The 56,922-nt window shown below is 68.1% G+C and carries 52 protein-coding genes (1 of these 52 running past the window's edge); 14 read left to right on the forward strand and 38 right to left on the reverse strand.

What is annotated here, in order from left to right:
* A protein-coding gene (locus BIZ42_RS08730; protein WP_070426195.1) for a LysR family transcriptional regulator crosses the window boundary here: on the reverse strand, window positions 1-826 show its 5' portion. 77 nt of this gene lie to the left of the window's left edge; only the first 826 of its 903 coding nucleotides appear in the window; the start codon lies at window positions 824-826; the stop codon falls past the left edge of the window.
* Between the two features lie 127 nt (window positions 827-953).
* Here BIZ42_RS08730 and BIZ42_RS08735 point away from each other — a divergent pair, with 127 nt between their 5' ends.
* Both BIZ42_RS08735 and dkgB read left to right on the forward strand, forming a co-directional pair.
* On the forward strand, window positions 954-2,168 hold the full coding sequence (locus tag BIZ42_RS08735) for an MFS transporter (protein WP_070426196.1): 1,215 nt from the start codon (window positions 954-956) through the stop codon (window positions 2,166-2,168).
* A 105-nt stretch (window positions 2,169-2,273) separates the two neighbouring features.
* Window positions 2,274-3,077 carry a 2,5-didehydrogluconate reductase DkgB gene (gene dkgB / locus BIZ42_RS08740; RefSeq protein ID WP_070426197.1) on the forward strand — a complete coding sequence of 268 codons (804 nt, stop codon included), beginning with the start codon at window positions 2,274-2,276 and terminating at the stop codon, window positions 3,075-3,077.
* Window positions 3,078-3,204: 127 nt separating this feature from the next.
* On the opposite strand, the gene BIZ42_RS08745 is transcribed toward dkgB, so the two are convergent.
* A complete protein-coding gene (locus tag BIZ42_RS08745; RefSeq protein WP_070426198.1) occupies window positions 3,205-3,900 on the reverse strand; it encodes an alpha/beta fold hydrolase in 696 nt (231 codons plus the stop codon).
* 194 nt (window positions 3,901-4,094) lie between these two features.
* Between BIZ42_RS08745 and imm9 the strand changes: the two genes are divergently transcribed.
* The gene (gene imm9 / locus BIZ42_RS08750; RefSeq protein WP_070426199.1) at window positions 4,095-4,562 is read left to right on the forward strand and encodes an Imm9 family immunity protein; all 468 of its coding nucleotides are present in this window, start codon (window positions 4,095-4,097) and stop codon (window positions 4,560-4,562) included.
* Window positions 4,563-4,584: 22 nt separating this feature from the next.
* On the opposite strand, the gene BIZ42_RS08755 is transcribed toward imm9, so the two are convergent.
* Both BIZ42_RS08755 and mgtE read right to left on the reverse strand, forming a co-directional pair.
* On the reverse strand, window positions 4,585-7,329 hold the full coding sequence (locus BIZ42_RS08755) for a bifunctional acetate--CoA ligase family protein/GNAT family N-acetyltransferase (protein ID WP_070426200.1): 2,745 nt from the start codon (window positions 7,327-7,329) through the stop codon (window positions 4,585-4,587).
* Between the two features lie 52 nt (window positions 7,330-7,381).
* Window positions 7,382-8,752 carry a magnesium transporter gene (gene mgtE, locus BIZ42_RS08760; protein ID WP_019185477.1) on the reverse strand — a complete coding sequence of 457 codons (1,371 nt, stop codon included), beginning with the start codon at window positions 8,750-8,752 and terminating at the stop codon, window positions 7,382-7,384.
* A gap of 345 nt (window positions 8,753-9,097) precedes the next feature.
* On the opposite strand from mgtE, the gene BIZ42_RS08765 reads away from it, so the two are divergent.
* Complete coding sequence (locus BIZ42_RS08765) at window positions 9,098-10,903, forward strand: monovalent cation:proton antiporter-2 (CPA2) family protein (protein WP_070426201.1); 1,806 nt, start codon at window positions 9,098-9,100, stop codon at window positions 10,901-10,903.
* 74 nt (window positions 10,904-10,977) lie between these two features.
* Here the strand turns inward: BIZ42_RS08765 and BIZ42_RS08770 are convergent, their stop codons facing one another.
* The 21 genes from BIZ42_RS08770 to BIZ42_RS08870 form a co-directional block, all read right to left on the reverse strand.
* Window positions 10,978-14,313 (reverse strand): ankyrin repeat domain-containing protein, encoded by a 3,336-nt coding sequence (locus BIZ42_RS08770; RefSeq protein ID WP_070426202.1) that lies wholly within the window; start codon window positions 14,311-14,313, stop codon window positions 10,978-10,980.
* Entirely contained in the window at window positions 14,306-14,572 is a 267-nt protein-coding gene (locus tag BIZ42_RS19275; protein ID WP_019185480.1) for a YcgL domain-containing protein, read from the reverse strand. Before BIZ42_RS19275 ends, BIZ42_RS08770 begins: the two co-directional genes overlap by 8 nt.
* 261 nt (window positions 14,573-14,833) lie before the next feature.
* Complete coding sequence (locus BIZ42_RS08780) at window positions 14,834-15,271, reverse strand: excinuclease ATPase subunit (protein ID WP_070426203.1); 438 nt, start codon at window positions 15,269-15,271, stop codon at window positions 14,834-14,836.
* A gap of 75 nt (window positions 15,272-15,346) precedes the next feature.
* Entirely contained in the window at window positions 15,347-16,588 is a 1,242-nt protein-coding gene (locus tag BIZ42_RS08785) for a beta-ketoacyl-ACP synthase (protein ID WP_070426204.1), read from the reverse strand.
* Window positions 16,588-17,319, reverse strand: a complete 732-nt coding sequence (gene fabG, locus BIZ42_RS08790) for a 3-oxoacyl-ACP reductase FabG (protein ID WP_070426205.1) — start codon at window positions 17,317-17,319, stop codon at window positions 16,588-16,590. The genes BIZ42_RS08785 and fabG overlap by 1 nt, the downstream gene beginning before the upstream one ends.
* Window positions 17,316-17,777 carry a hypothetical protein gene (locus BIZ42_RS08795; protein WP_019185484.1) on the reverse strand — a complete coding sequence of 154 codons (462 nt, stop codon included), beginning with the start codon at window positions 17,775-17,777 and terminating at the stop codon, window positions 17,316-17,318. The genes fabG and BIZ42_RS08795 overlap by 4 nt, the downstream gene beginning before the upstream one ends.
* Window positions 17,774-18,961 (reverse strand): beta-ketoacyl-[acyl-carrier-protein] synthase family protein, encoded by a 1,188-nt coding sequence (locus BIZ42_RS08800; protein ID WP_070426206.1) that lies wholly within the window; start codon window positions 18,959-18,961, stop codon window positions 17,774-17,776. The genes BIZ42_RS08795 and BIZ42_RS08800 overlap by 4 nt, the downstream gene beginning before the upstream one ends.
* The gene (locus BIZ42_RS08805) at window positions 18,958-19,509 is read right to left on the reverse strand and encodes a DUF3261 domain-containing protein (protein ID WP_070426207.1); all 552 of its coding nucleotides are present in this window, start codon (window positions 19,507-19,509) and stop codon (window positions 18,958-18,960) included. The genes BIZ42_RS08800 and BIZ42_RS08805 overlap by 4 nt, the downstream gene beginning before the upstream one ends.
* Window positions 19,497-20,738 carry an NAD(P)/FAD-dependent oxidoreductase gene (locus BIZ42_RS08810; protein WP_019185487.1) on the reverse strand — a complete coding sequence of 414 codons (1,242 nt, stop codon included), beginning with the start codon at window positions 20,736-20,738 and terminating at the stop codon, window positions 19,497-19,499. Before BIZ42_RS08810 ends, BIZ42_RS08805 begins: the two co-directional genes overlap by 13 nt.
* 42 nt (window positions 20,739-20,780) lie before the next feature.
* Complete coding sequence (locus BIZ42_RS08815; RefSeq protein WP_070426208.1) at window positions 20,781-23,126, reverse strand: MMPL family transporter; 2,346 nt, start codon at window positions 23,124-23,126, stop codon at window positions 20,781-20,783.
* Complete coding sequence (locus BIZ42_RS08820) at window positions 23,119-23,739, reverse strand: outer membrane lipoprotein carrier protein LolA (protein WP_070426209.1); 621 nt, start codon at window positions 23,737-23,739, stop codon at window positions 23,119-23,121. Before BIZ42_RS08820 ends, BIZ42_RS08815 begins: the two co-directional genes overlap by 8 nt.
* Window positions 23,736-24,158: a thioesterase family protein gene (locus tag BIZ42_RS08825; protein WP_019185490.1), complete on the reverse strand. Its 423-nt coding sequence runs from the start codon at window positions 24,156-24,158 to the stop codon at window positions 23,736-23,738. The genes BIZ42_RS08820 and BIZ42_RS08825 overlap by 4 nt, the downstream gene beginning before the upstream one ends.
* The gene (locus tag BIZ42_RS08830) at window positions 24,145-25,701 is read right to left on the reverse strand and encodes an aromatic amino acid ammonia-lyase (protein ID WP_070426210.1); all 1,557 of its coding nucleotides are present in this window, start codon (window positions 25,699-25,701) and stop codon (window positions 24,145-24,147) included. The genes BIZ42_RS08825 and BIZ42_RS08830 overlap by 14 nt, the downstream gene beginning before the upstream one ends.
* Window positions 25,691-26,638, reverse strand: coding sequence for an acyltransferase (locus BIZ42_RS08835; protein WP_019185492.1), 948 nt, complete (start codon window positions 26,636-26,638; stop codon window positions 25,691-25,693). Before BIZ42_RS08835 ends, BIZ42_RS08830 begins: the two co-directional genes overlap by 11 nt.
* Complete coding sequence (locus BIZ42_RS08840; protein WP_237393574.1) at window positions 26,635-27,396, reverse strand: glycosyltransferase family 2 protein; 762 nt, start codon at window positions 27,394-27,396, stop codon at window positions 26,635-26,637. The genes BIZ42_RS08835 and BIZ42_RS08840 overlap by 4 nt, the downstream gene beginning before the upstream one ends.
* 16 nt (window positions 27,397-27,412) lie before the next feature.
* Window positions 27,413-29,098, reverse strand: a complete 1,686-nt coding sequence (locus BIZ42_RS08845; RefSeq protein WP_070427488.1) for an AMP-binding protein — start codon at window positions 29,096-29,098, stop codon at window positions 27,413-27,415.
* Complete coding sequence (locus tag BIZ42_RS08850) at window positions 29,091-29,642, reverse strand: membrane protein (protein ID WP_019185495.1); 552 nt, start codon at window positions 29,640-29,642, stop codon at window positions 29,091-29,093. The genes BIZ42_RS08845 and BIZ42_RS08850 overlap by 8 nt, the downstream gene beginning before the upstream one ends.
* Window positions 29,643-29,664: 22 nt before the next feature.
* Window positions 29,665-29,922: an acyl carrier protein gene (locus BIZ42_RS08855; protein WP_019185496.1), complete on the reverse strand. Its 258-nt coding sequence runs from the start codon at window positions 29,920-29,922 to the stop codon at window positions 29,665-29,667.
* A 20-nt stretch (window positions 29,923-29,942) separates the two neighbouring features.
* On the reverse strand, window positions 29,943-30,203 hold the full coding sequence (locus BIZ42_RS08860; RefSeq protein ID WP_019185497.1) for a phosphopantetheine-binding protein: 261 nt from the start codon (window positions 30,201-30,203) through the stop codon (window positions 29,943-29,945).
* Complete coding sequence (locus tag BIZ42_RS08865) at window positions 30,190-30,993, reverse strand: lysophospholipid acyltransferase family protein (RefSeq protein WP_019185498.1); 804 nt, start codon at window positions 30,991-30,993, stop codon at window positions 30,190-30,192. The genes BIZ42_RS08860 and BIZ42_RS08865 overlap by 14 nt, the downstream gene beginning before the upstream one ends.
* A complete protein-coding gene (locus BIZ42_RS08870) occupies window positions 30,986-31,720 on the reverse strand; it encodes a beta-ketoacyl synthase chain length factor (RefSeq protein ID WP_070426212.1) in 735 nt (244 codons plus the stop codon). Before BIZ42_RS08870 ends, BIZ42_RS08865 begins: the two co-directional genes overlap by 8 nt.
* 126 nt (window positions 31,721-31,846) lie before the next feature.
* Here BIZ42_RS08870 and BIZ42_RS08875 point away from each other — a divergent pair, with 126 nt between their 5' ends.
* Window positions 31,847-32,869: a pteridine-dependent deoxygenase gene (locus tag BIZ42_RS08875; protein ID WP_070426213.1), complete on the forward strand. Its 1,023-nt coding sequence runs from the start codon at window positions 31,847-31,849 to the stop codon at window positions 32,867-32,869.
* Between the two features lie 198 nt (window positions 32,870-33,067).
* Here the strand turns inward: BIZ42_RS08875 and cydB are convergent, their stop codons facing one another.
* Window positions 33,068-34,081 (reverse strand): cytochrome d ubiquinol oxidase subunit II, encoded by a 1,014-nt coding sequence (gene cydB / locus BIZ42_RS08880; RefSeq protein WP_019185501.1) that lies wholly within the window; start codon window positions 34,079-34,081, stop codon window positions 33,068-33,070.
* A 1-nt stretch (window position 34,082) separates the two neighbouring features.
* The gene (locus BIZ42_RS08885; protein ID WP_070426214.1) at window positions 34,083-35,480 is read right to left on the reverse strand and encodes a cytochrome ubiquinol oxidase subunit I; all 1,398 of its coding nucleotides are present in this window, start codon (window positions 35,478-35,480) and stop codon (window positions 34,083-34,085) included.
* 319 nt (window positions 35,481-35,799) lie between these two features.
* Here BIZ42_RS08885 and BIZ42_RS08890 point away from each other — a divergent pair, with 319 nt between their 5' ends.
* The 5 genes from BIZ42_RS08890 to hemF all read left to right on the forward strand — a co-directional run bounded on the left by BIZ42_RS08890 (window position 35,800) and on the right by hemF (window position 41,868).
* A complete protein-coding gene (locus tag BIZ42_RS08890; RefSeq protein WP_070426215.1) occupies window positions 35,800-38,166 on the forward strand; it encodes a S9 family peptidase in 2,367 nt (788 codons plus the stop codon).
* Between the two features lie 28 nt (window positions 38,167-38,194).
* Entirely contained in the window at window positions 38,195-38,614 is a 420-nt protein-coding gene (locus BIZ42_RS08895) for an NUDIX domain-containing protein (RefSeq protein WP_070427489.1), read from the forward strand.
* Between the two features lie 66 nt (window positions 38,615-38,680).
* Window positions 38,681-39,244, forward strand: a complete 564-nt coding sequence (locus BIZ42_RS08900; protein ID WP_070426216.1) for a hypothetical protein — start codon at window positions 38,681-38,683, stop codon at window positions 39,242-39,244.
* A 51-nt stretch (window positions 39,245-39,295) separates the two neighbouring features.
* A complete protein-coding gene (locus BIZ42_RS08905) occupies window positions 39,296-40,930 on the forward strand; it encodes a hypothetical protein (RefSeq protein WP_070426217.1) in 1,635 nt (544 codons plus the stop codon).
* Between the two features lie 41 nt (window positions 40,931-40,971).
* The gene (gene hemF, locus BIZ42_RS08910; RefSeq protein ID WP_019185641.1) at window positions 40,972-41,868 is read left to right on the forward strand and encodes an oxygen-dependent coproporphyrinogen oxidase; all 897 of its coding nucleotides are present in this window, start codon (window positions 40,972-40,974) and stop codon (window positions 41,866-41,868) included.
* A gap of 29 nt (window positions 41,869-41,897) precedes the next feature.
* Here hemF and BIZ42_RS08915 read toward each other — a convergent pair whose 3' ends face one another.
* Together BIZ42_RS08915 and polA are read right to left on the reverse strand one after the other, a co-directional pair.
* Window positions 41,898-42,374 (reverse strand): YetF domain-containing protein, encoded by a 477-nt coding sequence (locus tag BIZ42_RS08915; RefSeq protein ID WP_070426218.1) that lies wholly within the window; start codon window positions 42,372-42,374, stop codon window positions 41,898-41,900.
* Window positions 42,375-42,732: 358 nt separating this feature from the next.
* Window positions 42,733-45,504 carry a DNA polymerase I gene (gene polA / locus BIZ42_RS08920; protein ID WP_070426219.1) on the reverse strand — a complete coding sequence of 924 codons (2,772 nt, stop codon included), beginning with the start codon at window positions 45,502-45,504 and terminating at the stop codon, window positions 42,733-42,735.
* Window positions 45,505-45,601: 97 nt separating this feature from the next.
* On the opposite strand from polA, the gene BIZ42_RS08925 reads away from it, so the two are divergent.
* Together BIZ42_RS08925 and BIZ42_RS08930 are read left to right on the forward strand one after the other, a co-directional pair.
* The gene (locus tag BIZ42_RS08925; RefSeq protein ID WP_019185638.1) at window positions 45,602-45,883 is read left to right on the forward strand and encodes a DUF2782 domain-containing protein; all 282 of its coding nucleotides are present in this window, start codon (window positions 45,602-45,604) and stop codon (window positions 45,881-45,883) included.
* Between the two features lie 82 nt (window positions 45,884-45,965).
* On the forward strand, window positions 45,966-46,205 hold the full coding sequence (locus BIZ42_RS08930; protein ID WP_070426220.1) for a hypothetical protein: 240 nt from the start codon (window positions 45,966-45,968) through the stop codon (window positions 46,203-46,205).
* A 112-nt stretch (window positions 46,206-46,317) separates the two neighbouring features.
* On the opposite strand, the gene BIZ42_RS08935 is transcribed toward BIZ42_RS08930, so the two are convergent.
* The 3 genes from BIZ42_RS08935 to BIZ42_RS08945 all read right to left on the reverse strand — a co-directional run bounded on the left by BIZ42_RS08935 (window position 46,318) and on the right by BIZ42_RS08945 (window position 47,715).
* Window positions 46,318-46,764 carry a universal stress protein gene (locus BIZ42_RS08935; RefSeq protein WP_019185636.1) on the reverse strand — a complete coding sequence of 149 codons (447 nt, stop codon included), beginning with the start codon at window positions 46,762-46,764 and terminating at the stop codon, window positions 46,318-46,320.
* A gap of 74 nt (window positions 46,765-46,838) precedes the next feature.
* Window positions 46,839-47,408: a sugar O-acetyltransferase gene (locus tag BIZ42_RS08940; RefSeq protein ID WP_070426221.1), complete on the reverse strand. Its 570-nt coding sequence runs from the start codon at window positions 47,406-47,408 to the stop codon at window positions 46,839-46,841.
* Window positions 47,409-47,457: 49 nt separating this feature from the next.
* Window positions 47,458-47,715: a hypothetical protein gene (locus BIZ42_RS08945; RefSeq protein WP_019185634.1), complete on the reverse strand. Its 258-nt coding sequence runs from the start codon at window positions 47,713-47,715 to the stop codon at window positions 47,458-47,460.
* Between the two features lie 214 nt (window positions 47,716-47,929).
* Between BIZ42_RS08945 and BIZ42_RS08950 the strand changes: the two genes are divergently transcribed.
* Window positions 47,930-48,661: a ThuA domain-containing protein gene (locus BIZ42_RS08950; RefSeq protein ID WP_070426222.1), complete on the forward strand. Its 732-nt coding sequence runs from the start codon at window positions 47,930-47,932 to the stop codon at window positions 48,659-48,661.
* Between the two features lie 4 nt (window positions 48,662-48,665).
* On the opposite strand, the gene BIZ42_RS08955 is transcribed toward BIZ42_RS08950, so the two are convergent.
* Window positions 48,666-49,220 carry a hypothetical protein gene (locus tag BIZ42_RS08955; RefSeq protein WP_070427490.1) on the reverse strand — a complete coding sequence of 185 codons (555 nt, stop codon included), beginning with the start codon at window positions 49,218-49,220 and terminating at the stop codon, window positions 48,666-48,668.
* Window positions 49,221-49,357: 137 nt separating this feature from the next.
* Window positions 49,358-49,684, reverse strand: coding sequence for a low molecular weight protein tyrosine phosphatase family protein (locus tag BIZ42_RS08960; protein WP_070426223.1), 327 nt, complete (start codon window positions 49,682-49,684; stop codon window positions 49,358-49,360).
* 108 nt (window positions 49,685-49,792) lie between these two features.
* Between BIZ42_RS08960 and BIZ42_RS08965 the strand changes: the two genes are divergently transcribed.
* Window positions 49,793-50,530, forward strand: coding sequence for a hypothetical protein (locus BIZ42_RS08965; protein WP_083279929.1), 738 nt, complete (start codon window positions 49,793-49,795; stop codon window positions 50,528-50,530).
* A gap of 67 nt (window positions 50,531-50,597) precedes the next feature.
* On the opposite strand, the gene uvrD is transcribed toward BIZ42_RS08965, so the two are convergent.
* The 4 genes from uvrD to cls all read right to left on the reverse strand — a co-directional run bounded on the left by uvrD (window position 50,598) and on the right by cls (window position 56,805).
* Entirely contained in the window at window positions 50,598-52,787 is a 2,190-nt protein-coding gene (gene uvrD / locus BIZ42_RS08970) for a DNA helicase II (protein WP_019185629.1), read from the reverse strand.
* A gap of 34 nt (window positions 52,788-52,821) precedes the next feature.
* Window positions 52,822-53,823, reverse strand: a complete 1,002-nt coding sequence (gene bla / locus BIZ42_RS08975) for a subclass B3 metallo-beta-lactamase (RefSeq protein ID WP_216636712.1) — start codon at window positions 53,821-53,823, stop codon at window positions 52,822-52,824.
* 126 nt (window positions 53,824-53,949) lie between these two features.
* A complete protein-coding gene (locus BIZ42_RS08980; RefSeq protein WP_070427492.1) occupies window positions 53,950-55,350 on the reverse strand; it encodes an FAD/NAD(P)-binding protein in 1,401 nt (466 codons plus the stop codon).
* Between the two features lie 36 nt (window positions 55,351-55,386).
* Window positions 55,387-56,805, reverse strand: a complete 1,419-nt coding sequence (cls, locus tag BIZ42_RS08985; RefSeq protein WP_070426225.1) for a cardiolipin synthase — start codon at window positions 56,803-56,805, stop codon at window positions 55,387-55,389.
* Window positions 56,806-56,922 lie beyond the last annotated feature (117 nt).

A 56,922-nucleotide genomic window follows, 5' to 3' on the forward strand; every position in this document is an offset into this window, starting at 1 on the left:
TGTTGCGGTAGTACACGGCGTGGATCGGCTGGCGCACCTCCACGGTGATATCCGGCAGCACCTGCACCAGGGCGCCGGCCTCGCGGTCGCGGTGGGTCATGAAATCAGACAGGCTGACGATCCCGACCCCTTCCAGCGCCAGCCGGCGCAGCGTTTCGCCGCTGGAGACCGCCACCGCCGGGCGCACGTGCAGCAGCGCGTCGGTCGCCCCGGGCAGCGGCCAGTGATTGAGCGAGTCAGGCTCGTTGAAGCCGAGCAGGGTGTGCCCCGCCAGCGCATCCACGTCGCGCGGGGTACCGTGCTGCGCCAGATATGCCGGGCTGGCCATCACGCGCAGCCGGCTGTGGGCCAGCGGCCGCGCGTGCAGGGTGGAATCGGCCAGCGGCCCGATCCGGATCGCCACATCGGTGCGCCGCTCCAGCAGATCGATGTAGCGCTCGCTGCTGTTGAGCTCCAGCGCCACCTCGGGATAGCGCGCGCGGTAGCTGGCCACCAGCGGGGCGATCACGTGCAGGACGAACGGCATCGCCGCATCCACGCGCAGGCGCCCGGCCGGTCGCTCACGGCGCGCGGCGATCTGCTCTTCGGCTGCCTCCACCGAGGCCACGATCGCGCGTGCCTGGGCCAGGAACGCGTCGCCCTCCTCGGTCAGCTGCAGACGACGGGTGGTGCGGGTCAACAACGTGGTACCGAGTTTCTCCTCCAGCCGGCCAAGCGCCCGGCTCACACCGGAGGTGGTCTGGCCCAGCTGTTCGGCGGCAGCGGTGATCGACCCGCTGTCGATCACGGCGATGAAGGCCTGCATTTCATCAAGGGTGGTTTTCATGGCGGTGACACGGCGGGAGACCGCCCATTATTGACCATGAAGCAACAGTGATTGGCGTGAAGGCCGCTTTTTCCGCAAGAGTGCGGCGCGCAGACTGCGCAGCCTCACTCCCCACCGGTATCCGTCCATGTCCCGTGGTATCCCTTTGGCCTTGTTGGCGCTGACGCTGGGGGCGTACGCCATCGGCACGACTGAATTCGTCATCGTCGGCCTGATTCCGACGATCGCCGCCGACCTCGGCGTCACCCTGCCCTCGGCCGGCCTGCTGGTGTCGCTGTACGCACTGGGCGTGGCGGTCGGTGCCCCGGTGCTCACCGCGCTGACCGGCCGGGTGCCGCGCAAGACCCTGCTGGTCGCGCTGATGCTGCTGTTCACGCTCGGCAACGTGATCGCCTGGATGGCGCCGGGCTATGGCTCGCTGATCGTCGCGCGCGTGCTCACCGGCCTGGCGCACGGCGTGTTCTTCTCGATCGGCTCGATCATCGCCACCTCGGTCGTGCCCAAGGAGAAAGCGGCCAGCGCGATCGCGATCATGTTCACCGGCCTCACCGTGGCCCTGGTCACCGGCGTGCCGCTGGGCACCTTCATCGGCCAGCACCTGGGCTGGCGTGCGACCTTCCTGGCGGTGGCCGCGCTGGGCGTGATCGCGCTGATCGGCAGCCTGCTGTTCGTGCCGCGCAACCTGCAGCGCAGCGCGCCGGCGACCTTCGGCCAGCAGCTGTCGGTGTTGGCGCAGCCGCGCCTGCTGCTGGTGTATGCGATCACCGCGCTCGGCTACGGCGGCACCTTCCTGTCGTTCACCTACCTGGCGTCGATCCTGCAGGACGTCACCGGTTTCTCGGCCAATGCGGTCAGCGGCGTGCTGCTGGTCTATGGCGTGTCGGTGGCGATCGGCAACCTGTGGGGCGGCCACCTGGCCGACCGCCGCGGCCCGATCCCGGCACTGAAGCTGATCTTCGCGCTGCTGGCGGCCGTGTTGTTCGTGCTCACCTTCACCGCCTACAACACCTGGCTGGTGCTGCTGACCGTGCTGGCGCTGGGCGCGGTGGCGTTCGGCAACGTGCCGGGGCTGCAGGTGTACGTGGTCAAGCAGGCACAGCGTTTCGCTCCGCAGGCCGCCGACGTGGCGTCGGGCCTGAACATCGCCGCCTTCAACATCGGCATCGCGCTCGGTGCTTCGCTGGGTGGCCTGGTGGTCGATCACTTCGGCCTGATGCACACCCCGTGGCTGGGCGCGCTGGTGGTGATGGGCGCCTTCGGCCTGACCGCGTTGAGCGGCCGCCTGGACCGCCGCGATGGGGTGGCCGACCGCGCCGAAGGCATCGCCGTGAGTGCGCATTGAAAGATTCCGGTCGCGGACCCGTGACCACAGCCGACCCACCGTCGGCTCTACCGTCGCTTTACGGTGCACGGCGTAGCCTGCACCTCACCCCATGAAGGAGTTTCCATGAGCATTCCCGCATTCGGCCTCGGCACGTTCCGCCTGAAAGGCCAGACCGTCATCGATTCGGTGCGCAACGCGCTGGACGTCGGCTACCGTGCCATCGATACCGCGCAGATCTACGAGAACGAGGCCGAGGTCGGCCAGGCCATCGCCGAATCCGGCGTGGCCCGCGATGAGCTGTTCATCACCACCAAGATCTGGATCGCCAACTTCCACCACGACGCGCTGCTGGAGAGCCTGCGCGAGAGCCTGCGCAAGCTGCGCACCGACCATGTCGAGCTGACCCTGATCCACTGGCCCTCGCCGAAGGATGCCGTGCCGATGGCCGAGTATCTGGGTGCATTGGCCGAGGCGAAGTCGCAGGGCCTGACCCGGCACATCGGCATCTCCAACTTCACCATCGCCCAGACCCGCCAGGCCATCGAGATCCTGGGGGCCGGGGCGATTGCCACCAACCAGATCGAAGTCCACCCGTACCTGCAGAACCGCGCGTTGATCGCGTTCCTGAAGGACCAGGGCATCCATGTCACCGCGTACATGAGCCTGGCCTACGGCGAAGTACTCAAGGACCCGGTCATCCAGGCCATCGCCGAGCGTCACCAGGCCACCCCGGCCCAGGTCGCGCTGGCGTGGGCGTTGCAGCAGGGCTTTGCGGTGATTCCGTCCTCGACCAAGCGCGACAACCTGGCCGGCAACCTACTGGCGGCCGACCTGCGTTTGAGCGATGAGGACATGGCGCAGATCGCCACGCTGGATCGCGGGCATCGCCTGGCCAATCCGGAAGCGATCGCGCCAGCCTGGGATTGATCGGTAGCGCCCGACCGTGGGTCGGGCGTGGGTGGTGCGTGCCGACCAACCGTCGGCACCTACCGGAAGAGCCAGCGCCTGATCAACGACGTGGGCATCATCGGGTAGCGCCGGCCGCTGGCCGGCATCACCGCAACCAATCCCGCATTGCGGCGCTGACCTCGTCCGGCTTCTCCATCGGGGCCAGATGCCCGCAGTCGGGCAGCACCACCAGGCGCGAGTGCGGTACCAGCGCATGCATCTCCTCGCTGATTGCCAGCGGGGTGATGCGGTCGTTCGCACCACATACGATCAACAGTGGATCGCGGTACCCGGCCAGCACGTCGTGGCCATCCACCCGATCCAGGGCGCTCTGGCGCAGGAACACCTCCGCACCCAGCCGCGCGGTCATGTCGCGTACGCGCTGCACCAGCACATCGTCTTCCAGCCGCGAGGCGTCGATGTAGCTGCGCATCAACGTATCACCGAAACCGTGGAATTTTCCGGGCAGGCGCACGCTGGCCTGCTGGGTCTGGCGTTGCCTGGCATGCTCGGGCGAGTCGGCATGGATCGAGGTATCGATCAGGGCCAGCCGCAGAACGCGTTCCGGCGCAGTGCGCAGGATCGCCTGCGCCACGAACCCACCCAGCGAGAAACCGGCCAGCGCGAAACGCGCCGGTGCCTGGGCCAGCACGTCCTCGACCACCGCCTGCATCGTCTCACCACGGGTCTGGTCGCCGACGATGCAGTCGGCGATATCGGACAGGTCGGCGATCTGCGCGCGCCAGAGTTCAGCGTCGTTGAGCAGGCCGGGGAGCAGCAGCAGGGGGAGGCGATCGGTCATGCCGTATTGTCGCCTTCTCCCACCGTTACAACCATGTAGGTTGCGACACGCAGCGTTGCGGGGTTGGGCCGGGAGGGTAAGAATTCAACAGCGCGTTGTTCTGCGTCAGCCATTCGCCAGCACAGCTCACATTCCTGCAACTTGCATGGGCATGCGAGTCGACCTTCACAGCCAGATCGGAAGGATCAACGTCCGTGAGTACGCCAGTCAAACTCCTGATTCACAGTGAGATTCCGGGCTTGGGTGACAAAGTAGAAATAGAGTCCATCAGGCGAAAACTGATAGATCACTTGAGCGAAATTACGCCAAGGATCAACCTGGATCACCTGAACCACTGGGCATTGCTGATAAGCATTTGCATGCGCTCCACTAGTGGAATTGGCGTTTTCAAACGTGCGGCAAGGTACCCGTCGGAAAAGGAATTCGAAGTATCCATATCGATGAAAGTTCCAGATAACGACCAGGCAACTTACGGACTACCCAATGTAAAGACTGGCTTCTTTCAGCCACTGAATGAAAGATCCTTTCACCTCATGCAGCCGGTCTTCGAGCAGTACGACAACCTGAATGACTACATCTTCGAAAGTGCCAAGGCGGCAATCAATGAAGGCTTCCGTCATGGATTTACCTGCAATGCCCAGAAGATTCGGTTTCAGAGCTAGGCCTCTGAGGGCCGTTCCCCTTTCATGACGCGTTACTTGTTGCTTCTCCTGATGCAGGCGCCTGCGGCACCTGCACGTCCTGCACAGGCAGGGTCACCACCATCACCGTGGAATCGTCCGGGTCCAGTCGCGTCTTGAAGCCCAGGCTCTGGCACATCGCCAGCATGGTGCTGTTCTCGCGCAGCACCTGGCCTTCAATGATGTTCAGGCCGAGCCACTGGGCATACTCGATCATGATCGCCATCAGCCGCCAGCCGATGCCGTGGCCCTTGAGGTCGGAGCGGATCAGGATGCCGTACTCGCCGCGGTCGTAGTCCGCATCGGCGTGCAGCCGCACCGCGCCGAGCATGTCGCCGCTGCGCGGGTCGATCGCCACCAGCGCGATGGAGCGCGCGTAGTCGAGCTGGGTCAGGCGTGCGATGAACTCGTGGCTGAAATGCTTCACCGACTGGAAGAAGCGCAGGCGCAGGTCGTCGTCGGTCACGCGGGCGAAGAACGCGCGGAACAGCGCGTCGTCCTCGGGGCGGACCGGGCGTACGAACGCCGGCGCGCCGTCGGACAGTGTGATGGTGCGCTCCCACTCCTTCGGGTAGGGGAACACCGCGAAGCGCGGATGACCGCGGCCTTTGTGCAGCTTGCGCGACGGTTCGATCGCCACGCGCGCATCGAGTGCGATCACACCGTCGCGGTCAGCCAGCAGCGGATTGATGTCGAGCGTGCGGATCTCGGGGATGTCGGCGGCGAGCTGCGCGAGCTTGACCAGGATCAGCGCGACCGCACGCTCGTCGGCGGCCGGGACATCGCGATACGCCTTGAGGATGCGCGACACGCGCGTGCGCCCGATCAGTTCGTGCGACAGGCGCAGGTCCAGCGGCGGCAGGGCGATGGCCTTGTCATCGATCACTTCGACCGCGGTGCCGCCGCGACCGAACACGATCACCGGCCCGAAGGTCGGGTCGTCGGCGATGCCGGCAATCAACTCGCGCGCCTTGGGCCGCACGATGGTCGGCTGCACCAGCACGCCATCGATGCGCGCATCGGGTCGCTTCTCGTGCGCGCGCGCGATGATCGAGGTGGCTGCCGCATGCACCGACTGCAGGGTGCTGAGGTTCAAGCGCACCCCGTCCACATCGGATTTGTGCGGAATGTCGGCCGAGAACACCTTGATCGCGACCGTGGCGCCCTGCTCCAGCAGCGGCTGGGCCAGGTCCATCGCCTCGTGCGCATCCCGTGCCTGCATCACCGGTGCGGACGGAATGCCATAGGCGCTCAGCAGCTGGTGGGTAGCGATCGGGTCCAGCCACTGTTGGCCGGCGGCAAGCGCAGCCTCCACCAGCGCGCGGGCGCCGGCGGTATCGACCACGAAATCCTCGGGCAGGCTGGGCGGGGTTTCCATCAACGCGGCCTGCGCGTCACGGTAGCGCACCAGGTGCTGGAAGCCGCGCACGGCCTCGGCTTCGGTCGGGTAGGTCGGCACACGCGCGGCATTGAGCGTGGCGGTGGCGCGGTCGTCGTTGCCCAGCCACACCGCGAACACCGGCTTGTCGCGGTGATGGCGCGGGCGCAGGCCCAGCGTACGGGTCAGCGCCTGCGCGGCATCGGCCGAGGAGGTGAACGCGGTCGGCACGTTGACCACCAGTACCGCGTCGTTCTCGGTATCGGACATCAGCGCTTCGATCGCCGCAGCGTAGCGGTCGCCGTCGGCATCGACCACGATGTCGACCGGATTGCTGCGCGACCAGCCCTGCGGCAGCACCGCATCGAGCTGGGCGACGGTGGCCGGCGACAGTTCGGCCAGGCTGCCGCGCAGGGCCAGCAGCTGATCCACCGCCAGCCGCCCTACCCCGCCGCCGTTGCTCAGGATCGCCAGCCGGCGCCCGGGGAAGGTGCCGAGCCGGCCCAGCGTTTCGGCCGCGGTGAACAGTTCGTCCAGCGCGCTGACGCGCAGCAGGCCGGCGCGGTTGAACGCCGCCCCATACACCGCATCGGCACTGGCCAGCGCCTGTACGTGGGTATCGGCATCGGGATTGATGCGGATATGACGGCCGGACTTGACCACCACCACCGGCTTGGCACGCGCCGCGGCGCGCGCGGCCGACATGAACTTGCGCGCGTCACGGATGTGCTCGACGTAGAGCAGGATCGCGCGGGTGCGGTAATCGGTGGCGAAGTAGTCGAGCAGATCGCCGAAGTCGACATCCAGGGTGTCACCCAGCGAGACCACGGCGGAGAAACCGACCGAGCGTGCCACGCCCCACTCCACCAGGGCCGCGGCGATCGCGCTGGATTCGGAGATCAGGGCCAGATCGCCGGCCTGCGGGAAATGCGCGGCGATGCTGGCGTTCAAGCGCGCGTGCGGGGCGATCACGCCCAGGCAGTGCGGACCGAGTATGCGCAGGCCCTTGGGCCGTGCCGCCGCTTCCACCTGTGCCGCCAGCGAGCCCGGGCCCTCGCCCAGGTTGGCAGTGAGGATGATCGCCGCGCTGACGCCGCGCTCGGCGGCGGTGGCCACCACCTGCGGCACGATGCTGGCCGGGGCGGTGATCACCACCAGCTCGGGCACCCAATCCAGGTCCTTGAGCCGCTTCACGGTGCGGATGCCGTCGATCTCGCTGTACCGCGGATTGATCCAGGCCACCTTGCCCGGGAAGCCGGTGCCGCGCAGGTTGCGCATCACCGCCCGGCCGGCGGAGCGTTCACGCGGGCTGCCGCCGATCACGGCGACCGACTGCGGGCGGAAGACGGCTTGCAGGTGGTAGGTGCTCATGCGACCAGACAGTAACAGGGACGGGGGTGGTTATTAACCACCCCCGTCCCTGTTAAAGCAGGGTGCCGCGCAGGATCATCGCGGCGATGCTGAAGTAGATGACCAGGCCGGTGACGTCCACCAGCGTGGCCACGAACGGGGCCGAGGCGCTGGCCGGGTCGAAGCCCAGCCGCTTGAGGATGAAGGGCAGCATCGAGCCGGACAGCGAGCCGAAGGTGACGATACCGACCAGGGCCGCGCCGATGGTCAGTGCCAGCAGCTGCCAGTGATCGCCGTAGTCATGCAGGCCCAGCAGCTGCCAGGAGACGATGCGGATGATCGCCAGCACGCCCAGGATCGCGCCCAGGGTGATGCCGGTCGGCACCTCGCGCAGCGCCACCTTCCACCAGTCGCGCAGGCGCAGCTCGCGCAGGGCCAGGCTGCGGATCAGCAGCGAGGTCGCCTGCGAGCCGGAGTTGCCGCCCGAGCTCATGATCAGCGGGATGAACAGCGTCAGCACCACCGCGCGCGCCAGCTCGTCTTCGTAGTGCTGCATCGCGCTGGCGGTCAGCATCTCACCCAGGAACAGCACGCTCAGCCAGCCGGCACGCTTGCGCAGCATTTCGAAGAAGCCGATCTGCATGTACGGCTTTTCCAGCGCTTCCATGCCGCCGAACTTGTGCACGTCCTCGGTAGATTCTTCGATCAGTGCATCAAGGATGTCGTCCACCGTGACGATGCCCAGCACATGGTGCTGCGCATCCACCACCGGGATCGCGAGCAGGTCGTGGCGGCGGATCAGCTGCGCGACTTCTTCCTGGTCCAGCTGCACATCCACCGTCACCGGCGGATTGACCTGGGCGACGTCGAGGATGGGCTCCTCGGGCAGCCCGGTGATCAACCGGCGCATGGTGACGACCTGCACCAGCGCACGGGTATGCGGGTCCAGCACGTAGATCGCGTAGACGGTCTCGCGGGTGCGCTCCACCTCGCGGATGTGCTGCAGGGTGCGGCCGACCGTCCAGTCCGAGGGCACGCTGACGAACTCGGTGGTCATCAAGGCGCCGGCGGTGTGGGCCGGGTAGCTGAGCAGCTGCTGGATCGCCTTGCGGGCCTCGGGGCTGAGCAGCGGGATCAGGCGCGCGCGCTCGTCCTCGTCCAGCTCGTGGACGATATCGGTGGCGCGGTCATCGGCCATCAGGCCGAGCAGGGCGGCGGCGCGGGCGACCGGCATGGCCGCCACCAGATCGCCACCGCGGTTGAGCTCGGGCTGCTCGAGCATCTTCACCGCGCGCGGCAACGGCAGCGCGGCCAGCGTATCGGCGGCGCGCGACAGGCTCAGCGTGTTGAGGAATTCCACCGCATCGGCGGTGTTGAAATTATCGAGGGGTGCGCTCAAGGAGGCGGCATCGGCCACCGGGCGCAGCAGGTCTTTCTGGTTCATCGTATTCGCCTGTGGGTATCGCATTGCGCGACGCCAACGCTGGCGAACCGACCCGTGTCAGGCGGTCGCCATCGCTGGCGTCGAGCAAGGTCGACTTCTACTGTCGCTGGACATGGGTTGGGAACTCCGGATGGGTTTACTGCCGACGGCGGACGCCAGCAGCGGCGGGCAGTCTGGACCCGGGTGTGACGCAGGTCAACCCTTGGGGAGCGCGCCGTTCGGGTAACAGTGGCCTTCGGCCGGCATCGCGGCCGCATAATGGCGCGTGGCCCCGGCCACGGGCCCCGGCTGCCCCGGGGAGGCTTTCCACCCGCACGGCACACGATCCCATGAGCAGGTTCTCCCATGCATAGCGGCGCGCTCGAGCTGGCCCTGGTGCTGCTGCTGGCCGCGGTGATCGCGGTGCCGGTGTTCAAGAAGCTCGGCCTGGGCGCGGTGCTCGGCTACCTCGCCGCCGGCGTGGTGCTCGGCCCCGATGGGCTGGGCTTCGTGCAGGACGCCGACCGCATCCTCAGCGCCGCCGAGATCGGTGTGGTGATGCTGCTGTTCGTGATCGGCCTGGAGTTGTCCCCCGCCCGCCTGAAGGTGATGCGCCGCTCGGTGTTCGGGGCCGGCGCGCTGCAGGTGGCGCTCAGCGCCCTCGTGCTCGGCAGCCTGCTGATGCTCGATCATTTCCAGTGGAAGAGTGCGTTGATCGTCGGCATCGCGCTGGCGCTGTCCTCCACGGCGGTCGGCCTGCAGCTGCTGTCCGAGCACAAGGCGATCAACAGCGATTACGGGCGGCTCGGGTTTGCGATCCTGCTGTTCCAGGATCTGATCGCGATCCCGTTGCTGGCCGCGATTCCGTTGCTCGGCGGTGCGCGCAACGACACCCTGCAGTGGAACGACGTGGCGATCGCGATCGGCGCGCTGGCCGTGGTGATCCTGTGCGGCCGGCCGGTGCTGCGCCGGTTGTTCAACATCATCGCGCGTACACGCAGCCCCGAAGTATTCACCGCCACTGCGCTGCTGGTGGTGCTGGGCACCGCGTGGTTCATGCAGGAGGCCGGCCTGAGCCCCAGCCTGGGGGCGTTCCTGGCCGGCGTGCTGTTGTCCGATTCGGAATTCCGGCACGAACTGGAATCGCAGATCGAGCCGTTCAAGGGCCTGCTGCTCGGCCTGTTCTTCATCGCGGTGGGCATGGGCATCGACCTGGACCGCATCATCGCCGAGCCGATGATGATCGCCGCCGGCGTAGCGATCCTGCTGGTGGTGAAGTTCGGCCTGCTGTTCGGGATCGGCAAGCTGGCCAAGCTGCGTACCCGCCATGCGGTACTGCTGGGCAGCGTGCTGTGGCTGGGCGGCGAGTTCGCCTTCGTGGTGTTCAACGAGGCGCAGCGCGCGCATCTGCTGGGCAGCGCCAACCATGATCGGCTGGTGGCGATCGTGGGTCTGTCGATGGCGATCACACCGCTGCTGATGATCGTCCTGATCCGCCTGCTGGGTCGCGACGAGGGACCCAAGGCCCCCGTCCAGCCCGCTGACAAGGTCGACATCAACGATGTACAGCCACAGGTGATGATTGCCGGCATGGGCCGCTTCGGCCAGGTGGTGGCGCGCCTGCTGACCGCGCAGAAGATTCCCTTCGTGGCGCTGGAGTCGAACCCGGACACGGTCTCGGACCTGCGCCGGTTCGGCAACAAACTCTATTACGGCGACCCGACCCGACCGGAGATGCTGCGCGCCGCAGGTGGTGAACACATCCGCGTGTACGTGGTCACGCTGGATGATCCGGACGCCAACATGCGGGCCACGCGGCTGATCCGGCGCATGTATCCGGATGCGGTGGTGCTGGTGCGCGCACGCAACCGCCAGCATGCGTGGCGGCTGATGGACATGTCCGCCGAGCCGTTCCGCGAGGTGTTCGGCACCAGCCTGGAACTGAGCGAACGGATGCTGATCGCGCTGGGCATGTCGGTGGAGACCGCACGCAGCCATGTGCAGCGCTTCCGCGAGCACGACGAAAAACTCCTGCGCGATCAGTACCTGGTCTACGACGACGAAGCGGCCGTGATCCAGACCTCGCGCGATGCGCGTGCGGACCTGATGCATCTGTTCGAGGCGGATGCGGAGAGTGATGGGAAGGGCGCGGACGACCGTCCGCAGCATTGATGAACCTGCGGATGCACCGTCGCGTGCATCATTGATCCGCTGCCGGCCAGCGGCCGGCACTACCCGCCGCGGAGTCAGCCGTTATCGCGCAGGAACCGGGCCATCGAGGAGACGCCCGGCACCAGCGGTTCGAATTCGCCAGCGACGTCGATGAAGCCGCGCATCACCGCGATCTCGCGCGGGCTGCGGTTGAGCGCGTCGCGTACATCCGGATCGGCACCGGCACGCAGCAGGCGCTGCACCAGCAGCGGCAGGCCGTGCAGCGCCGCCAGATGCAGCGGACCGAAGCCACGCGGATCACGCACGTCCAGCGAGACCTCTTCGTCCAGCAGACGCTCCACCGCAGCGAGCACGATCTGCTCGTCGCAGGCGGTGCCCGGCTCGGCGCGTGCGCCGAGCAGCAGCAGCAACGGCGTGACCGAGCCGGCGGCGGCCTGGTCCGGTTCGGCACCGGCCAGCAGCAGGGTGTCGAGCAGGGCGAGCAGACGCGCACGGTCCCGCGCACTGAAGCCGTACAGCGCCGCGCAGTGCAGCGGACCCAGTTGCTGGGCATCGCCGGCGTGCACGTCGGCACCGGCGGTGAGCAGGCGCGAGACGATGTCCGGCAGGCCCAGTGCGGAGGCCAGCATCAGCACGGTGACGCCGCCCGGCAGGCGGTATTCGAGTTCGGCACCGGCATCAAGCAGCGCCGAGACGATATCCACCTGGCGCATGCTCACTGCCGCCGAAAGCGGCGTGGCGCCACTGACGGCGGCATGCTGCGGGTTGGCACCGCGGGTCAGCAGCAGATCCACCACGGCCAGGTGACCGCCACCAGCGGCGCGCAGCAGCGCAGTGCAGCCCTGGGCGTCGACGGCATCGACCCCGAACCCCAGGTCGATCAGGCGACGCACGGCATCGGCATCGCCGGCCATCGCAGCGGCCGGCAGGTCACCGTCGCGCAACGCGCGGCGCGGCAACGGCCACACCCGCCAGTCCAGCCAGTCGGCGAGGTCGCGGCGGCCGATCGACAATGCCACGCCCAGCGGGGTCTGGCCGTCGGCGGCGCGGGCTTCGGGTGAGGCGCCCTGTTGCACCAGCAGTTTGATCGAGCCTTCGCGCGCGAGCGCCGTGGCCAGATGCAGGGCGGTCATGCCATGGCTGTCGCGCGCTTCGCGGTCCACGCCCAGCGTCAGCAGGGCCTGCTGCAGGCGCAGCCAGCCCAGGCGGACGGCCAGCGAGAGCGGCGGGTCGCCCGCCGGCGACGGCGCGAACGGGTCGGCGCCGCGTTCCAGCAGTTCGAGTGCAAGTTGCTCCAGGCCACGCGAGGCGTGGTCGTGCTGGGCGCAGGCGCTCAGCAGGCGCGCCAGGCCACCGCGACCGGCCGGGGAGAGGCCGCGGCGCAGCAGCACCTGCAGGGCCGGCACCGCATCGATGCCGCGCGCCAGCAGCGCGAACATCGGGGTATCTCCGCAGGCATCGAGCACTTCCGGGGCCGCACCATGCGCCAGCAGCCAGTCCAGCGCCTGCGGGTCCAGGGCCAGTTCGGCATCGTGCAGCAGCGCACCGAGTTCTTCGGACGCGCACAGGCGGGCCAGGGCGGCCATGCCCTCGACGTTGCCGAAGCTCAGTGCTTCGCGCAGCAGTTCCAGCGGCGGGCGGTCCGGCAGCGACGCAGGAGCCGCATCGCTGTCACCGGACATCACCAGCCCATCGCTGACCGCCGAGGGCAGCGGATAGGACGGATCCAGCAGCGACACGATGGCCCAGCGCCCGGCACCGGCGGCGATGTCCACCGCGCGTCGGCCCTGCGGATCGGCTACGTCGGCGGCGATGCCCAGGTCGCGCAGGCGGCGCACCAGCAGCGGCGAGACGTTGTCGGCCATGCAGGCCAGCAGCACCGCGTTGCGGCCTTCGCCATCCACCGCATTGAGGTCGGGATGGTGCGGCAGCAGGTGTTCGACCACGCCGGCCCGGCCACCACGCGCGGCCTCCAGCCACGGCGTGCGCGCCAGTGCATCGCGTGCTTCCAGGTTGGCGCCGGCGGCCAGCAGCACGTCGATGATGTCGACATGGCCGGCCAGCGCGGCTTCGTGCAGCGCACTGCGGCGCTGGCGGTCGCGCGCATCGGCGCGGGCCTTGTGCTTGAGCAGCAGCTGCACACCGGCCGGGTCGTCTTCTTCAGTGCCGGCCGCGGCCAGCAGCACGGGCGTGCCCTCGGCCGGCTCGGTCTTGGCCCCGCGTTCGAGCAGGAACTTGGCCAGCCGCCAGTTGCCGACCTGGCAGGCCACGGCCAGCGGCGACCAGCCATCGTCATTGAGCGCGTCCACTTCGGCGGCGGCATCGCGCAGCAGCGCGGCGACACCGGGATCGGAACTGCGCGCCGCGTGATGCAGCGGCGTGTTGCCCTCGCTGTCCACCGCGCGCGGGTCGGCGCCATTGGCGAGCAGGGTCATCACTGCCTCGGGGCGACCGTGCCAACTGTCGCGGGTAGCGGCCAGCAGCGGGGTCATGCCACGGTGCGGGGCATTGACGCCCACGCCGCGCGCGATCAGTTCGCGCAGCAGGCGCAGGTCGGGCAGCACCGCGGCCAGCACGGCCAGGCTGCGCTGGTCGCGCCAGGCCGGATCGGGCAGCCCGTGCGGGTCGGCGCCGGCCTGCAGCAACTGCAGGGCACGGTCGACCCGGCCGCTGCGCGCCGCGTCGTACAGCGCCGGCTGCTGTTCGTGCAGGCTGATCGATTCCAGCGGTTTGGGCTCGGCGTACGCGTCGGCGAACAGATCATCGCGGTCACCGCGGGTCTCGGCCGGTACCGGTGCGCTCAGGGTCGATGCGGGGGCGATCGCCTGCAGCAGCACGTGCGCCAGCGGGGACAGCAGTACCACCGCAGCGGCGACCGGCCAGTGCAGCGCCGCCGAGACCAGGCCCGGCCACGCCGGCAGCACCACCAGCGCGCACACCAGCACCACCAGCGCAGCAACGGCCAGCCCGCGCCAAGCGGTCAGGTCGCGTCCGGCCAGGGTCTGCCAGTGACGGGCCAGGCTGCCTTCGCTGCGTTCCACGTCATTCCACAGCGGCCAGGTCCGCCAGACCCCGAGCAGCGCGGCGCTGACTGCCACGCTCACGCCGAGCACGGCGGCCAGGCTGCCGCTGTCGTGCAGGGCACTCAGCGGCCAGGCCACCAGCAGGGTCAGCAGCAGCGGGCCCAGCCCCCACAGCGCCAGCAGCGCAGGCGCATCCTGACGGACCACCTGCGGCAGCGGCTGCAGCGAGCGGGTGCGGCGCCACCACGAGACCGCCAGCGCGAACGCCGGCTGGGCCAACGCAGCGCACACGGCACCGGGCACGCCGCCGATGGCCGCAGCCAGGGCCAGCAGCGCACCGAGGGCGGCAGCAGATGCGACGGCGCGGGGGCGTTGGGATTCAATCATTGCGTCGCGGGAACCTGACCGGCGCCAACGGAGGCGGCGGCAACTGCAGATGGAATCCACGCTCGGTCAGGTTCTGGCGCACTTGTGCGGCATCGACCTGGGCGAGGCGACGGTCGGGAGTCAGGGCCACTTCGAGAACGAACTGGAACGGCGCCAGCGAGGCCTTTACCGCGTCAGGGATGACCGAGAAGTCATCACGAACGGCGAGATAGACGAAGCTGTCCTGCTTGCGTTGGCTTTTATAGACGTAGGCTTGCATGCCGCAGGGCGTTGCCCAGGGTAGTGAATGACAATGATTGTGGAGGAAAGCCGGCACAGGTGAAAGCCACGTGCACTGTCTACCGTCGGTTTTCCGTCACGCGACAGCATCAGGTTCATCAATGTCGTGATGTCGTTCAGCTGGGCGCCGCTGCAGTCTGCCGATGCCGCTGTGATGAATGCGTCGCTGCGGCGATGCCGCCGGTACCTGCGTTGGCCGCTGCATGGACCACCGCCCCGGCAGGGACGGTGGTCCGGGGGCTCACTTCACCTTGGCGTAGGTGCCCTTCAGCGCCACGCCGGCCAGGATCGCGCCCGCGTAGCATTCGTAGCTGGTGGTGCTCTTGAACTCGTTCTTCTTGTAATAGCTGACGATGTCGACCACGGCATTGGCACCGCGCGACTTTGCCCCATCCTGCAGCGCGCGCAGCGCCGACAGCGCCACCCAGCGGCAGGCTTCGGCATCGCTCTTGTTGGCGGCGTTGGTCTTCTTGTTGGTCACGTCCTCGCCCAGGCGTTCCACTACGCTGACCTTTTCACCGGCCAGATAGAACTTCACGCTGCCGTCGATGCCCACGTTGCGGGCTTCAGCGGAATTGACCAGCTCATGCAGCGACTGCTCGACACGGGTTTCGCGGGCTTGGGCGGTACTGGCCAGGGCGAGCAGCGCGGTGGCGGCGATCAGGGCAAAACGACGCATTCAACTTTCTCCTTGTTGGGGGGATGCGAGGGGTCTACGGAACGGCCGGCCCGCGACGCGGGCCGGAAACTGCGGTCAATCCTGCCAGCGGCGGAAGATCAACGAGGTGTTGATGCCGCCGAAGGCGAAGTTGTTGCTCATGACGTAGTCGGTCTGCAGGGCACGGCCGTCGCCATGGATGTAATCCAGCGCGCCGCATCGGGGATCGACCTCGTGCAGGTTCAGGGTGGGGGCGAACCAGCCCTCGCGCATCATCTCGATGCTCAGCCAGGCCTCGAACGCGCCACAGGCACCGAGCATGTGACCCACATAACTCTTGAGCGAGCTGATCGGCACGCCGGGGCCGAACACCTGGTGGGTGGCCTGGGTTTCGGCGATGTCGCCGTGCTCGGTGGCGGTGCCGTGCGCGTTGACGTAACCGATCCGGTCGGCAGCCAGGTCGGCATCCTCCAGCGCCAGCCGCATGGCCTGCGCCATGGTTCCGGCGCTGGGCTGGGTGACGTGCTGGCCGTCGCTGTTGGTGCCGTAGCCGACCACTTCGGCCAGGATCGTGGAGCCGCGGGCCTGGGCATGCTCCAGCTCTTCCAGGATCAGCGTGCAGGCGCCCTCGCCCAGCACCAGGCCGTCGCGGTGCGCATCGAACGGACTGGGCGTGGTCTGCGGCGCATCGTTGCGCACGCTGGTGGCGAACAGGGTGTCGAACACGGCGGCGGCGGTGGCGTCGAGCTGCTCGGCACCGCCGGTGACCATCACGGTCTGCTTGCCGCTGCGGATCGCTTCATAGCCCGAGCCCACGCCCTGGCTGCCCGAGGTGCAGGCGCTGGAGGTGGTGTAGACCCGCCCGGACAAGCCGAAGAACACGCCGATGTTCACCGGCGAGGTGTGGCTCATCATTTTCAGGTAGGTGGTGGCGCTGATGCCTTCGGTGGTGTGCTCATGCAGCATCCGGCCGAACTCGGCGGTAGCCTCGTGGCTGCCCGAGGACGAGCCATAGGCCACGCCGGCCATGCCACTGCGCAGCACCGGGTGGCCGAGCAGGCCGGCCGCCTCCAGCGCCAGCTCGGTGGCGCGCACCGACATCACCGCGACCTTGCCCATGCTGCGGGTGGTCTTGCGGTTGTAGTTGGTGGGCAGTTCGAAATCTTCCGCCGGTGCGGCCAGCCGCGTGTTGAGGCCATCGAAGACCTCCCACTCGGCGATGTAGCGCACCGCATTGGTCCTGGCCTGCAGGCGCGCACGGATGCTCGCCCAGTCCTGCCCGAGCGGGCTGATGGCAGCCGCGCCGGTGACCACCACGCGACGATCGGGGCGGGCCATCAGACCATCCCTCCGTTGACCGAGATCACCTGGCGGGTGATGTAGCCGGCCGATTCGGAGAGCAGGAACGAGACCGCGGCAGCGACCTCCTCCGGCTGGCCCAGGCGGTTGGCCGGGATCAGCTTGAGCGCGTGCTCGACCACTTCTTCATTGACCATCTCGGTCTCGATCAGCCCGGGGGCCACGCAGTTGACCGTGATCGCGCGGCTGGCCAGCTCCAGCGCCAGCGCCTTGGTGGCGCCGATGATGCCGGCCTTGGCCGCGCTGTAGTTGGTCTGGCCGCGGTTGCCGACCAGGCCGGAGACCGAGGACAAGGTGACGATGCGGCCAGGCTTGCGCCGGCGCACCAGCGGCATCACCAGCGGGTGCAGCACGTTGTAGAAGCTGTCCAGGTTGGTGTGGATGACCGCATCCCAATCCTCGGCCGGCATCGCCGGGAAGGCGCCATCGCGGGCGATGCCGGCATTGCAGACCACCCCGTAATACGTGCCGTGCGCTTCGATGTCCGCTTCCAGCGCGGTACGCGCGGCATCGCGGTCGCTCACGTCGAACATAAGCACCCGGGCCTGTCGGCCCAGCGCCTGGATCTCGGCCACCACGGCCTGTGCTTCCTCGATGCGGCTGCGGCAATGCACCACCACATCGAAGCCGTCTCGCGCGCAACGCAGCGCCACGGCACGGCCGATGCCCCGGCTGGCGCCGGTCACCAGCACGGTCAGATTCCCTGTCATGCCTCTCCACTCTCCAGATAGGCCATCGCGTCCGTGGGTTCAAACACGGAGACGTTGGCAACCGCCATTTCGATATCGCCCGCCAGGATCCGGCAGGCGAACATGCCCAGGCCATTCTCGCCCAACAACTCGCAGTTCGCCTCCACCCGCAGGCAGCTGCCGGCGGCAAAGAACGGCTGGTGGGCGGTGTACCGGCGGGTGCCAAGCAGGAAGCCGATCGACGGCGCGCGGCCGGCGTGGCGTGCGCGGCACCCAGCCCAGGCGGCGATCGCCTGCGCCATGTACTCCACCCCGACCCAGGCGGGCACGCCATCAGGCGTGCAGAACAGCCCCTGCGCGGGCACGTCCACCTCAACGGCGATGGACTCGTCCTGCCAGGCCACCACGCGGTGGATCAGGCGCATGCTGTCGCGGTGCGGCAGCACCGCGTCGATGTCATCGGGCAGCGGCATGCTCATCCTCGCGCCAGGGCCAGCACGGCGTTGCTGCCGCCGAAGGCGAACGAATGGCTGAGCACGTGCTGCAGCGGTTGCGCAGCGCGCGTGCCCGGTGCCACCAGGGCCAGCGCCGGCAAGGCGTCATCGGGCTGCCCGTCCCACCAGTGGGTGGGTAGCTGCTGGTCCGGGTTGTCGGCCAGGGTCATCCAGCACAACGCCGCTTCGATCGCGCCCGAGGCGCCGAGCGTGTGCCCGGTCAGCGGCTTGGTCGAGCTGGCCGGCACCTGCGTGCCCAGCACCGCGGCGACCGCCTGGCTTTCCATCGCATCGTTGTGACCAGTGGCGGTGCCATGCAGGTTCACGTAGTCGATCTGCGCCGGCGCCAGCCCGGCCCGGTCCAGGGCCTGCTGCATGGCATCGATCGCGCCGCGTCCCTGCGGATCCGGCGCAGACATGTGGTGGGCATCGGACGATTCGCCCCAGCCGGACAGCCGCACCGGGCCCGGCTCGCGGGTCATCAGGAACAGCGCGGCGCCTTCGCCGATGTTGATGCCGCTGCGGTTTACCGAGAAGGGATTGCAGCGCACCGCCGAGACCGACTCCAGCGCGCTGAACCCGGCCACGGTGAAGCGGCACATCGAGTCCGCCCCGCCGGCGACCACCGCATCGACCACGCCGGCGCGCAGCAGGCGTGCGGCCGACATCAGCGCCTTGGCGCTGGACGAGCACGCGGTGGAGATCGTCCAGGCCGGGCCGGTGCTGCCGATCCGCTCACGCACGAAGCGCGCGGCGGTGCCCATTTCCTGCTGGGCGTAATGGAAATCCGCCGGCCACACGCCATCGCGGTGATAGGCGCGCAGTGCGTGCTCCGACTCGCCGATGCCCGAGGTGCTGGTACCGATGATCACTGCCACGCGCTCGGCACCAAAACGGGCGACGGCGGCATCGACGGCCTCGCGGATCTGGCCGAGCGCAGCGTCCAGCAGGCCGTTGTTGCGGCCGCGCAGGGCGACCGGCAGGTCGGCCAGGTCCGGCAGCGGCGCCTGCACTTCGCCCAGCGCCAGGGTGCGGCCAGGCAGGAGGGTGTCGTTGTCGTGCAGCCCGCCGGGCTGCGCCGCGAACAGGCCCTCGCGCACCTGGGCGCGGTCGGCCCCCAGTGCGCAGATCACCCCCAGCTCATTCAGATAGACCGCGCTGCTGCTCACTCCTGGCCCTGCCCCATGTCCATTGATTCGATCACCAGTTCGTAGCCCTCGGCCAGGTTGCGCAGCCGCACGCGACCAGCGGGCAATGTCTCGCGCACCAGCCAGGGTGTGCCGCCCTGGACCAGGCTGCGCACGCCGTCGGTTTCCTGCAGGCTCCAGCCGTCCGGCAGCGCGGCACGGATCGCTGCGGCGGGCCACAACGCGAACTGCAGGTCGTCGAGCACGCGCTCGCCGCGCACCTGCGGCGGCAGCCACGGCGCCCGGGTCTGTTCCAGATGCTGCCCGTCCCAGACCATGCGCACGCCGGTCTGGCCCATCGCCTGCACCGCCAGCCGCACCTGTTCGGCATCCACCTCCAGCAGGGCATCCAGCTCACGCTCGTGGCTGCCGAAGCGGAACTGCAGGCGCTGCTGCAGCTGCACCGGCTGCGGCAATGCCGAGGGCGCCAGCTGCAGCACGGGCAGCTGTACCAGCGGCGTGGGCATGCGGGTGCTGGCGCATGCGGCCAGCAGCAGGCTCAACAACAGGGTCAGGATCAGGCGCTGCACAGTTCCTCCAGCACGCGCAGGCGCCGGCCGCTGGCGTCGGCAACGTACGGATTGTTGGTATCCCAGGCATAGCCGGCCAGGATCGAGGAGATCATGCGGCGCACCTCCGGCTGCGGATCGGGATGGTAGATGATCTTCTGGAAGCCACCGGCGTACCACGCCTCGACGAAGCGCCGGAAGGTTTTCACCCCGGCGCGCAGCGGCACCGAAAAGTCCTGTTCCCAGTCCACCGTCTCACCGGCGTGCTCGCGGGCCAGGCAATCGCTGGCCAGCTGGGCCGATTTGAACGCGATGGTCACCCCCGAGGAAAACACCGGATCGAGGAACTCGCCGGCGTTGCCGAGCAGGGCATAGCCTTCGCCCCACAACGAGGAGACATTGGCCGAGTACCCGGTGATGGTGCGCACCGGCAGCACCGCCCATTCGGCGTTCCCGAGCAGGCGGGCCAGGTTCGGGTCCTCACCGACGATGGCCTGCAGCTTCTCCAGATCGGTGCCCGGGTAGCGCGCGAAGAAGCTCGGCTCGGCCACCACGCCCAGCGAACAGCAGCCGTTGGAGAACGGAATCGTCCAGTACCACACGTCCACGTGCTCGGGATGGGTGGTGATCAGGATCTTGTTGCGATCAAAGCCCGCGCCGGCCGGAATGTGGTCGCGCACATGGCAGAAGATCGCACCGCGCACCGGGAAATTCGACGGCGACTCCAGGTCCAGCAGGCGCGGCAGCAACCGGGCGAAGCCGCTGGCGTCGAGAATGAAACCGGCCTCGATGGTGTACTCGCTGCCATCGGGCCGGCGCACCTGCACCTGCGCCGGACGCCCGGGCTGCACGGACAGCACCTCGTCACCGAAGCGCAGCGTAGCGCCCATGCGCTCGGCACCGCGCGCCAGCACGTCATCGAAGTCGGCGCGCTGCACCTGGTAGGTGGTGCCCCACCCCGGCGAGAACTTGTCGCGGAAATCAAACTCGGTGGTCGCCTCGCCGCGCACGAACGCCGCCCCGTTCTTGTACTGGAACCCGGCCTGCACCACATCCTGCAGCAGTCCGGCCGCCTCGATGTATTCCATGCTCTGCGGCAGCAGGCTCTCGCCGATCGAGAACCGCGGGAACGCCTGGCGCTCCAGGATCAGCACCTGGCGCCCCTGCCGGCGCAGCATCGCCGCCGCCACGGAGCCGGCCGGGCCGGCGCCAATGACGAGGATTTCAGTACGTTCCACCTGCGGGTTCATCGATACATCCTTGATCAGATCATGAGAGGGAAACGCGGTCGCTCAGTGCGGTGCGTCGTGCGGTGGCGGGCGGAACAGCGGCGAGATCAGCCAGACCAGGCCGATGCCGAACAACAGGGTCAAGCCGAAGGCGCGCAGCGCCGGCGTGGCCGACAGCCCGAGCAGGCCGAACGACAACCAGGTGCTGGCCGCGCCCACGCAGACCGCGAGCCAGGCACTGGCATCACCGCGGTGTTCGATCAGGAAGATGCCGTAGTCGATGCCCATGCCGAGCAGCAGCATCAGCGCGAGGACGTTGAACAGTTGCAGTGGCTGGCCGAACAGCCCCAGCAGCGCCAGTGTCAGTGCGCCGGCGATCAGGGTCGGGGCGAGCACGCGCCAGGCCTGGCCGCGGTAGCGCCAGAACAGCACCGCAAACACCAGTGCGATGCCGATCAGCAGCAGCCCGCTCATCAGCTTGCGGTAATGCTTGAGCAGCTGCGAGAAATCGGCGGTCCGGTCCACCCAGCGCACGCCATCGATGCCCTTGGCCTGTGCTTCCAGCAGTGCCAGCGCATCGGCACGCGAGAGGTCATCGACCATCACCACCGACGCCACGCCCTGCCCGACCGTGCCCAGCCACAGATGTCGGAACGGCATGGCTGCCGGCGAGGCAAGGAAGGCGTCGGCCTGCAGGTCCTGCGCAGCATAGGCCGGGCGCAGCAGTGGCTCACCCACCGCCGCACCGACCCGTGCCAGCACCTGCGGCTCGACCTTGGCGGTCAGGGCCGCATCGGCATGTTGGCGCTGCTGCGAGGGCAGCCAGTCGCTGATCGCACGGTAGCCACCGATCTGCTTGTCCGCTTCCAGCACGCGCAGACGATCGATCAGTGCCTCTTCGCGCTCCAGCACCTGCTCGGCGGTATCGCCCTGGACCAGATAGAACTGCGCCGGGCTGGGCATGCCCAGCATCTGGCTGATGCGGATCTGCTGGGCGATCAGGTCCGGCGGCGATGACTGCAGGCTGCGCAGGTCGTCATTGGTCTGCAGGCGGGCGATGCCGATCGCCGAGAGCACCGTCACCACGCCCAGGAACATCGCCGCCTTGCGCCCGTGCAGGCGCGGCCAGCGCTCCAGCGTGGCGCCGAGCCAGCGGGCGAAACCGGTACGACGGATTTCGCCGCCATCCAGCCACGGGAACCAGAAGATCACGGTCAGGAAGGCGGCGGCCAGGCCGACCACCGAGAACAGCGCCATCTGGCGCAGCCCCGGGAACGGCGCCAGGCCCAGCGCGAGATAGGCCAGTGCGCTGGTCAGCAACGCCAGCCACAGGCCCGGCAGCAGATGCCGCAGCAGCTTCCAGCGGCGGTCAGCCGGTTCGGCCTGGCGCGAGGCGAACCAGTGGATGCCGTAATCCTCGGCCACGCCCACCAGCGAGGCACCGAACACCAGCGTCAGCACATGCACCTTGCCGAACACCAGCACCGTCACCGCCAGCGCGACGCCACAGCCGATCAGCAGCGAGGCGGCCACCAGCAGGATCGGGCGCAGCGAACGGAACGCCAGCCAGACCAGCAGCAATACCGCGGCCAGCGACCCCCAGCCGATCGTATTGATCTCCCAGTTGGCCTGCACGGCCGCGGCTTCCGCATGCAGCGGCACACCGGCACGCAGCACTTCCAGACCCGGCGCCTGCTTCATGGCGGCCTCGGCGGCGGTGTCCAGCAGCAGGTCGATATGGCGCTCGCCATCGAGCTGGAACGCCGAGCCGACCGTGTCGTACTGCACGATCGACCAATGCTTTCCATCGGCTTCCAGCAGGCCGTCATCGCCCATCTGCAGGCCCGAACCCAGCGCGCGCTCCTGCCACCACTGCGGCCACAGCGAGAGCGGATCCTGGCGCCACTCGGTCAGGCGCGGCGCGCCCATCGGGCCGTACAGCGCCGCCAGTGCCGATTCGGCCAGACCATCGGTGGGTTCGTTCTGCAGCCGCTCGCGCTGTGCACTGGTCAGCAGGCGGTCGCGATACGGTGCGTAGAACGCCCGTGCCTGATCGAACCAGCCCTCGATCGAGCCGCTTTCCTGGAGCAGCGGGGCAGCGCCCCGCTCTACCTTGATGGCATCGCGGAATGCGGCCTCGGCCGCCTTGGTCTGCGCCGCATCGGTACTGCCAAGCAACACCACGATCTGGCGCGCGTTGGCATCGGCAATACGGCGGGTGACATCGGACAGCAGGCGGTCGTGCGCATCCTGCGGCAGCAGCGCGAGGATGTCGGTATCGATCCGCGATTCGCTCTTCCACAACTGCCATTGCTGCACGCCCAGGCCGATCAGCACCAGCAGCCAGGCAATGGCCAGCCAGCGCCAGAGGCGCTGCAGGCGGCCGTTGGACGTCAGCACGTCATTCAAACTTGCGGCCCTCGTCGGCGCTCAACGCCGCCGGCGTATCGCTCATGCCGGCAAAGTGGATGCGGGTGACATCCTGGTTGGCCTCGTTGATCTGCACCTCGCGCACGTAGCGGTCACCGCTCAGAGTGAGCTGCGCAAACACCTTGCCGAGCATCGCCGAGCGCGGCGTCAGCTGCATGCGCCAGGCATTGCCGGGCAATACCTCCACCTTGACCGTGAACTGCGCCGACAGCGCCTGCGCATCGCCACTCATCAGCGCGAACATGATCGCGTTGACCGAGCGCATCGCCGGCTGCTGGCGGCCGTCCAGTTCGACCCGGCTGCTGCCGTCGCTTTGCCGGCTGAGGATGCGGTCGCGGGTGACCACCACCTCGGAGGGGAACGGCTTGAGCGTGGTCCAGACCACCCCGTGGTCCTGGGCCAGCACGAAGCGACCCTGCGAGCGCAGCGGGTTCTTGAACCCGGCGACCTGTTTCTCCTGGGTGAACTCGCCGCGCAGCACGTCGACCTTGGCGACGCGCTGCTTGACTGCCTCCACATCGGTGGCGGCGAACGCCGGGGCGACCATGGCCAGCATCACCAGCACGCACAGCATGCGCAGGAAACGGTTCATTGCGGTTGCACTCCCAGACGCTCCCACAGCACCGGCGGGCACAGGTAGAGCATTTCATTGGTGGCCGCGTCGACCGCGACCTGGATGGTATGGGCGCGGGTCAGCGTGGTACCGCTGTCCGCATCCACGATTTCATAGGCGATCTTCAGGCGGTTTTCCCACTCGGTGATCGTGGCGCGCACGCGCAGTGCCTGGCCGTACAGCAGCGGGCGGATGTACTTCACCCGCGCATCGACCACCGGCCACAGGTAACCGGAATCGCGCATCTGCGGGTAGTCGTAATCATGGCGCTGCAGCAGGGCGCAACGCGCGATCTCGAAGTACTTGAAGTAGTTGCCGTGCCAGACCACCTGCATCGCATCGCAGTCATGGAAGGCCGGCGACAGCGCGACCTCGAAGCTCAGATCAGGCGTCGACATACAGCTCCCAGCGCTGTGCGCGGATATCGTCCAGCAGGGCGCGCAGCTCACCATCCAGCGCGCGGTCCTCCTCGATCAGGGCGATGCGCTCGGACAGGTCCTGGTACATCGCGGCCAGATCGCCGTGCAGCGTGGCCTTCATGCCGACGCGCTCACGCAGCGCCACGCCCTGGCGGGCGGTGATCAGCAGCGCCGCCACGACCTGCTCGGTCAGCTCGATCACACGCAGGCAGTCGCGCGCGGCGATGGTGCCCATGCTGACCTTGTCCTGGTTGTGGCATTCGGTGGAACGCGAGAACACCGAGGCCGGCATGGTCTGCTTGAGCGCTTCGGCAGTCCACGCCGAGACACTGATCTGCAGCGCCTTCAGACCATGGTTGATCGCCGCGCGCTCACCGGTGGCGGCTGACAGGTTGGCCGGCAGGCCATGGTTGAAGCGTGCATCCACCACCAGCGCCATCTGCCGGTCGAGCAGGTCGGCCAGATTGGCGATGGTGTTCTTCAGCGCGTCCATCGCGAAGGCGATGTGGCCGCCGTAGAAGTGGCCACCATGCAGGATGCGCTCGCCCTCGACATCGATCAGCGGGTTGTCGTTGGCGCTGTTGAGTTCGGTTTCGATCAGCTGGCGGAAGAACGGCAGGGCGTCCTGCACCACGCCGATCACGTGCGGGGCGCAGCGCAGCGAGTAACGGTCCTGCAGGCGCTGTTCGTTGCGCGGCGGCCGGTCGCTGTGCAGGTCCTGGCGCAGGCGCGCGGCGATCCGGGTCTGCCCCGGGTGCGGCTTGGCAGCGAACAGCATTTCATCGAAATGATGGGCGTTGCCGTCACTGGCCAGCACGTTGAAGGCGGTCAGGCGCGTGGCCAGCCTGGTCAGGTAGTCGGCGCGGTCGTACGCCAGGCAGGCCAGCGCCGTCATCACGGCGGTGCCGTTCATGATCGCCAGGCCTTCCTTGGGGCGCAGCCGCAGCGGCGCCATGCCTATCTCGGCCAGCACCTCGGCCGCCGGGCGGCGCGACCCCTGGTACAGCACCTCGCGCTCGCCACACAGCACCGCGGCCACGTAGGACAGCGGGGTGAGGTCGCCGCTGGCGCCGACCGAGCCTTCGGCCGGGATCAGCGGCAGCACGTCATGCCGCAGCAGCGTGGCCAGGCCCTGCAGCAGCGGGTGGCTGACCCCGGACATGCCGCGCACCAGCGAAGCCAGGCGCGCGGCGATCACCGCACGGGTTTCCTGCGGGTCCAGGAAACGGCCCAGGCCACAGCCGTGGTAGGTGAACAGGTGGTGCGGCAGTTCGGCCACCAGCGCTGGCGGAATGTTCACCGTGCACGAATCGCCGTAGCCGGTGGTCACCCCGTAGATGACGCCGTCTTCGCGCAGCAGCCGATCGAGGAAGTCCGCGCCGCGCTGGATGTGTGCGGTGAACGCGGCATCGTCGGTGACCACGGCCTGGGCCTGGCGCTGTGACAGCGCGACCACGTCTTCGATGGTCAGCGGCGCATCGCCGAAGCGGACGGAGGGTGCCTGATCGGCCTTACTTGCCATGAGATGCCTGATCCCAGAAGGGGAAGAAATTGAACCAGTCCAAGGGTGCCTGGGTGACCTGAACTTCCAGCCACCGGGCGAAATGTTCCGCCTGCGCGGTCAGCGCGGCGTCACGCGAACCGCGCGGCAATACGATGCGGTCGGTGAACTGTTCAAAGCGCACCTGGTAGCCGCGGCCGTGATGCAGGCAGGCCATGGTGTAGACCGGGCACGCCAGCGCCGCGGCCAGTACATAGGCGCCGATCGGGAACTGCGCGGTGTGGCCGAGGAACGGGGCCGGCACGGTGCGCCCGCCACGCAGCGGCACGCGGTCGCCGACGATGGCCACGAAACCACCCGCCTCGACCCGGCGCTGCAGCTCGACCGCGGTGGCCGGGCCCATGTCGGTGACCTGCAGCAGCTCCACCGAGGCCAGCGGATCGAGCCGCTGCATCAGGCGGTTGAAGCGCTGCGCGTGCGCGGTGTGGACCAGCACGGTGATGTGGAAGCCCGGCACCCGCTCGGCCAATACCTGGCACAGCTCCAGGCAGCCGATGTGCGCAGTGAGGATCAGCCCGCCTTCGCGGCGCGCGATCTTGTCCAGCACCAGGTCGCGCTGCAGATGGATGTGCTCGGGCGGATAGCGGCCGCCCAGGCCGAGCAGCTTGTCGAGCATGGTGTCGGCAAACAGCGCGAAGTGCTTCAGGCTCTGCCAGCGCCCGGGTGCCGAGGGGAACACGCCGGTATGGGCCTGCAGGCGCTCCAGGTACTGCAGCGACGATTCGCGCGCGACCCGGTTGCTCAACCAGTGGCAGAGCACCACCGGGTACACGCACAGCCGGAACGGCCAGCGGCCGAACCAGCGGTGCACCCAGCACAGGAACAGCACGCCGGCGGCCGAGGTGGACTCGCCGATGTCGGCCCAGTGCGGGGCGCTGCCGGGGGCGGGCGTGGTCATGCGCCGGGCCCTGCGATGCGCTGCCACAGCAGCCGCGGCGCGCGCCACAGCATCCCGACGAACAGGCGCGCGTGCATGCGGCTGATGCGCACGTTGTCGCGCCATACATCGAAGTGCGAGACGCCGTCGCTGGGATAGGTGACGGCGGTCGGCACACTGATCACCTTCACCCCACGCCAGAACAGCCGCACCAGGATTTCACTGTCGAAATCCATGCGCCGGCCGATGGTTTCCTCGCCCATCAGGCGGATCACCGGGGCCAGTGGATACAGGCGGAAGCCACACATCGAGTCGCGGATCTGCAGCGACAGCGTGTTGATCCAGACCCAGATATGCGTGGCGTAGCGGCCGTACAGGCGCGCCTTGGGCACGCTGGCGTCATAGCGCGGGATACCACAGATCACCGCCTCCGGCTGCGCCTGCGACAGCGCGACGAAACGGGGGATATCGGCGGTCTCGTGCTGGCCGTCGGCATCGATCTGCAGCACGTGGCTGTAGCCCAGGCGCGCGGCTTCGGCAAAGCCGGCCAGCATCGCGCCACCTTTGCCCTGGTTCACCGCCAGCCGCAGCAGCGTCACCTGCGGTGCGTGCTCGCGGGCCAGCGCATCAAGCACCTGCGCGCACTCATGGTGCGAGCCATCGTCGACCAGCAGGCACGGCTGCCCACTGGCCAGCACGCCCTGCACCACCGCACCGATCGCATGCGCGTGGTCGTACACCGGGATCACCACCAGCGGGGCGAAGGCCGATCTGATCATGCCGTCACCGGAGTCATCACGCATCACCAAACACCACCCGGCCGCTGGCGTGCACGCCATGGATGGAGACGTAGCGGAAGCTCATCGCCGACCTGGCCGCATCCCAGCCCAGGCTCAGCTGCAGGCAGTCGCCCGGGCGGGCCACGTGCTGGAACTTGACCGCGTCCATGCGCAGGAACTGCGGCGGCATCGTGAATGCGCTGCGGCCGTAGTGGATCGCCCAGTCCAGCTGGACCACGCCGGGCAGGATCCTGGCCTGCGGGAAGTGCCCATCGAATGCGACCAGGTCCGGATCCAGCACGAGCTGCAGCGAGGCGCTGGTGGCATCGCGCTGCTGCCACTCGGGGGTCGGCATCAGCGGCCGGAACAGGGCCGCCAGTGCCGCGGCCGTAACCTTGCCCTGCGCGTTGAGCGGCAGTTCGTCGATGAAACGCCAGCGGCGCGGCCGGGTCACGGCATCGTGGCTTTGGGCCAGATGCGCGCCGAGCTGCTGCGCCTGGCGGCGGCGCTGTGCATCGTCCCAGTTCGCGGCGCCCGCCGCCTGCGGCACCACCACGGCGGCCAGCTGTTCGCGCGCGCCCGGCAGCACCAGCACGCGCACGTCCTGCACCGCCGGGTGCGCACGCAGCTGCTGTTCGAGGGCGTCCAGCGAGACACGGCGCTCTTCGATCTTGACGATGCGGTCGGCGCGGCCGAGCAGCCGGAAGCTGTGGCCGTCATCGGCGGCGGCGCGGTCCTGGGTCAGCCACCAGTCGTCGTTGTCCAGGTGCGGCGAACGCACCGCCAGGCAACCTTCCTCGATCCGCCAGGCAACGCCCGGCAACGGATGCCACTGCGGCTGGGCGGCACTCCAGCGCCGCCAGGCCACGCCACCGGTCTCGCTGCTGCCGAAGACCTCGGTCGGGGCCACGCCCATCAGGGCGCGGACCTGCAGCGCCGCCTCGGTCGGCAGCGGGCCGCCGGAGGAGAACACCGCACGCAGCTGGCCGCCCAGCGAGGACCAGTCCAGCTGTTCGGGCAACCGTTTGAGGTGGGCCGGGGTCGCCACCAGCACCGACGGCTGGCCGCCCAGCGCGCTGACCAGGTCCTCATGGAAAAACCGGCGCGGCTGGATCGCGCGGCCGGCCACCAGCGGCCACAGCACGCGGAACAGCAGGCCGTAGATGTGCTGGTGCGAAACCGTGCCCTGCACCTGCGCGCCGTCCATCTGCTCGCCGAAGGCGGCCTGCAACGCATCCACCTCGCGGGTAAGCTGGCGCATGCGTTTGACGATCGCGCTCGGCGCACCGGTGCTGCCGGAGGTGAACACCACCAGTGCCAGTGCGGCTTCATCCAGCGGTTGCAGCACCACGGCGGGATCGACCTCCGGATCCGGCTGCAGCGGCGCATAGCGCGCCGGCACGTCACCCGCAAAACCGGCCACGCGTGGGCTCAATCCTTCCAGCGTGGCCGGCAGGTTGTCGCCCCCGAGGAACACGCGCTTGCCGGCATGCCACGCCCCCAGCAGAGCGGCGGCGAAGGTGAGCGTGTCATCGAAATACAGCGCCCAGTCGGTGCCGGGCGCGCGTGCAAAGGCCTGCTGCCAGCGCAGCACCTGCGTGCGGAACTGCGGCTGGTCCACCACGGTGTCGCCGGCGATGCCGACGATGCGGCCCGGGCGCGGCACCAGCGCCAGCCGGTCCAGTGCGATCCACTCAGCCATGCGCATGCGCCGCCTTGACCCGTCGCCGGACCAGCCATTCCCCACCAAACAGAGCACCCATCATCACGTACGCCAACAATCCGTTGTAGAACGCCCAGACCTGGTTGGACGCCCACAGCGCCGTGGCCAGGGCCAGACTTCCGTTGAGAACAAAGAAGCCGCACCAGATCCAGGTGACGCGGCGGGTATAGATCACGGCGAACGGCGGCAGGTCCGGCTCGCTCAGCCGCGCCAGGCGCTCCACCGCGCTGGGGCCGAAGCGCAGGCTGGTAGCGAAGATCACCAGCATCACCGCATTCACCAGCGCCGGGTACAGCTTCAGCGGCAGCGCCTGGTTGAAGGCCGTGGCGACCAGGGCGAGCACGCCGGTACCGAGCGCGGCCACCCACCACACCGCCTGGCGGGTGGTCAGCGCGCGCAGCGCGGCCAGGGTGAACAGCAGCAGCGACAACCAGCGCGGCTCGAACCGGCCCAGCGACAGGTACACCACCAGCGGGTATGCCAGCGACAGCAACGCAAACGCCGCGACGCGTACCCGGACCATGGTCAGTCTTCAGCGATGGCCGTCAGGCGGCCGCTTGACCGGGCAACAGCCCGTGCACCACATCCACGATGTCCTGCACGGTGCGCACCTGCTTGAAGGCTTCCGGTTGCAGATTGCGGCCGAGCAGCGGCTTGAGCTGCACGATCAGGTCGACCGCGTCGATGCTGTCGATGTCCAGGTCGTCGTACAGCCGCGCGGCAGGCGTGATGCGGCTCGGCTCGATCTCAAAGCTGTCCTTGAGGATCTTGACGATGCGCTCGAAAAGTTCGTTCTTGGTCATGGGTAAATCCTGACGCGCCGTTAGGACGGCTGGCGTGCGGCGACAAACTCGCTCAGGGCACGCACGCTGGAGAAATGGCGACGGGTCTCTTCCGAATCGGCTGACAGGCTGACACCGTACTTTTTCTGCAGGGCCAATCCAAGTTCCAGCGCGTCGATCGAATCCAGGCCCAGCCCCTCGACAAACAGGGGGGCGGCGGAATCGATGTCTTCGGGAGTGATGTCTTCCAGTGAAAGCGATGAAATGATCAATTCCTTGATCTCGTGCTCAAGTGCCTGCACGGGTCGGGTCTCCAGCGAAGTCGAAGTAATGGGCAAGATGATCGGTCACACGCCTGGCCGCCAAGGCATCCCCCCTGGGCGCATCGCCGGTCTCGTTCAGAAACGGGGCGATCGGGAGATCCTCCCCGACTTCCAGCTGAACGTGAAATCGCCGTGATGGCACACGATACCATTTCTGGCCCTTGGTCAGGGTCGGCGGGGTGCAGGTGATCCGCACCGGGGTGATGTCCAGCCGGCCCCGCACCGCGATGTTGGCCGCGCCACGCTGCAGGCGCAGCGGCTGCCCGGGCACGGTCCGGGTCCCTTCCGGGAAGATCACCAGGTTGCCGCCGGCCTGGACCGCGGCGATGCAGTCGTCCACCAGCCCGGCCCCATCATCATTGGAAACATAACCGGCGGCCCGGACCGGGCCGCGCATGAACGGGTTGCGGGCCACGGCCTGCTTGACCACGCAGTCGGCATTGGGCAGCTGGGCGATCAGCAGCACCACGTCGATCAGGGTCGGATGGTTGGCCAGAATCAGCAGGCCGTTGCGCTGCAGGCGCTCGCCCCCGCGGATCTCGTAGGTCATCAGCCCCAGCCGGCGCATCAGGCCGACGTGGGTGGCGAAACCGGCCTGGACCAGGCGCCGCGCCAGCACGCGCCGGCGGACCGGGTCGCGGACCAGCAACAGGGACAGGAACAGCATCCCGCCCAGGACCAGCCCGCCGATCCCGAAGGCGGCAAAGCTCAGCCCCGTGCCCAGCACCCGCCAGGCACGGTTGATCCGGGCCGGCCAGCGCTCAGCCATGGCGTTGCCAGCTCCAGTGCTGGCCGTCGGCCTCCAGGCCCAGCGAAGGCGACCCCGCCAGCAGGAAGCGCAGCGCTTCAAGGCCATGCGGCAGACCGTCGGAGGGACGATCCCCGCCGCCGGCACCCCAGCCCAGCGACAGTCGGGTGCCGGGGCCGCTGGCCGGCCCGAGCCGCCAGCACCACGCGAAGAAAGGGTCGGGCTCGTCGGCGAAGCCGGCATAGATCGGCGGCAGCGGCGATTCGTACACCACCAGCCGCACCTCCGGCGCACCATCGGCGAGCAGCCCGAAGGCCTCCACGCAGGCCGTTTCCACCGTGGCCCGGCCGGCCGCGAGGGCCAGATAGTTGCCCCGCTGGCCGCGGGCGATCGAGTACAGCGCGGCGATCGCGTTGTGCACCGACAGGCCGAAGCCGGTCGGCGACATCGGCTGGTCCGCACTCAGGGTGTTGAGCAGCTCCATCGAACGGGCCACGTCGCCGTGCCGCGAGGCGAACACCAGCGGCACCCGGCCACCGTCGTCGGGCTGCTCGCACCAGCAGGCGGTCTGGATCGCCATGCGTCCGAGCCGCTCGATGCGACGTCGCTGCATGGCGGGCACTTCGGACAACGCGGGGGTGTCCTCACCGGTGGGCAGCCAGGGGGCCTTCGCCCACGCCTGCCACTGCGCGTGGGTGGTGATGCCCGGCGCCCACGCCGCCCAATCGATTACAGAAAACTCAATCATTCCCGCCAACATGATGGATGGGTACCAGGAGAAGGCCGTCGACATCGCCTGGCACCGGTGGCGGCGCCGGGAAAGGAGCGCACGCTATCATGACACTCTCGGCACTGGCTGCATTCACATTCTGAAATGAGCAACACGATCGACAACGCAACGGCCCCGGCAGTCGCTTCCCCTTCCTCCGGACCCGCGTTGTTCCGTGTCGCGTACGTCCCGGCCACGCAGCGCGAGGCGGCACTGGCCGACCCGCGCACGCTGGCCGTGTTCGGCTTCGGCCTTCCCCGCGCCACGCTGGACGACCCGCGCTGGCTGCAGGTGCCGCTGGCCGAACAGGGCCCGGCGCAGATCGAGGTCTGGCGCGGCGGCACGCCGGTCGAACACGGGGTCACCGACGGGGTACGCTGGTCGCACAACGACAGCCTGCTGTTCGGGGTGCTGGAGATCGAGGAGACCGACAGCGATATCGAATCGGCTGCGGCCGAGGCCTACGCGCGGATGAGCGCGTTCCTGTCGCGGTGCGGCTATCCGCACCTGCTGCGGACCTGGAACTATCTTGATGCCGTGACCGAGGGCGACGGTGACCAGGAACGTTATCGGCGCTTCTGCGTGGGCCGCGTCCGTGGCCTGCGCGAGCTGGACGAGGCCGCGCTGCCGGCGGCGACCTGCATCGGCCGTTTCGATGGCGAGCGCCGCCTGCAGGTGTATTGGCTGGCCGCGCGTGAACCGGGCCAGCCGCTGGAGAATCCGCGCCAGGTGAGCGCGTTCCGGTATCCGCGCCAGTACGGGCCGCAGTCGCCCAGTTTTTCGCGTGCGCTGCTGCCGCCGCTGGCGACGGGCCTGCCGCTGCTGCAGTCGGGGACGGCGGCGATCGTGGGCCATGTGTCGCAGCACACGGGGGCGGTGGATGAGCAGTTGCGCGAGACGCTGACGAATCTGCAGAGCCTGGTGGATACGGCGCGCGGCCAGCGGCCGTCGTTGTCACCGGTGCTGGGTTCGGGCTCGGTGCTCAAGGTGTATGTGCGCCGAGCGGAGGATATGGGCCCGGTGGCGGCGCAGATGGCGGCGCTGCCGACGGCACCGCCGTTCGTGGTGCTGCATGCGGAGGTGTGCCGCGCGGAGCTGCTGGTGGAGATCGAGGGGCTGCACGGCTGAGCCAAACGGCGTGATGTGCCGGTCGTGCCTGATCGGGGTCGGCGTCGGTGGCGTGCTGCCCGTAGAGCCGACCGTCGGTCGGCTGCTCTTCGCCATCGCTGGCACCCGTCGAGCCCCCATGGATGGGTTTACGGCACGTGCGGGCAGGGTCTGACCGCCCTCGCCCACACGGAACCGGGAATAGCCACCGCGCTTTCCTCAGTGATACCCCACATCCGCCCGCACCTTGCCGCGGAACACCCGGTACGACCACGCCGTATAGCCCAGGATCACCGGCAGCAGGATCACCAGCCCGACCAGGCTGAAGCTCAGCGACGAGGCCGGCGCGGCGGCCTGCCACAAGGTCATGCTGGGGGGCAGCAGGTACGGCCACATGCCCAGCACCAGGCCGATGAAGCCCAGCACGAACAGGCCCAGCGTCAACAGGAACGGCGGCAGATCGCGCTTGGGGTGCATCGCGCTGCGCCACAGCGCCGTGGCGACCGCCAAGGTCAGCAACGGCACCGGCGAGAGCCACCAGAAGTTGCCATCGCTGAACCAGCGCGCCATCAGGCGCGAATCCAGGAACGGCAGCCACGCGCTGACCAGGCCCATGAACACGATCACGGCGACCACCAGCGGGCGGGTCAAGGTGCGCGCGAAGGTCTGCTCGCGGCCCTCGGTCTTGAGGATCAGCCAGGTGCTGCCCAGCAGCGCGTAGCCGAACACCACGGCAGCGCCGGTCAGCATCGAGAACGGGCTGAACCAGCTGAAGGCGCCGCCCACGTAACGGCCATCCACGACCTGAAGGCCCTGCACAAGCGCGCCGAGGATCACGCCCTGCGCGAACGCGGCCAGCAGCGAACCCAGGCCGAACGCCACGCTCCACAGCTTGCGCGAGCGGTGTGCCTTGAAGCGGAATTCGAAGGCCACGCCGCGGAACACCAGCGCCACCACCAGCAGCAGCACCGGCAGGTACAGCGCGGACAGCAGCGCGGCGTACGCCTTCGGGAAGGCCGCCATCAACCCGGCCCCGCCCAGCACCAGCCAGGTTTCGTTGCCGTCCCAGATCGGCGCGGCGGTGTTCATCATGATGTCGAGCTGTTCTTCATCCTCGGCCATCGGCGCCAGGATGCCGATGCCGAGCACGAAGCCATCGAGCACCACGTACATCAGCACGCCGAAGCCGATCACCGCGAACCATGCCACGGGCAACCAGGTGGTCATCTCCATCTCAGCGCTCCTCCAGCGGTTCATCGGCACCGGACAGCGGCCGCGCCGGGGTGTGGCTGCCGGCATCCAGCTTCGGTGCCGGCTCATGCGGCTTGGGACCGGTGCGGATGATCTTCACCAGGTACCAGATGCCCCAGCCGAACACGAACGCATAGCCCACGATGTACACACCGAGCGACAACGCCGTCATCCACGCAGTCTGCGGGCCGACTGCATCGGCCGTGCGCAGTACGCCATAGACCACCCACGGTTGCCGGCCCATCTCGGTCACGAACCAGCCGGAAATCAGCGCGATGAAGCCGCTGGGCAGCATCCAGTTCCAGCCGCGGATCAACCAGCGCGACTGCAGCAGTTTGCCGCGCCACCACTGGAACGCCGAGACCCAGGCCAGCAGCAGCATCAGCGTGCCCAGCCCGACCATCACCCGGAATGCGAAGAACACCGGGACCACCGGCGGCCGATCGCTGGCAGGCACCGAGGTGAGCGGATCGAAGGTGCCATCCAGCGAATGGGTGAGGATCAGGCTGCCCAGGCGCGGGATCGCGATCTCGTAGTCATTGCGCTCGGCCTTCTCGTTGGGCACGGCGAACACCACCAGCGGCACGCCCTTGCCCTCGCCTTCGGAATGCCAGTGCGCTTCCACCGCCGCGATCTTCATCGGCTGGTGCTTCAACGTGTTCAGCCCATGCATGTCGCCGACGAAGATCTGTACCGGCACCGTCAGCGCGGCAAAGCCCACCGCGGCCAGCAGCATCTTGCGACCGGCCTCGCGGTGCACGTCCTTGCGCAGGTACCACGCGCCCACGCCACCGATCACGAAGCAGGTGGTAATGAACGAGCCCAGGGCCATGTGCGCGAGGCGATACGGGAAGGAGGGGTTGAACACCACCTGCCACCAGTTCTGCGGGTGCACGATGCCGTCGATGATGTCGTAGCCGGCCGGCGTCTGCAGCCAACTGTTGGAGGACAGGATCCAGAACGTGGAGACCAGCGTGCCCAGCGCCACCATGCAGGTGGAGAAGAAATGCAGCCGCGGCGAGACCTTGCCCCAGCCGAACATCATCACGCCCAGGAAGCTGGCTTCCAGGAAGAACGCGGTGAGCACTTCATAGGTGAGCAGCGGCCCGATCACGGTACCGGCGACCTCGCTCAGCCGCGGCCAGTTGGTGCCGAACTGGAAGGCCATGACGATGCCGCTGACCACGCCCATGCCGAAGGACACGGCGAAGATCTTCTGCCAGAAGAAATACAGCTCGCGCCAGACCGGATTGCCGGTGCGCAGCCAGCGCGATTCGACAAAGGCCAGCCAACTGGCGGTCCCGATCGTGAAGGCCGGGAACAGCACGTGGAAACTGATGACGAACCCGAACTGGATCCGGGACAACAACAACGCGTCCAAGAGACGCCTCCGACTGGCTTCTGGAATCCGCACCAGTCTGGGCCTGTATCCGTGAAAGGCACATGCGACCCGGTGACGCGCTGCTTCACTTTGTCGCAGGTGGGTCGGGCGCTGGGCCCCCATACCCTTGGAGGCGAAATAAAGGGGGAGGGGGCGGCCGCAGGCCGACGCCGGAGGACATTCGCCGGAAGGGGTATGGGGGCCCAGCGCCCGACCCACCGGCCGTCGCTCATGAACGCACGCCCATGACCTGTGGCCCCTTCCCGCGGCCCTTGCGGCTGCTACGCTTGGCGGGTTTTCCTCATTGGTGCCGCCCGCAATGCCCAGAACGCTGCCTTTGTCCCTGCTGCTGCTCGCCGCCCTTGGCGGCGCTGCCCATGCGGCGCCGACGCCGATCACCATCGAGCAGGCCATGGCCGACCCGGACTGGATCGGCCCCCCGGTCGAAAGCGCCTGGTGGTCGTGGAACAGCCAGCAGGTGGAGTACCAGCTCAAGCGCACTGGCAGCCCGGTGCGCGACACCTTCCGCCAGCCGGTCGCCGGTGGGGTGGCGGCGCAGGTTGGCGATGACCAGCGCGGCACCCTGGATGTGGACAGCCCGGTCTACGACAGCGCGCGACAGCGCTCGGCGTTCGTGCGCAATGGCGATGTGTTCGTGCGCGACCTGCGCAGTGGCGCGCTGACCCAGCTGACCCGCAGCACCGAAAAATCCGGCGCGGTCAATTTCGCCCGCGATGGCGGCGTGATCTGGCGCACCGGCCAGAACTGGTTCCATTGGACGGCCGCCGCCGGCGTGCAGCAGGTCGCCAGCCTGAAGGCCGAGAAGAACCCGGACGATGCGCCCAAGGCCGACACCCTGCGCGAGCAGCAGCTGCGCACCCTGGCCACGCTGCGCAACGATCGCGCCCAGCGCGAGGCGCTCAAGGCGCAGGAAGCCAGCTGGCGCCGTGCCGACGGCACCCGTGCACCGGGTCCGGTGTATCTGGGCGCCGATGTGGAGATCGTCGACAGCGTGCTCTCGCCCGATGCGCGCACCCTGATCGTGGTCACCAAGCCGAAGAGCTTCGATGAAGGCCGCGGCGGCAAAATGCCCAAGTACGTGACCGAATCGGGTTACGAAGAGTTCGAAGACACCCGCACCCGCGTCGGCCGCAACGATCCCGAGCCGAACGCGCTGTGGCTGGTCGATGCCGTGGCCGGCACGGTCAAGCCGCTGTCGCTGGACGGTCTGCCGGGCATCGCCACCGACCCGCTGGCCGCGCTGCGCAAGGCCGCCGGCAAGGACGCGCTGAAAGGCAATCGCCCGGTGGAAGTGCTGGGCGGCCCCGGCGCGCCCGGCATCCGCTGGAGCGCCGATGGCCAGCAGGCCGCGATCATGCTGCGCGCCAATGACAACAAGGACCGCTGGATCGCCAGCGTGACCCCGGCCAGCGCCAAGCTGGAGACGCGTCATCGCTTGACCGACAGCGCCTGGATCAACTGGAGCTTCAACGATTTCGGCTGGTCCAACGACAACCGTACTCTGTGGCTGCTGTCCGAAGAATCCGGCTACTCGCACCTGTACACCCAGCAGGGCACGGCCAAGCCGCAGGCGCTGACCGGTGGCAAGTGGGAAACCTCGATGCCGGTGCCCAGCGCCGATGGCCGTGGCTTCTACTTCCTGTGCAACCAGCAGTCGCCGGGCGATTACGAAGTGTGCGCGGTCGATACCGCCAGCAGGCAGGTGCGTGAGCTGACCGCGCTCAACGGTGTCGAGGACTTCTCTCTCTCCCCGGACGGCCAGCAGCTGCTGGTGCGGTACTCCGGTGCCTACCTGCCGACCCAGCTGGCCGTGGTGCCCGCCGCCGGTGGCCAGGCCAAGGTGCTGACCGACACCCGCACCGCCGAGTTCAAGGCGCGCGAGTGGATCCAGCCCAAGCTGGTGCAGGTGCCGTCCAAGCACGGTGCCGGTGTGGTCTGGGCCAAGTACTACGGCCCGGACACCTTCGAGCCGGGCAAGCAGTACCCGATCGCCATGTTCGTGCACGGCGCCGGTTACCTGCAGAACGTGCACCAGCAGTACCCGGCCTACTTCCGCGAGCAGATGTTCCACAACCTGCTGGTGCAGAAGGGCTACGTGGTGCTGGACATGGATTACCGCGGCAGCGCCGGCTACGGCCGCGACTGGCGCACGGCGATCTACCGCAACATGGGCCACCCGGAACTGGAAGACTACAAGGACGGCCTGAACTGGCTGGTCCAGACCAAGCAGGGCGACCGTGACCACGCCGGCATCTACGGCGGCTCCTACGGCGGCTTCATGACCTTCATGGCGCTGTTCCGCTCGCCGGGCACGTTCAAGGCCGGCGCCGCGCTGCGCCCGGTGGTCGACTGGCACCAGTACAACCACGGCTACACCGCCAACATCCTCAATACCCCGGACATCGACCCGGAGGCGTACCGCAAATCGTCGCCGATCGAATACGCCGACGGCCTGCAGGACCACCTGCTGATCGCGCACGGGATGATGGATGACAACGTGTTCTTCCAGGACTCGGTCAACCTCACCCAGAAGCTGATCGAGCTGCACAAGGACAACTGGTCGATCGCGCCGTACCCGCTGGAACGCCACGGCTATGTGCGTGCCGATTCCTGGCTGGACCAGTACAAGCGCATCCTCAAGCTGTTCGAAGAGAACCTGAAGTAAGCCAGCGATGACGTCGGTGCCCACTGACGTGCAGCACGCCGCGGCGACGATCGATATCGTCGCCGCGGTCGTTTTCGATGCCGGTGGCCACGTGCTGGTGGTGCGCAAACAGGGCTCGGCGACCTTCATCCAGCCGGGTGGCAAGCCCGAGCCGGGCGAGGCGCCGCTGGCCGCCCTGGCGCGTGAGCTGGACGAAGAACTCGGCGTCACCCTGGTGGCTGGAAGCGCCGTGGCGCTGGGCTGCTTCGAGGCGTGGGCGGTGCACGAAGCCGGGCATCGCGTACGGGCCCATGCGTTCCTGGTCACGATCACCGGGACGCCGCGGCCACAGGCGGAAATCGCCGAACTGGCCTGGGTGCCGTTGCGCCCGCCGCATGGGCGGCGCTTGGCACCGTTGAGCGCAGACCATATCCTGCCCGCGGCCGCAAACGCGGTGGCGGCGACCTAGACGTTGCGGCCTGCCCAACCAGGACACCGGATGTCAGCGTCGCTTCCCCCGCAATTGCCTTCCTCCATGCCCCGGCCCAGCGGGGATGGCGCCCCTGCCTTTCTCGCCCCCCTGCTCAAGTCCGTCCTGCTGGTCTGCCTGGCCTCGGCCGCGATGTGGGCCGTCCTGGCCCTGGTTGCCATTCCACTGTCGGGCGCGGAGGCGCTGCAGGCGCTGCTGGCCGATGAGGAGCTGCACTGGCTGCCCGGCTCGCTGCGCTGGCTGCTGACCCACCCGGTGCTCGCCAACGTGCTGCTGTGCATGTCCAGCCTGCTGGGCAGTGCGGCGTGCTGGGGGATGCTGCGTCGCTGGCGCTGGGCATGGGCACTGTTCATCGTGCTGCTGGCGGTCACCGCCGTGCTCAACGTGATCGCCGCGTGGTTGCTGGACGATGCGTTCGGCCACCTGCTGGCGCAGATACCCGACGACACGATGTCGATTGAACTGCTCAAGCTGCGCAGTGAACTGCGCGTGCAGCGCGTGATCTGCAGCGGCCTTGCCGGCATGACCGCGCTGGCCTTCGCGGTCCTGCAGGGCTGGCTGATCGTGCGCCTGTGCGCGGCCGATGTGCGTGCCCTGTTCCGCCGCTGACATTTCCCCCGCAGCGCCACCGTGCGCTGCACGACCTGCAAGGATGATGGTGTGACCGTTTCCCTCCCCCTTCTGCGCCGCCACGGCTGGCGCACGACCCTGTTCACCCTGCTCACGGCGGTCAGCCTGCCCGCGACCGCAGCCGCCCAGGCGATGGTGTGCGGCACGTTCGTCTCCGAGGACACCGGCACCACGTTGACCCTGCACAGTGCGAATGAAGGCGTGCGGCAGATTCCCGGCCAGGCACCCGAGCCGTACCTCCTCAGCCGCCTCGGCGACGAGCTGAAGCTGGCCGACCTGGACAATGGCGGCGTCGGCGCGCTGACCGTAGAGGACGGCGGCCGCCTGCTCAGCGACCGCTTCAACGCGTACCGCCTGCAGAAGGCCGCCACCTGTCGCCCCGCCACGGTGTTCCCCGCTGCGTCCTGCCGGGCCGAGATCGGCACCTGCCTGGACGACATGCTTTTCGCCAGCAACGACCGCCTCCGCCAGTGGTGCCACGAGGATGTCCCGGCCGCCTGCAAGCGCCTGCTGGCCAACTTCCAGACCGAAGCGCGCGAGGCCGACAGGGTGGTCGCGAGACAGAGCATTGCCGCAGAGCCGCCCGAACCGGACGTCTGCAAGCCCGAATCCGCTCAGTATGACGAGGACGCCTGCCTGGAGGCCGCGCGCGAAGCCGTGAGCCAAGCCTTTGCCAAGGCTCTGCTCGGCGGCCTCACCGCCGATGCCTCGCCGCTGCCGGCCGCGCAACTGGATGAGATCACCGCGCTCTGCCAGGCACAGACCAGCGGCACGTTCTGCGCCAAGGCCGCCGAAGCACTGTGGGACGCCGGCCGCCTGGTTCCCGCCCGCGATGCACTGCATCGGGCCTGCACCCGGGGCCACGACCCGCGCGCCTGTGAGCGGGCCGCCCCGCTGGCGGGGCTGGACGCCACGGCGTTGAGCCCGGTGGCAGCCACGTCCCTGCCCTGCGGCAGCTATGTGGCCAGCCAGGGCCTGATGGACCATCTGCCGTTCGGCGATGGCGGCATGATCGACAGCGGCTTCGGCGGCAAGCTGCGCGCGCGCCTGGTCGATGGCGACATCCGCGTACGTCACGACCAGGGCGACGATTTCGTCTTCAAGCGCCTGGCCAATGGCAACCTCATCGGCATGGACAGCTGGAACCGCTTCAGCTACTACGCACACACCGGCGAGGCGCAGCAGTGCAGCGCGCCGGTGGTCTTCGTCGAAACCCCGCTGCCGCAGGACTGCCCGACGCTGGCCCGCGAAGGCGGTGCCCAGGCGTGCTGCGCGGCCGGCAAGCTGCAGGGCTGCAATGCCGCCGGTCATCAGCTGGCGCTGCGCAACCGCTGGGCCGAGGCGTCGCCGTTCTATCTGACGCTGTGCACCGCCGGCGTGCGCGAGGGCTGCGAGAACCTGGCCAGCGTCTACGAACACACCGGTGACGAGGCGCTGCCCGAGCAGATGGCCGCGATCTGCGCAAAGGACGGCAACGGCACCCACGTCGCCTGCGATGTGCACGCGACCCGCAACTGGGGCCTGCTGCAGGTCAGCGCCGGGCTGGAGCAGATCGCCGAGCGCATGGCCGCCGAGGCCGAGGCGGACGACGATGCCGATGCGCCGGCCCAGGCCCCTGCCGCGACAAAGGACAGCAGCAACCGCAACCGCAAGAGCGGCCACTGAGCACACGCAGGCCGTGCACCGGCCTGCGGTAAAGTAGCGCCATGAACGACTTCGACCGCGTCCGCGCGTATCTGACCGACCTGCAGGACCGCATCTGTGCGGCGATCGAAACCGCCGACGGCCAGGCCCGCTTTGCCGAAGATCTCTGGCAGCGTGCGGAGGGTGGCGGTGGCCGTACCCGCATCCTGCGCGACGGCGCGGTGTTCGAGCAGGCCGGGATCGGGTTTTCCGATGTGGCCGGTACCCGCCTGCCGCCATCGGCCTCGGCGAACCGGCCGGAGCTGGCCGGCGCGTCATGGCGCGCGACCGGCGTCTCGCTGGTGTTCCATCCGGCCAATCCCTATCTGCCGACCACGCACGCCAACGTGCGCTACTTCCGCGCCGAGCGCGATGGCGTGGCGGTGGCGTCCTGGTTCGGCGGCGGCTTCGACCTCACCCCGTTCTACCCGATCGACGAAGACGTGCGGCACTGGCACCAGGTTGCGCACGATCTGTGCGCGCCTTTCGGCGAAGAGCGCTATGCGGCGCACAAGCGCTGGTGCGATGAGTATTTCTTCCTGCGCCACCGCAACGAGACGCGGGGCGTAGGCGGATTGTTCTTCGACGACCTGCATGGCGACTTCGAGCGCGATTTTGCGTATCTGCGCGCGGTCGGCGACGGCTTCATGGACGCCTATCTGCCGCTGGTCGAGCGCCGCAAGGACACGCCGTATGGCGAGCGCGAGCGCGAATTCCAGCTGTACCGGCGCGGCCGCTATGTCGAGTTCAACCTGGTCTACGACCGCGGCACCCTGTTCGGGCTGCAGAGCGGCGGGCGCAGCGAGAGCATCCTGATGAGCCTGCCCCCGCGCGTGCGCTGGGAGTATGGCTTCCAGCCGGAGGCCGGCAGCGACGAGGCGCGTCTGGCCGACTATCTCGTGCCGCGCGACTGGGTGTAACCGGCCGCGGCACCGCAGCGGCCGGAGCGCTACCCCTTCTTCGGCACGATCGTGATGTGGCCGTTGATCTCCAGTACCGCCAGGGCGACATCGTCGATGGACAGGCAGCCCTGCTGACGCATCGCCGCGTCCAGGTCGGCCGGGGTGACCAGTTCGCGCTTGAGCACGGAATCGAGCACTTTGCCGTCGCGGGCAATCAGGATCGGCTCGCCTTCAACCAGGGTTTCCACCCGTCGGCTGCGCGTGCTGAGCCAGCCCACGCCGTAGTTGATCGAGATCAGCGTCGCCGCCAGCAGCAGGCCGCCGCCCAGGGAGGTGTCCTGGCCCAGCAGGGCGTTCTGCACCGCGTTGCCGAGCAACACGATCAACAGCACGTCGAACGGGGTGATCTGGCCCAGCGCGCGCTTGCCGGACAGCCGGACCATGCCCAGGACCACCACGTACACCACCACCGCGCGCAGGATGAATTCCCACCACGGCATGGCCAATGCAAACAGGTCGCTCATCGCCTTTCCCCGGACTGGTCCAGCCAGCATGGGCCGGCACCCGCTGCGAGGCAATGGCCGGGCGGCGCGGAGGGGCTGCTTTCGGCGCCACAAATAAAAAGCCCCGCCAACCAGGGGGAGGTTAGCGGGGCCGGGGAACGGGCGCTTGGGGAGGAGCCCCCGTTCCGAGATCTGCTCCAGGGGATGGGAGAGATCCACAACAGGCATTGCGCCTGTCGAGGTCTATCAAAGCACTCCGAACATTGATAGTTCGTGAAGGGGCCCAATTAATCCGCCCCTCTTCCCGGAAACATTCATCCAACAGTCAGATTATCGTGGCGCAATGAACCAATTCAGCCTTTTGACTGTGATTCAGGCCTCAATGTGCCTCATCCCAGTTATCACCGACGCCGGCATCCACCACCAGCGGTACCCGCAGTTCGGCCGCTGACGACATCAATTCAACGACTTTCAAACGCAAGGTATCGAGGAAACTGCTTTCGGTTTCAAAGACCAGTTCATCGTGTACCTGCAGAATCATCTTGGCCTGGTCGCTGTGGTCGAGCAGCCAGCTGTCCACCTTCACCATGGCGCGCTTGATGATGTCGGCCGCCGTGCCCTGCATGGGGGCATTGATGGCGGCGCGTTCCGCCCCGGCGCGCAGGCCCTGGTTGCGGGCGTTGATGTCGTTCAGGTACAGCCGACGGCCGAACAGGGTCTCCACGTAGCCCTGGTCCCGGGCCTGCTGGCGCATCCGTTCCATGAAATCACGCACGCCGGGGTAGCGGCTGAAGTACAGCGCCACGTAATCCTGGGCCTGGCCGCGGTCGATGCCCAGGTTGCGGGCCAGCCCGAACGCACTCATGCCGTACATCAGCCCGAAGTTGATCGCCTTGGCGGCCCGGCGTTCGTTGGAGGTGACCTCCTCCAGGCTGCGGCTGAAGACTTCGGCCGCGGTCGCCCGGTGCACGTCCACGCCCTGCTCGAAGGCCCGCACCAGGCCGGGATCTTCGGAGAGGTGGGCCATGATCCGCAGTTCGATCTGCGAGTAATCGCAGGCCAGGATCTTGCGGCCCGGCGGGGCGACGAAGGCGCGGCGGATGCGGCGGCCGTCCTCGGTGCGGATCGGGATGTTCTGCAGGTTCGGGTCGGACGAGGACAGCCGGCCGGTGGCGGCGCCGGACTGGTGGTAGCTGGTGTGTACCCGCCCGGTGTCCTGGTTGATCATCTCCGGCAGCTTGTCGGTGTAGGTGCTGCGCAGCTTGGCCAGCCCGCGGTACTCCAGGATCACCCGCGGCAGTTCATGCTGCTCGGCGATCGCCTCCAGCGCCTCTTCGTTGGTGCTGGGCTGGCCCTTGGGCGTCTTCACCAGTGCCGGCAGCTGCAGTTCGTCGAACAGCACGGCCTGCAGCTGCTTGGGCGAATCCAGGTTGAAGGTGCGCCCGGCCAGCTCGGTGGCCTTCTGCTGGGCGGCCAGCATGCGCGAGCCCAGGTCCTGGCTCTGCCGGCGCAGCTCGGCCATGTCGATGTGCACGCCATTGGCTTCGATCCGCGCCAGCACCGGCACCAGCGGCATCTCGATGTCGCGGTAGACGCCGTCCAGCGAGGGCGTGGCCTGCAGTTGTGGCTGCAGCGCGTGGTGCAGGCGCAGGGTCACGTCGGCATCTTCGGCAGCGTAACGGCACGCTTCGTCCAGGCCCACCTGCGAGAACGAGATCTGCTTGGCGCCCTTGCCGGCCACCTCCTCGAACTTGATCGTGGTGTAGCCCAGGTAGCGCATCGCCAGCGAGTCCATGTCATGGCGCGTGGCGGTGGAATTGAGCACGAAGCTCTCCAGCATGGTGTCGTCGTGGTACCCCTGCAGGTTCACGCCATGGCGGCGCAGCACGTGCAGGTCGTACTTGCCGTGCTGGCCAAGCTTCTTCCTGGTGGGGTCTTCCAGGGCAGGGCGCAGCGCTGCCAGCACCTGCTCGCGCGGCAGCTGGGCCGGCGCACCCGGGTAATCATGGCCGACCGGGATGTAGGCCGCCCGGCCCGGCTCGACCGCCAGGCTGATGCCGACCAGGTTGGCGCGCATGGCGTCCAGCGCGTCGGTCTCGGTATCGAAGGAGATCAGCTCGGCCGTGGCCAGGCGCTGCACCCAGGCGTCCAGCTGTTCAGTGGTCAGCACCATCTCGTACTCACCGGGGGCGGAGAGCGCCGGGTCGACCGGCACCACCGCCTCCTCCGCCGTGCCGCGGGCGTAGCCGGCCGCGGTGCCGCGCAGGCTGACCGGGGCATCGCTGGCGGCAGCGGGGGCCGGCACCGGGCCGCCCAGCTCCTTGAGGGCCTGGGTGAAACCGTAGCGCAGGTACAGCTCGCTCAGCGAGGGCACATCCGGCTCGCGCAGCGGCAGCGTCTGCGGCGTCACCTCCAGCGGCACGTCGGTGCGGATCGTGACCAGCTCGCGGTTGAGCGGCAGGCGCTCCAGCGCCGCGCGCAGGTTTTCGCCGATCTTGCCCTTCATGGTCGGGGCTGCGGCGATCACGCCGTCCAGGTGCTGATACTCGGCCAGCCACTTGGCGGCGGTCTTGGGGCCGCACTTTTCCACCCCCGGCACGTTGTCCACCGCGTCGCCCATCAGCGCCAGCAGGTCGACGATCTGGTCGGCACGCACGCCGAACTTCTCCATCACCGCCGCGTCCGAATCCATGCGGCTGCCGGTCATGGTGTTGACCAGCTCGATGCCCGGGCGGACCAGCTGGGCGAAGTCCTTGTCACCGGTGGAAATGGTGACCTGCAGGCCATCGCGGTGGCCCTGCAGGGCCAGCGTGCCGATCACATCATCGGCTTCCACGCCGGGGATGCGCAGGATGCTCAGGCCCAGCGCTTCGACGATGCGGCACATCGGCTCGATCTGCGGGCGCAGGTCGTCGGGCATCGGCGGGCGGTTGGCCTTGTAGTCGGCGTACAGGTCGTCACGGAAGGTCTTGCCCGGCGCATCGACCACGAAAGCGACGTACTCGGGGCGCTCCTTCAGGGTGGCGCGCAGCATGTTGACCACACCGAACAACGCGCCGGTGGGTTCACCGTGTGCGTTGGTCAGCGGCGGAAGCGCGTGGAACGCGCGATACAGGTAACTGGACCCGTCAATCAGGACTAATCGGCTCATGCGACGATTCTACGCGCCCGGCCCTGACCGTCGTCGGCACCGGGCTCACGATCCATCGGGCATAATCAGGCCCTCTTCGCCCAAGGACTCCCGGCCCATGAAGATTCTGTTGCTCGCAGGCCTGCTCGCGCTGGCCGGCTGTGCCACCGGTGGCGGCGGCAGGCCCCCGGTCGATGTCACCGGTGCCGACGTGGTCAAGACGGTCCAGGACAACGGCGACACCATCGAGGAATACCGGGTGGGTGGCCAGCTGCGGATGGTCAAGGTGACCCCGTCGCGCGGTGCCCCGTTCTACATGTATGACCAGAACGGCGATGGCCGCATGGACAGTGACAAGGACGGCGTCTCGCCGGTCTACTGGAAGCTCTACAGCTGGTGAACCGCGGCGTTGTCCGCCCGGCCGCCCCGTGTCCGCACGCGGTGGCCGGGGCAACACGCCCGTCCCTGCACGCCTACGCTCGATGACCACACCCGAACGCCGCACTGTCCCGAACCCGGCTGAACTGCGCGCCGGCCTGACGGCGGAGCAGCGCCAGGCGGTGGAAACGCTGGAGCATTTCGGCTGGCAGCTGCGCTTCGTGCGCCGCCCGCTGTTCCGCGACCCGATCCCGGTACTGTTCGACCGCCACGGCGAGCGCTATGTGGTGCTGCAGACCGATGGCACGCTGGATGAATCGCAGACGTTGAAGCTGCGCGACTGATCGGACGCGCACGCTTTGCGACGAAGGGGAGGTAGTGCCGGCCGCTGGCCGGCTGCGCGTGCATCGGGCCAACCTGGGAGCCGGCCAGCGGCCGGCACTACCGCTTTCCCCATTACCGGATGACCAGTACCGGTACGGTGCTGCGTGCCAGCACTTCGGCGGTCTGGCTGCCGAGCAGCACGCGGGTGACGCCACGGCGGCCATGCGAGGTCATCACGATCAGGTCGCTGCCGCGTTCAGTGGCAGTATCGATGATGCCGTCGGCGGCATAGCGGTCAAGCACGTGCACGGTGGTGGTGCGCAGTCCCTGCGCCTCGGCGGCGGCCTTGGCCGGCTGCAACACTTTCTGCGCGGTCTCTTCGCGGTCGGCTTTGTACTCGGGCGTGTTCATGTAGCCCACGCTCCAGCCCATGGCGTCGTACATGCCCACCGCCCACGGTTCGGAGACGGTCACGATATCGACCTCGGCATCGAGGTCCCTGGCCAGCTCCAGGCCCTTGGCCAGGCCTTTTTCAGCCAGCTCCGAACCATCGGTGGCGATCAGGATGCGCTTGTACATGGCAGAGCTCCTTGGGGTGGCAATGGGAACATCACCATTGCACACCCGATGTGGACGCGGTGCCTTGAGCTGGATCAATCGCCGTGGGTGCGTGCAGTCACTCCCCGTGCCGGGTTGCCCACCACCGTCGCACCGGCCGGTACATCGCGGGTGACCACGCTGCCGGCACCGACCACCGCGTCATCGCCAATGGTCACGCCGGGCAATATGATCGCGCCCCCGCCGATCCAGACATTGCGGCCGATGCGCACCGGCCTGGCCGACTCCAGGCCCTGCGCGCGTGCCTGCGGGTCGCGCGGATGGTCGGCCGCATAGATCTGCACCGCCGGGCCGATCTGGGTGCCATCACCGATGCTGACCTCGGCCACGTCCAGGATCACGCAGTTGTAGTTGAGGAATACGCCCTGGCCCAGGCGGATGTTGCTGCCGTAATCGCAGTGGAACGGCGGCCGGATCACCGCGCCTTCGCCGACCGCACCGAGCTGCTCGCGCAACAGCGCGCGGCGCACGGCCGGGCTCTCGGCCAGGGCGGCGTTGTAACGGACCATCCAGACCTTGGCCGCCGCCATCTCGGCCTGCAGTTCCGGGTCGCCCGGACGATACGGCATCCCGGACAGCATCTTTTCCTTTTCGCTCGGACCCATGTGGCCTCCATCAGACAGAGCCCGATGATGCCGGTTGCCCACGCGCGTGTCAGCGTGCGCCGCGCCGTGTGCCCAGCAGTGCCACCACCGCGAAGACGACGCCGCTCAGCCAGAACCACAACGTTGCGGGGCCGATGCACACCACGCTGGGCTGTGGCTGGCAGCGCAGGCGCAGCAGATCGAAGTCGCCGCCGCCGGCCAGACAGCTCTGCGCGTGGTGGACCAGGGCCAGCACCGGCTCGGCCCAGCCTGCCGACCACGTCAGCAGGACCAGTGCAGCAAGCAGATACGGAATTCCCTTGTTCACGAGTGCGCTCCCAGCGGACAGGGGCAGACTCTGGGCGCCCCCCTTGGAAGCGACAAGCGGCACGCGACGAAGCGTGTGAAATCCGGGATGAGCCGGGGAGGATCCGGGATGAAGCGTGCCCGCCCGCCCCGCCCCCTGCCCGATCGCGCACGCATGCGTTGCCCGTGCTGCAGCGCAGGACGCCAGGCGCCACGGCCCGTGACAGACTCCGCGCATGCGCCGACTGCTCATCGCCCTGCTGTGTTCGCTGCTCCTGCTCCCGATGGCCGGGCTTGCCGCCCCACCCGGCGCCGACCGCATCCTGATCTTCACCCGCACCGCCAAGTTCCACCACGACTCGATTCCAGTGGCCGTGGCGACGCTGCGCCAGCTGAGCACCGAGGCCGGATTGAGGGCGGATCACAGCGAGGATCCGCGCGACTTCCGCGCCGACACCCTCGCCCGCTACCGCGCCGTGGTCTTCGCCAACACCACCGGCGATGTGCTCGACGCCACGCAGCAGGCCGCGATGGAGCAGTTCATCCGCAACGGCGGCGGATTCATGGGTGTGCACGCTGCCGCGGATACCGAGTACGACTGGCCATGGTATGGCGAGCTGGTGGGCGCGTGGTTCCACAAACACCCGGAAGGTCTGCAGGACACGTTGGTGCAGCCCGAACGGGACGGGAAGGCTTCCGGAGTGGCCTGGCCGATCCGCGATGAGCTCTACAACTACCGGCGCAATCCCCGTGGGATGGTGCAGGTCATCGCGACGGTGGACGAATCGCGCTACGACGGCGGCACCATGGGCGCCGATCATCCCATCGCCTGGTGCCGGCCCTTCGATGGCGGCCGCAGCTGGTATACCGGGCTGGGCCACGACGCGGCGGTGTATGCCGACCCGAATGTGCGCGCGCAGCTGCGCCGTGGCCTGCGCTATGCGGCAGGCCACGCGCCGGCGTGTTGATCGATCAGGCGGTGCGTATTACGCGCGCGCCCTGGCACAGCGGGTAGCTCGCCAGCAGATCGGCGATACGCTCGTGCATCGTGTCGAACGAGGCGCCATACAGATACAGCGCCGTCTCGGTCGGGCCCTGCCACCAGCTGCAGATCTCGCCGTGGCCTTCGATACGCTCGACGATCTGCTCGAACACATAGTTCGAATCGCACTGCTCGTAGACCTCATCGGGGAGGTCGGTGCCGTTCAAGTACAACGCCAGGCCCTCGGTGACACCGAACGGCTGATCGGCAACGCCTTCGCGCTGGATCAGCGAGCCCTTGGGTGCACCCAGCTGCTGCAGCAGCTCGATCACGCCGGGCAGCGAGGCCGGATCGTTCAGCGCGATCTCGATATCGCCGTAGTCCACTTCGCCGTCGTCGGTCAGCGCGGTACCACCACCCGTGATCTCGCCCAGTTCGGCAGTGCCCAGCAGGGCATCCAGCGGATCTTCGAACAGCTCGTGGCGATGCTCGGGCTGAAGCTTGGCGTTCAACTTCACGGTGACGTGCAGCGGCGAATCGGTCATGGCGGGGGCCTGCGCGAAAGGAATGCCGCCCATTGTAGTGCCGGCCGCTGGCCGGCTCCCATGTGTAGAGTCGAGCCGTGCTCGACTGCCTTTCGGCAGTAAGCAGCCGAGCATGGCTCGGCGCTACAACAGCGCGGTCAACGCAGGAACGGCGCCACCTTACGTTTGAGCAACTCCACCAGCACCGGGTCCATGTACCCGTAGTCGTCCGGGATATCCAGGCAGATTACCCGCTTGCCGCCCAGCCATGCGTTGTAGCGACTGGACAGCCGGTTGCGGTGCGCCTTCTCCATCACGAAGACCAGGTCGGCCCACTGCAACAGTTCCGGACTGAGCACTTCCTCGGCGTGGGCCAGCAGCCCTGCCGAGGCGGTCTCGATACCGGGCCAATCGGCAAATACCTGCTCGGCCGTCGGGCTGCGCAGGCGGTTCTGGCTGCAAAGGAAAAGTACGTTGCGGGTCATGGCTCGCAGCGTAATCGGGGGCGGATTCCTTTTCCATCGAAAAGGGGATCTGACTCCACAGGACAATCTAAACAAATTGCATTGCTGACGAAGGTTCCGACAGCCATCATGGGCGTCCCCACCGTCCAGATAACCATGATCACCAGAGATGAGCTGTTGAGGGAATTTGGCGAGGTCGGCGAAGCCCATGGTTGCTACGTTGGCAAATACGTCGTTGCGACGTACACGCTTTATTGCTGCCTGCGAAACGCCGACGGGCATGATCTGGCGATCACCTCGAAGGACATCCATGATCCGCAGTTCGCTTCCAGCGTAGGGCTGAGCGCGCCGTCCCACCTGCCTCATGACAAACCGACGATCTTTGCTATTCCACCAAACATCTATGGATTCACCCACGCGATAGCGGTTCCCAGCACGTATCACGGGCTCCTGAACCGCAGTGCGAATCGAACCGACCTGTTCCTGTGTCTGCCGATCTTCCAGTGCGAGTTCAGCGGCAACGAATCAGAAGAGGATTTCAAGTGGTCCACGCATCACATCGTCGACGTCAACAACTGGCGCAGGATCAGGCAACCGAAGATCAGCCTGTATTTCGACAACCCCCGGACTGGCGGCGGAGCGGACAAGGACGGGGCCATCGTGAGTCTTGAGACACTGATGGCCGAGATCGAAAACCTCAACGGAGTGAGCGATGGCTTCATCGAGATCACCAATTATCGCGACGAGGTGATCGAAGTGCTGTCGCCGGAGGAAGGGCGCTACGTGCTGATCCAGAACCGTCAGCATGAAGAGCTGATGGAACGCGCCGGGGTGGTGGCAGCCGTGGAGACGTTCACCACCGGCTGACGACCGACCGCTGTTGTGGAGCCGAGCATGGCTCGGCTCTACAGGAATTCCCGGCCCCCGACGGTGATCAGATCACCGTCAGGTTGGCATACGCCATCACCAGCCATTTGCTGCCGGCTTCGATGAATTCCACCTGCACGCGGGCGTGCTGGCCGCTGCCTTCATAGTCGGTGACCATGCCTTCGCCGAACTTGGGATGGTTGACCATCGCGCCCAGCTTGAGCGGCGGTGCCTCCAGCGCCGCATGGCCCATCACCCGGTTGGCGCCCAGCGAGGTGCCGCGCGAGACCTGCACCTTGGGGCGCACTTCGTTCACCAGCTCACGCGGGATCTCGCGCAGGAAACGCGAGGGCACGTTGTAGTTGTCCTGGCCATGGATGCGGCGCGATTCGGCGTAGCAGAGCACCAGCTTCTGGCGCGCGCGCGTGATGCCCACGTAGGCCAGACGACGCTCTTCTTCCAGCCGGCCGCTTTCTTCCAGCGAACGTGCACTCGGGAACAGGCCGTCTTCCATGCCGGCCAGGAACACCAGCGGGAATTCCAGGCCCTTGGCGGCGTGCAGCGTCATCAACTGCACGCCCTCTTCGCCAGCCTGGGCCTGGCCTTCGCCAGCCTCCAGCGAGGCGTAGGCGAGGAAGGCGACCAGCTCGCTCATGTCCTGGGTTTCTTCGACATCATCCTCGCGACGCACGAAGCGCGAGGCCACCGAGACCAGTTCGTCCAGGTTGTCCGCGCGCGATTCCGAGTCCAGCGCGTTGCGGCTTTCCTTGGACCAGTGCTCGCGCAGGCCCGAGCGCATGAGCACGTGGTCGATGCGTTCGGCCAGGGTCATCGTGTCCGCTTCGGCCTGGAGCTGATTGACCAGCACCAGGAAACCGGCCAGCGCGTTGCGTGCGCGTGCGGCCAGCGCATTCCCCTGGGTGGTCAGCATGGTCGCTTCCCACAGCGAGATCGCCTGGGCGCGCGCCAACCGGCGCACTTCATCCAGGGTGCGGTCGCCGATGCCGCGCGTCGGCGTGTTGACCGCGCGTTCGAAGGCGGCGTCATCGTTGCGGTTGGTCATCAACCGCAGGTATGCCAGCGCGTCCTTGATTTCGGCGCGCTCGAAGAAGCGCATGCCGCCATACACACGGTACGGCACCTGCTCGGAGAGCAGTGCTTCTTCGAACGCGCGCGACTGTGCGTTGCTGCGGTAGAGCACGGCCACGTCGCCGTAGCTGCCGCCATCGCGCACCCACTGGCGCGCCCGCTCGACCACGTAACGCGCCTCGTCCATTTCGTTGTAGGCCGCGTACAGATCGATCGGATCGCCATCGCCGCTGTCGGTCCACAACTCCTTGCCGATGCGGTCCGGGTTGTGCGCGATCACCGCATTGGCCGCGCCGAGGATGTTGGCGGTGGAGCGGTAGTTCTGCTCCAGGCGCACGGTCTGCGCACCCGGGAAATCCTTCAGGAAGCGCTGGACGTTCTCGACCTTGGCGCCGCGCCAGCCGTAGATGGCCTGGTCGTCGTCGCCGACCACGAACACGTGGCCGCTGTCGCCGGCCAGCACGCGCACGAAGGCGTACTGGATGGCGTTGGTGTCCTGGAACTCGTCCACCAGGATTTCGCGGAAGCGCGAACGGTAGTGGGCCAGCAGGGCCGGGTTGTCGCGCAGCAGTTCATGCGCGCGCAGCAGCAGCTCGGCGAAATCGACCAGGCCGGCACGGTCGCAGCGCTCCTGGTAGGCCGCGTAGGCCTGGCGCATGGTCTCCAGCCACGCATCATGCGGCTCGGGCTGGATGTGCTGTGGGCGGCGGCCCTCGTCCTTCTGCTCGTTGATCCACCAGGCGATCTGCTTCGGCGGGAACTTGCCGTCGTCGATCTCCAGCTGCTGGACCACGCGCTTGACCAGCCGCAGCTGGTCGTCCGAGTCCATCACCTGGAAGCTGTCGGGCAGCTTGGCGTCCTGGTAATGCAGGCGCAGCAGGCGGTGGGCCAGGCCGTGGAAGGTGCCGATCCAGGCGCCGCGGCTGCCCTGCGGCAGCTGCAGGTCGATGCGGTGACGCATCTCCCCGGCGGCCTTGTTGGTGAAGGTGACCGCAAAAATGCCATGGGTCGGCACGCCGCAGACTTCATTGAGCCAGGCGATGCGGTGGATAAGCACGCGGGTCTTGCCGGAACCGGCACCGGCAAGCACCAGATGGTGGCCGGGCGGGGCGGACACAGCTTCGCGCTGGGCGGGGTTCAACCCGTCGAGCAAGTGGGAAACATCCATGTCCCCATTTTACGCCCTCCGGGCCGCCCCTGCGTCAGGGCGCGCGTCCGGCCGCTTCCTCGGCAAGCCGTTTGTCCAGGTTGATGCGCCCCTGCTGTGCGTAGCGGCGGCAGGCGCCGGCATCGACCAGCGGAGAGGCCGCGTCGTCCTGCAGACGGGCGAACAGGTCGCTGCCCAGTGGATGCGGCGTGACATGCACGTCGCAGGGAAGCGCGGCCAAGCGGTCCAGGCCGCGCCGGAAGGCCTCCACCATCCGCGGGTGATCGATATAGCGGTACTGCGCATCGGAGATCGCACTGACGCTGTCGGTGTAAGCGATATCCAGGCAGCGCCCAGCGTCGCATGAACGCCAGGTCCAGCTGGTTCCGCCCGGCGTATGGCCCGGGGTGGCGTGGGCAGTCAATGCCAGCGGACCGACGCGGACGACCTCGTCATCGCCGATGGCCCGAACCTGCGCTACCGGTGGAAATGCCGCGCCTTCCTCAAGGTACTGTGGATCATTGCGGTCGCTTCTGCCGTTGCGCAGGGTGGCCACGGCAGGGGCCCGCGCCAGCAGCGGTGCACCGGTGGCCGCCTGCAGATGCGCCAGGCCGGCGGCGTGATCGTAATGCTCGTGCGAGTTCAGCAGGTACGTCACGTCGCGCGGGTCGAAGCCCAGCGTGCGGATATTGGCCTCGATCAGCGGGCCAGCCGGTGTCGTGCCGCCATCGATGAGCACATGGCCCTGATCGGACGTCACCAGCACGGCCGCCAGGCCACAGGTGCCCACGTACCACGTATTGCCGAAGATACGCCGCGGCGGGGCACGATCGTTCCATCCCTCCATCACGCTCGCACCCGCCGGACAGGCGGGAATGTCGCCCAGCGCGGTGGCGGCGGCCGCTGCCTCGGCACCCCGAGCGGTCGCAACAGCGCCATCAGCAGGTGCCTGACGATGGCAGGCGGCCAGACCCAGCATGGCGCCCAGCAAGGTGAGTGCGCGCAGCGTGGCCCTCGCAGGGGCAGGGGTGGCGGTCCGGTCGGGGCTGGACGACATGGGCATTTCCCTCTGTGAAACACACGAGCCTAGAGCCGTCTCCACCCCATCACCAATGCAGATTTCGAAAGGGAGGCATGAGGTGGCTCTGCGGCTGGTTGCGCGGCCCCGGGAAGGATGTCGCCGTCAGCCCAGGCTGCGTCGCGCGGCCTGTTCGGCCTGCACCCGCAGCTCCGGGATCGCCAGGCTTTCCCACAGGGTGCCGATGCGCAGGCTGCCGACCACCCGGATCGCCGGCTGCGGCTGGCCACGACCGTCGATCAGGCCGCCCTCCTCCTCCGTGGTATCCAGGCCCAGGCCATGCGGGCCCGGGCGGGCATGCCCGTCGGCCAGCAGCTGCCGGATCAGCGGATTGCGCATGGACAGTGCGCGCGTCTCCACCCCGGTGGCATTGATCACCGCGGCCACGGTCAATGGCGGCAGGCCACCGTCCGGGCTGCGGCCGTGCAGCTGCAGCCCGCTTTCCTGCACCAGCAGCGTGTCCAGGCGGGCGCGGTGGCGCTGCAGCTGGCCACGACGCTCCAGTTCGGCCACCTGGGCGTGCACCGATTCGGCGATGCGGTGGCGGTGTACGTCCCAATAGCGCACCACGTGGCGCAGGAAACGGCGCTGGTCGGCCTCGCTCAAGCTCAGCCACAGCGCCTGGCCCATCGGCCGGATGCGGTCCATCACGCTCTGCCACGGAATGCCCCGCGCCACGGCGGCATCGGCCTGCGCACGCAGCTCCCGCATGCGCTGGCGCAGCGACATCGCCAGCAGTGGCTGCGGATCGAAGGTGACGGATGCGCCATGCGCCTGCGGCAACGGCAGCAACGCATGACGCGAGAGCACGAAAATGCGCCCACGGTGACCAGCGGCGGCGAGGGCGACCACGCTGTCGGCCATGCTCAGGCCCGAGCCGATGATGGCCAGATCGTCATCGCCGGCCAGAACACGCACGCCGTCGTAATCCCAGGCTTCCACCGCCTGCGCGGGCGGCAGTGCGTCGGCACCGGGCACCGGCAGCGGGCGCATGCTGTTGCCGCAGGCCAGCACCACGCGCTGTGCGCTCCAGGTCACGTCGTCATCGAGCCGCAGCTGCACGCCCTGTGCGTGGGGAACCAGCGCGAAGACCGGCTGTTCGACCACCTCCAGCACCGCCACGCTGCGTTCGCGCGCCTGTTCCAGGCGCTGGCGCAGGTAGGCAGCGTAATGGCGGCGCGGCACGAACTGTTCGGCCAGCACCTCGCGCGGCACATCGGCGATCGCCTCGCTGTCGATCAGGTAATCGAGAAAATCCGCGGGCTGGTCCGGCAGCCCGCTCATTTTGCCGGCCGGCACATTGAGCAGATGCTCGGGCCACGGAGTGGCGTAGGCGATGCCTTCGGCCAGCACCGAGGCCGGCTCAAACAGCACGATGCGTGACGGCCGCTCGGCATGGCGCAGCGCCTGCAGTGCGACAAGGACGCCGGCAGCGCCGCCGCCGACGATGGCCAGATCACACTGGCGATGGGTATCGGACGCAGTCATGCCCCGATTGTAGGCGATGCACGTGGACCGGCCGTCCACGTGCGTCACAGCGGACTACATCAAGGCATCGGCCAGCCGCGCGATGCCTTCGCGGCTGCGCTTCCAGGCCGGACGTTGGCGCCACGTCGCCAGATCCAGCTGACGCGACTGCTCCAGATAGTCCGCTTCGATCTGCGCCAGCTGGCGCACCATGCCGGCGTCGTAGCAGAGCATGCCGATCTCGGCATTGAGCGCGAACGAGCGGATATCAAGATTGATCGAGCCGACCAGCGCGATATCCTCATCGACGGTCAGGTGCTTGGCGTGCAGGAAGTTGGGTGCGTACAGCGCGATGCGCACGCCACTGCGCAGCAGCTCGTCGTAGTAGGCCTCCTGCGCCCAGGAGGTCAGCCGCTGGTTGGTGCTGGCCGACAGGATCAGCTGCACCTGCACGCCGGACAGCGCGGCGATGCGCAGCGCGCTCAAGGTCGCTTCGTCGGGCACGAAATAGGGCGTGACCAGCACGATCCGCCGCCGGGCCAGATGGATCAGCGCGTTCACCGCATCACGCGCGTTGCTGAAGGGATACGCCGGGCCGCTGGGCAGCAGCTGGGTCGGGACATCGGCCGAGCACACCGGCACTGCGGTCAACACATCCAGGCGCTGTCCGGTTTCCATGTACCAGTCGCTGGCGAACACGGCCTCCAGATGGGCGACTACGGGCCCACGCACGCGCGCGACCAGTTCCTTGTTCGGGAACCCGGCCACGAACTGCGCCCGCGCCAGGTTCTGCGAGCCGATGTAACCGACGCGGTTGTCGATCACCGCGATCTTGCGGTGATTGCGCAGGTCCATGCGGCCACTGCGGCGCCAGCGCAGGCCACCGGGCAGCATCGCGCGCACATCCACGCCGATCGCCTGCAGGCGGTGGCGATAGTGGCGCAGCCCGCGCTTGGCGCCGACAGCATCCAGCAGCAACCGGCAGTGCACGCCACGCGCCGCGGCGCGCTGCAGTGCCTGCACGATGGCCTCACCGACCGCATCGTCGAACATCAGGTAATACAGCAGGTGGACGCGTTCGCGCGCCTGGTCGATGTCTTCGATCAGCGCCTGCAGCGAGGCATCGTAGTCATTGAGCAGATCCACCGCGTTGCCATGGATGGGCATGAAATCGCCCTGGCGCTCGATCAGCGGCACGATCTCGGCGGTGGCGGTATCTGGCGCGGGGGTCCAGCGCAGCGGCGGCTGCAGGGCCTGCTCCTCTCGGATCACCTGGGACGCCTCGGCCTGGCGCTGCACGCGCTGGCGCGACAGCCAGGGGTGGCCGAACAGCAGGTACAGCGGCAGCCCGAGCAGCGGCACGAAGCCGACCAGCAGCAGCCAGCTGCGCGCGGCACCGGGCGTGGTGCGGCTGGGAATCCAGAACAGCGCGGCCAGCCGGATCAGCCAATCCAGCATCAACAACCACGAACCCAGCAGCCACTCGAACAGCATCGCGTCGCCCGTCGGGAGGGGAACCGCATTCTGCCATGGGTCGCTGCATGCAACCGGTCATGCCGGGTGCGGGCCCGGGCGCGGCCCATGAAAAAACCCGCCACGAGGGGCGGGTTT

Source organism: Stenotrophomonas sp. LM091 (assembly GCF_001806305.1).
GTDB lineage: Bacteria > Pseudomonadota > Gammaproteobacteria > Xanthomonadales > Xanthomonadaceae > Stenotrophomonas > Stenotrophomonas bentonitica_A.

Coding starts and splice junctions, on each gene's coding strand:
- BIZ42_RS08735 (WP_070426196.1), top strand. CDS start 954: ATGTCCCGTGGTATCCCTTTGGCCTTGTTGGCGCTGACGCTGGGGGCG.
- dkgB (WP_070426197.1), top strand. CDS start 2,274: ATGAGCATTCCCGCATTCGGCCTCGGCACGTTCCGCCTGAAAGGCCAG.
- BIZ42_RS08745 (WP_070426198.1), bottom strand. CDS start 3,900: ATGACCGATCGCCTCCCCCTGCTGCTGCTCCCCGGCCTGCTCAACGAC.
- BIZ42_RS08755 (WP_070426200.1), bottom strand. CDS start 7,329: ATGAGCACCTACCACCTGCAAGCCGTCTTCCGCCCGCAGTCGGTCGCC.
- mgtE (WP_019185477.1), bottom strand. CDS start 8,752: ATGAACCAGAAAGACCTGCTGCGCCCGGTGGCCGATGCCGCCTCCTTG.
- BIZ42_RS08765 (WP_070426201.1), top strand. CDS start 9,098: ATGCATAGCGGCGCGCTCGAGCTGGCCCTGGTGCTGCTGCTGGCCGCG.
- BIZ42_RS08770 (WP_070426202.1), bottom strand. CDS start 14,313: ATGATTGAATCCCAACGCCCCCGCGCCGTCGCATCTGCTGCCGCCCTC.
- BIZ42_RS19275 (WP_019185480.1), bottom strand. CDS start 14,572: ATGCAAGCCTACGTCTATAAAAGCCAACGCAAGCAGGACAGCTTCGTC.
- BIZ42_RS08780 (WP_070426203.1), bottom strand. CDS start 15,271: ATGCGTCGTTTTGCCCTGATCGCCGCCACCGCGCTGCTCGCCCTGGCC.
- BIZ42_RS08785 (WP_070426204.1), bottom strand. CDS start 16,588: ATGGCCCGCCCCGATCGTCGCGTGGTGGTCACCGGCGCGGCTGCCATC.
- fabG (WP_070426205.1), bottom strand. CDS start 17,319: ATGACAGGGAATCTGACCGTGCTGGTGACCGGCGCCAGCCGGGGCATC.
- BIZ42_RS08795 (WP_019185484.1), bottom strand. CDS start 17,777: ATGAGCATGCCGCTGCCCGATGACATCGACGCGGTGCTGCCGCACCGC.
- BIZ42_RS08810 (WP_019185487.1), bottom strand. CDS start 20,738: ATGAACCCGCAGGTGGAACGTACTGAAATCCTCGTCATTGGCGCCGGC.
- BIZ42_RS08820 (WP_070426209.1), bottom strand. CDS start 23,739: ATGAACCGTTTCCTGCGCATGCTGTGCGTGCTGGTGATGCTGGCCATG.
- BIZ42_RS08825 (WP_019185490.1), bottom strand. CDS start 24,158: ATGTCGACGCCTGATCTGAGCTTCGAGGTCGCGCTGTCGCCGGCCTTC.
- BIZ42_RS08830 (WP_070426210.1), bottom strand. CDS start 25,701: ATGGCAAGTAAGGCCGATCAGGCACCCTCCGTCCGCTTCGGCGATGCG.
- BIZ42_RS08835 (WP_019185492.1), bottom strand. CDS start 26,638: ATGACCACGCCCGCCCCCGGCAGCGCCCCGCACTGGGCCGACATCGGC.
- BIZ42_RS08840 (WP_237393574.1), bottom strand. CDS start 27,396: ATGATCAGATCGGCCTTCGCCCCGCTGGTGGTGATCCCGGTGTACGAC.
- BIZ42_RS08845 (WP_070427488.1), bottom strand. CDS start 29,098: ATGGCTGAGTGGATCGCACTGGACCGGCTGGCGCTGGTGCCGCGCCCG.
- BIZ42_RS08850 (WP_019185495.1), bottom strand. CDS start 29,642: ATGGTCCGGGTACGCGTCGCGGCGTTTGCGTTGCTGTCGCTGGCATAC.
- BIZ42_RS08855 (WP_019185496.1), bottom strand. CDS start 29,922: ATGACCAAGAACGAACTTTTCGAGCGCATCGTCAAGATCCTCAAGGAC.
- BIZ42_RS08865 (WP_019185498.1), bottom strand. CDS start 30,993: ATGGCTGAGCGCTGGCCGGCCCGGATCAACCGTGCCTGGCGGGTGCTG.
- BIZ42_RS08870 (WP_070426212.1), bottom strand. CDS start 31,720: ATGATTGAGTTTTCTGTAATCGATTGGGCGGCGTGGGCGCCGGGCATC.
- BIZ42_RS08875 (WP_070426213.1), top strand. CDS start 31,847: ATGAGCAACACGATCGACAACGCAACGGCCCCGGCAGTCGCTTCCCCT.
- cydB (WP_019185501.1), bottom strand. CDS start 34,081: ATGGAGATGACCACCTGGTTGCCCGTGGCATGGTTCGCGGTGATCGGC.
- BIZ42_RS08890 (WP_070426215.1), top strand. CDS start 35,800: ATGCCCAGAACGCTGCCTTTGTCCCTGCTGCTGCTCGCCGCCCTTGGC.
- BIZ42_RS08900 (WP_070426216.1), top strand. CDS start 38,681: ATGCCCCGGCCCAGCGGGGATGGCGCCCCTGCCTTTCTCGCCCCCCTG.
- hemF (WP_019185641.1), top strand. CDS start 40,972: ATGAACGACTTCGACCGCGTCCGCGCGTATCTGACCGACCTGCAGGAC.
- BIZ42_RS08915 (WP_070426218.1), bottom strand. CDS start 42,374: ATGAGCGACCTGTTTGCATTGGCCATGCCGTGGTGGGAATTCATCCTG.
- polA (WP_070426219.1), bottom strand. CDS start 45,504: ATGAGCCGATTAGTCCTGATTGACGGGTCCAGTTACCTGTATCGCGCG.
- BIZ42_RS08925 (WP_019185638.1), top strand. CDS start 45,602: ATGAAGATTCTGTTGCTCGCAGGCCTGCTCGCGCTGGCCGGCTGTGCC.
- BIZ42_RS08930 (WP_070426220.1), top strand. CDS start 45,966: ATGACCACACCCGAACGCCGCACTGTCCCGAACCCGGCTGAACTGCGC.
- BIZ42_RS08935 (WP_019185636.1), bottom strand. CDS start 46,764: ATGTACAAGCGCATCCTGATCGCCACCGATGGTTCGGAGCTGGCTGAA.
- BIZ42_RS08940 (WP_070426221.1), bottom strand. CDS start 47,408: ATGGGTCCGAGCGAAAAGGAAAAGATGCTGTCCGGGATGCCGTATCGT.
- BIZ42_RS08950 (WP_070426222.1), top strand. CDS start 47,930: ATGCGCCGACTGCTCATCGCCCTGCTGTGTTCGCTGCTCCTGCTCCCG.
- BIZ42_RS08955 (WP_070427490.1), bottom strand. CDS start 49,220: ATGACCGATTCGCCGCTGCACGTCACCGTGAAGTTGAACGCCAAGCTT.
- BIZ42_RS08960 (WP_070426223.1), bottom strand. CDS start 49,684: ATGACCCGCAACGTACTTTTCCTTTGCAGCCAGAACCGCCTGCGCAGC.
- BIZ42_RS08965 (WP_083279929.1), top strand. CDS start 49,793: ATGGGCGTCCCCACCGTCCAGATAACCATGATCACCAGAGATGAGCTG.
- uvrD (WP_019185629.1), bottom strand. CDS start 52,787: ATGGATGTTTCCCACTTGCTCGACGGGTTGAACCCCGCCCAGCGCGAA.
- bla (WP_216636712.1), bottom strand. CDS start 53,823: ATGTCGTCCAGCCCCGACCGGACCGCCACCCCTGCCCCTGCGAGGGCC.
- cls (WP_070426225.1), bottom strand. CDS start 56,805: ATGCTGTTCGAGTGGCTGCTGGGTTCGTGGTTGTTGATGCTGGATTGG.